51 protein-coding genes and 1 tRNA gene (1 of these 52 running past the window's edge) are annotated in these 57,671 nt (G+C 59.2%); 30 read left to right on the top strand and 22 right to left on the bottom strand.

What is annotated here, in order from left to right:
- From L3J03_00260 to L3J03_00235, 6 genes are all read left to right on the top strand, one after another.
- On the top strand, positions 1 to 761 hold the final stretch of the coding sequence (locus L3J03_00260; GenBank protein MCF6289427.1) for an SPOR domain-containing protein. The gene continues 976 nt to the left of window position 1, outside the view; the window shows 761 of its 1,737 coding nt (coding positions 977–1,737); its start codon lies off the left edge, out of view; it ends in the stop codon at positions 759 to 761.
- Positions 762 to 767: 6 nt separating this feature from the next.
- Positions 768 to 1,814, top strand: coding sequence for an AAA family ATPase (locus tag L3J03_00255; protein MCF6289426.1), 1,047 nt, complete (start codon positions 768 to 770; stop codon positions 1,812 to 1,814).
- Positions 1,815 to 1,974: 160 nt separating this feature from the next.
- The gene (gene tadA / locus L3J03_00250; protein MCF6289425.1) at positions 1,975 to 3,633 is read left to right on the top strand and encodes a Flp pilus assembly complex ATPase component TadA; all 1,659 of its coding nucleotides are present in this window, start codon (positions 1,975 to 1,977) and stop codon (positions 3,631 to 3,633) included.
- Positions 3,634 to 3,636: 3 nt separating this feature from the next.
- Positions 3,637 to 4,881, top strand: coding sequence for a type II secretion system F family protein (locus tag L3J03_00245; GenBank protein ID MCF6289424.1), 1,245 nt, complete (start codon positions 3,637 to 3,639; stop codon positions 4,879 to 4,881).
- A 557-nt stretch (positions 4,882 to 5,438) separates the two neighbouring features.
- Positions 5,439 to 5,909, top strand: coding sequence for a hypothetical protein (locus L3J03_00240; GenBank protein ID MCF6289423.1), 471 nt, complete (start codon positions 5,439 to 5,441; stop codon positions 5,907 to 5,909).
- A 271-nt stretch (positions 5,910 to 6,180) separates the two neighbouring features.
- Positions 6,181 to 8,142 carry a tetratricopeptide repeat protein gene (locus L3J03_00235; GenBank protein ID MCF6289422.1) on the top strand — a complete coding sequence of 654 codons (1,962 nt, stop codon included), beginning with the start codon at positions 6,181 to 6,183 and terminating at the stop codon, positions 8,140 to 8,142.
- A gap of 29 nt (positions 8,143 to 8,171) precedes the next feature.
- Here L3J03_00235 and L3J03_00230 read toward each other — a convergent pair whose 3' ends face one another.
- Complete coding sequence (locus L3J03_00230) at positions 8,172 to 8,567, bottom strand: prepilin-type N-terminal cleavage/methylation domain-containing protein (protein ID MCF6289421.1); 396 nt, start codon at positions 8,565 to 8,567, stop codon at positions 8,172 to 8,174.
- Between the two features lie 440 nt (positions 8,568 to 9,007).
- Here L3J03_00230 and L3J03_00225 point away from each other — a divergent pair, with 440 nt between their 5' ends.
- On the top strand, positions 9,008 to 10,450 hold the full coding sequence (locus L3J03_00225; protein MCF6289420.1) for an acetyl-CoA carboxylase biotin carboxylase subunit: 1,443 nt from the start codon (positions 9,008 to 9,010) through the stop codon (positions 10,448 to 10,450).
- Between the two features lie 135 nt (positions 10,451 to 10,585).
- The gene (locus tag L3J03_00220) at positions 10,586 to 12,499 is read left to right on the top strand and encodes a pyruvate carboxylase (GenBank protein MCF6289419.1); all 1,914 of its coding nucleotides are present in this window, start codon (positions 10,586 to 10,588) and stop codon (positions 12,497 to 12,499) included.
- Positions 12,500 to 12,530: 31 nt separating this feature from the next.
- Here L3J03_00220 and L3J03_00215 read toward each other — a convergent pair whose 3' ends face one another.
- The 3 genes from L3J03_00215 to L3J03_00205 are packed head-to-tail and all read right to left on the bottom strand — an operon-like array spanning position 12,531 to position 13,886.
- Entirely contained in the window at positions 12,531 to 12,842 is a 312-nt protein-coding gene (locus L3J03_00215; protein ID MCF6289418.1) for an isoamylase early set domain-containing protein, read from the bottom strand.
- Between the two features lie 39 nt (positions 12,843 to 12,881).
- Positions 12,882 to 13,319 carry a DUF296 domain-containing protein gene (locus L3J03_00210; protein MCF6289417.1) on the bottom strand — a complete coding sequence of 146 codons (438 nt, stop codon included), beginning with the start codon at positions 13,317 to 13,319 and terminating at the stop codon, positions 12,882 to 12,884.
- 3 nt (positions 13,320 to 13,322) lie between these two features.
- Positions 13,323 to 13,886, bottom strand: a complete 564-nt coding sequence (locus L3J03_00205; protein MCF6289416.1) for a DUF615 domain-containing protein — start codon at positions 13,884 to 13,886, stop codon at positions 13,323 to 13,325.
- A gap of 324 nt (positions 13,887 to 14,210) precedes the next feature.
- On the opposite strand from L3J03_00205, the gene L3J03_00200 reads away from it, so the two are divergent.
- Positions 14,211 to 15,386, top strand: a complete 1,176-nt coding sequence (locus L3J03_00200) for an iron-containing alcohol dehydrogenase (GenBank protein MCF6289415.1) — start codon at positions 14,211 to 14,213, stop codon at positions 15,384 to 15,386.
- A gap of 99 nt (positions 15,387 to 15,485) precedes the next feature.
- Here L3J03_00200 and coaBC read toward each other — a convergent pair whose 3' ends face one another.
- The 3 genes from coaBC to L3J03_00185 all read right to left on the bottom strand — a co-directional run bounded on the left by coaBC (position 15,486) and on the right by L3J03_00185 (position 17,901).
- Complete coding sequence (coaBC, locus tag L3J03_00195; GenBank protein ID MCF6289414.1) at positions 15,486 to 16,694, bottom strand: bifunctional phosphopantothenoylcysteine decarboxylase/phosphopantothenate--cysteine ligase CoaBC; 1,209 nt, start codon at positions 16,692 to 16,694, stop codon at positions 15,486 to 15,488.
- Positions 16,695 to 16,708: 14 nt separating this feature from the next.
- Positions 16,709 to 17,218, bottom strand: coding sequence for a hypothetical protein (locus L3J03_00190; protein ID MCF6289413.1), 510 nt, complete (start codon positions 17,216 to 17,218; stop codon positions 16,709 to 16,711).
- Positions 17,219 to 17,394: 176 nt separating this feature from the next.
- Entirely contained in the window at positions 17,395 to 17,901 is a 507-nt protein-coding gene (locus L3J03_00185; GenBank protein ID MCF6289412.1) for a nitroreductase, read from the bottom strand.
- 123 nt (positions 17,902 to 18,024) lie between these two features.
- Between L3J03_00185 and L3J03_00180 the strand changes: the two genes are divergently transcribed.
- On the top strand, positions 18,025 to 18,855 hold the full coding sequence (locus L3J03_00180) for a TatD family hydrolase (GenBank protein ID MCF6289411.1): 831 nt from the start codon (positions 18,025 to 18,027) through the stop codon (positions 18,853 to 18,855).
- A gap of 134 nt (positions 18,856 to 18,989) precedes the next feature.
- Positions 18,990 to 19,700, top strand: a complete 711-nt coding sequence (locus tag L3J03_00175; protein MCF6289410.1) for a YggS family pyridoxal phosphate-dependent enzyme — start codon at positions 18,990 to 18,992, stop codon at positions 19,698 to 19,700.
- Positions 19,701 to 19,817: 117 nt separating this feature from the next.
- Here L3J03_00175 and L3J03_00170 read toward each other — a convergent pair whose 3' ends face one another.
- Positions 19,818 to 20,084: a PxxKW family cysteine-rich protein gene (locus L3J03_00170; protein MCF6289409.1), complete on the bottom strand. Its 267-nt coding sequence runs from the start codon at positions 20,082 to 20,084 to the stop codon at positions 19,818 to 19,820.
- A 309-nt stretch (positions 20,085 to 20,393) separates the two neighbouring features.
- Here L3J03_00170 and L3J03_00165 point away from each other — a divergent pair, with 309 nt between their 5' ends.
- From L3J03_00165 to L3J03_00150, 4 genes are all read left to right on the top strand, one after another.
- Positions 20,394 to 21,599 (top strand): type II secretion system F family protein, encoded by a 1,206-nt coding sequence (locus tag L3J03_00165; protein MCF6289408.1) that lies wholly within the window; start codon positions 20,394 to 20,396, stop codon positions 21,597 to 21,599.
- A gap of 62 nt (positions 21,600 to 21,661) precedes the next feature.
- Positions 21,662 to 22,954, top strand: a complete 1,293-nt coding sequence (eno, locus tag L3J03_00160) for a phosphopyruvate hydratase (GenBank protein ID MCF6289407.1) — start codon at positions 21,662 to 21,664, stop codon at positions 22,952 to 22,954.
- 94 nt (positions 22,955 to 23,048) lie between these two features.
- Positions 23,049 to 23,336, top strand: coding sequence for an integration host factor subunit alpha (locus tag L3J03_00155; GenBank protein MCF6289406.1), 288 nt, complete (start codon positions 23,049 to 23,051; stop codon positions 23,334 to 23,336).
- Between the two features lie 107 nt (positions 23,337 to 23,443).
- Positions 23,444 to 24,394 carry a hypothetical protein gene (locus L3J03_00150; GenBank protein MCF6289405.1) on the top strand — a complete coding sequence of 317 codons (951 nt, stop codon included), beginning with the start codon at positions 23,444 to 23,446 and terminating at the stop codon, positions 24,392 to 24,394.
- A gap of 169 nt (positions 24,395 to 24,563) precedes the next feature.
- Here the strand turns inward: L3J03_00150 and L3J03_00145 are convergent, their stop codons facing one another.
- Positions 24,564 to 24,980, bottom strand: coding sequence for a secondary thiamine-phosphate synthase enzyme YjbQ (locus L3J03_00145; GenBank protein ID MCF6289404.1), 417 nt, complete (start codon positions 24,978 to 24,980; stop codon positions 24,564 to 24,566).
- 47 nt (positions 24,981 to 25,027) lie between these two features.
- The gene (locus L3J03_00140) at positions 25,028 to 25,885 is read right to left on the bottom strand and encodes a thioredoxin domain-containing protein (GenBank protein MCF6289403.1); all 858 of its coding nucleotides are present in this window, start codon (positions 25,883 to 25,885) and stop codon (positions 25,028 to 25,030) included.
- Between the two features lie 866 nt (positions 25,886 to 26,751).
- Between L3J03_00140 and L3J03_00135 the strand changes: the two genes are divergently transcribed.
- From L3J03_00135 to recC, 8 genes are all read left to right on the top strand, one after another.
- Positions 26,752 to 28,425, top strand: coding sequence for a methyl-accepting chemotaxis protein (locus L3J03_00135; GenBank protein ID MCF6289402.1), 1,674 nt, complete (start codon positions 26,752 to 26,754; stop codon positions 28,423 to 28,425).
- Positions 28,406 to 28,855, top strand: coding sequence for a chemotaxis protein CheW (locus tag L3J03_00130; GenBank protein ID MCF6289401.1), 450 nt, complete (start codon positions 28,406 to 28,408; stop codon positions 28,853 to 28,855). Before L3J03_00135 ends, L3J03_00130 begins: the two co-directional genes overlap by 20 nt.
- A 146-nt stretch (positions 28,856 to 29,001) precedes the next feature.
- Positions 29,002 to 30,303, top strand: a complete 1,302-nt coding sequence (locus L3J03_00125) for a hypothetical protein (GenBank protein ID MCF6289400.1) — start codon at positions 29,002 to 29,004, stop codon at positions 30,301 to 30,303.
- Positions 30,304 to 30,506: 203 nt separating this feature from the next.
- Entirely contained in the window at positions 30,507 to 31,202 is a 696-nt protein-coding gene (locus tag L3J03_00120; protein MCF6289399.1) for a chemotaxis protein CheW, read from the top strand.
- Complete coding sequence (locus L3J03_00115; protein ID MCF6289398.1) at positions 31,199 to 33,565, top strand: hybrid sensor histidine kinase/response regulator; 2,367 nt, start codon at positions 31,199 to 31,201, stop codon at positions 33,563 to 33,565. Before L3J03_00120 ends, L3J03_00115 begins: the two co-directional genes overlap by 4 nt.
- Positions 33,566 to 33,577: 12 nt before the next feature.
- Positions 33,578 to 34,618 carry a chemotaxis response regulator protein-glutamate methylesterase gene (locus L3J03_00110; protein ID MCF6289397.1) on the top strand — a complete coding sequence of 347 codons (1,041 nt, stop codon included), beginning with the start codon at positions 33,578 to 33,580 and terminating at the stop codon, positions 34,616 to 34,618.
- Between the two features lie 37 nt (positions 34,619 to 34,655).
- Positions 34,656 to 35,645 (top strand): diguanylate cyclase, encoded by a 990-nt coding sequence (locus L3J03_00105; GenBank protein MCF6289396.1) that lies wholly within the window; start codon positions 34,656 to 34,658, stop codon positions 35,643 to 35,645.
- 61 nt (positions 35,646 to 35,706) lie between these two features.
- On the top strand, positions 35,707 to 38,994 hold the full coding sequence (recC, locus tag L3J03_00100) for an exodeoxyribonuclease V subunit gamma (GenBank protein MCF6289395.1): 3,288 nt from the start codon (positions 35,707 to 35,709) through the stop codon (positions 38,992 to 38,994).
- Positions 38,995 to 39,058: 64 nt separating this feature from the next.
- On the opposite strand, the gene L3J03_00095 is transcribed toward recC, so the two are convergent.
- Positions 39,059 to 39,943, bottom strand: coding sequence for a phosphoribosylaminoimidazolesuccinocarboxamide synthase (locus L3J03_00095; protein MCF6289394.1), 885 nt, complete (start codon positions 39,941 to 39,943; stop codon positions 39,059 to 39,061).
- A 248-nt stretch (positions 39,944 to 40,191) separates the two neighbouring features.
- Positions 40,192 to 40,842 (bottom strand): adenylate kinase, encoded by a 651-nt coding sequence (locus tag L3J03_00090; GenBank protein ID MCF6289393.1) that lies wholly within the window; start codon positions 40,840 to 40,842, stop codon positions 40,192 to 40,194.
- 413 nt (positions 40,843 to 41,255) lie between these two features.
- On the opposite strand from L3J03_00090, the gene L3J03_00085 reads away from it, so the two are divergent.
- Together L3J03_00085 and L3J03_00080 are read left to right on the top strand one after the other, a co-directional pair.
- Positions 41,256 to 41,708: an Hsp20/alpha crystallin family protein gene (locus L3J03_00085; GenBank protein ID MCF6289392.1), complete on the top strand. Its 453-nt coding sequence runs from the start codon at positions 41,256 to 41,258 to the stop codon at positions 41,706 to 41,708.
- A gap of 35 nt (positions 41,709 to 41,743) precedes the next feature.
- Positions 41,744 to 42,145 (top strand): Hsp20/alpha crystallin family protein, encoded by a 402-nt coding sequence (locus L3J03_00080; GenBank protein ID MCF6289391.1) that lies wholly within the window; start codon positions 41,744 to 41,746, stop codon positions 42,143 to 42,145.
- A gap of 95 nt (positions 42,146 to 42,240) precedes the next feature.
- Here L3J03_00080 and L3J03_00075 read toward each other — a convergent pair whose 3' ends face one another.
- The 9 genes from L3J03_00075 to L3J03_00035 all read right to left on the bottom strand — a co-directional run bounded on the left by L3J03_00075 (position 42,241) and on the right by L3J03_00035 (position 51,772).
- Entirely contained in the window at positions 42,241 to 43,278 is a 1,038-nt protein-coding gene (locus L3J03_00075; GenBank protein ID MCF6289390.1) for a flippase-like domain-containing protein, read from the bottom strand.
- A 20-nt stretch (positions 43,279 to 43,298) separates the two neighbouring features.
- Positions 43,299 to 44,150 carry a putative 4-hydroxybenzoate polyprenyltransferase gene (ubiA, locus tag L3J03_00070; protein MCF6289389.1) on the bottom strand — a complete coding sequence of 284 codons (852 nt, stop codon included), beginning with the start codon at positions 44,148 to 44,150 and terminating at the stop codon, positions 43,299 to 43,301.
- Positions 44,151 to 44,262: 112 nt separating this feature from the next.
- A complete protein-coding gene (locus L3J03_00065; protein MCF6289388.1) occupies positions 44,263 to 44,838 on the bottom strand; it encodes a UbiX family flavin prenyltransferase in 576 nt (191 codons plus the stop codon).
- Positions 44,835 to 45,524, bottom strand: coding sequence for a ubiquinone/menaquinone biosynthesis methyltransferase (locus L3J03_00060; protein MCF6289387.1), 690 nt, complete (start codon positions 45,522 to 45,524; stop codon positions 44,835 to 44,837). Before L3J03_00060 ends, L3J03_00065 begins: the two co-directional genes overlap by 4 nt.
- A gap of 140 nt (positions 45,525 to 45,664) precedes the next feature.
- Positions 45,665 to 46,504 carry a menaquinone biosynthesis protein gene (locus L3J03_00055; protein ID MCF6289386.1) on the bottom strand — a complete coding sequence of 280 codons (840 nt, stop codon included), beginning with the start codon at positions 46,502 to 46,504 and terminating at the stop codon, positions 45,665 to 45,667.
- 8 nt (positions 46,505 to 46,512) lie between these two features.
- Complete coding sequence (locus L3J03_00050) at positions 46,513 to 47,829, bottom strand: amidohydrolase family protein (protein ID MCF6289385.1); 1,317 nt, start codon at positions 47,827 to 47,829, stop codon at positions 46,513 to 46,515.
- Between the two features lie 23 nt (positions 47,830 to 47,852).
- Positions 47,853 to 48,911, bottom strand: coding sequence for a dehypoxanthine futalosine cyclase (mqnC, locus tag L3J03_00045; GenBank protein MCF6289384.1), 1,059 nt, complete (start codon positions 48,909 to 48,911; stop codon positions 47,853 to 47,855).
- 252 nt (positions 48,912 to 49,163) lie between these two features.
- The gene (gene mqnE / locus L3J03_00040) at positions 49,164 to 50,258 is read right to left on the bottom strand and encodes an aminofutalosine synthase MqnE (GenBank protein MCF6289383.1); all 1,095 of its coding nucleotides are present in this window, start codon (positions 50,256 to 50,258) and stop codon (positions 49,164 to 49,166) included.
- 170 nt (positions 50,259 to 50,428) lie between these two features.
- Positions 50,429 to 51,772, bottom strand: coding sequence for a sigma-70 family RNA polymerase sigma factor (locus L3J03_00035; protein MCF6289382.1), 1,344 nt, complete (start codon positions 51,770 to 51,772; stop codon positions 50,429 to 50,431).
- Positions 51,773 to 52,230: 458 nt separating this feature from the next.
- Here L3J03_00035 and malQ point away from each other — a divergent pair, with 458 nt between their 5' ends.
- The 3 genes from malQ (at position 52,231) to L3J03_00020 (ending at position 54,522) form a co-directional block, all read left to right on the top strand.
- Positions 52,231 to 53,784 carry a 4-alpha-glucanotransferase gene (gene malQ, locus L3J03_00030; protein ID MCF6289381.1) on the top strand — a complete coding sequence of 518 codons (1,554 nt, stop codon included), beginning with the start codon at positions 52,231 to 52,233 and terminating at the stop codon, positions 53,782 to 53,784.
- An 11-nt stretch (positions 53,785 to 53,795) separates the two neighbouring features.
- The gene (locus L3J03_00025; GenBank protein ID MCF6289380.1) at positions 53,796 to 54,389 is read left to right on the top strand and encodes a flavodoxin family protein; all 594 of its coding nucleotides are present in this window, start codon (positions 53,796 to 53,798) and stop codon (positions 54,387 to 54,389) included.
- A gap of 57 nt (positions 54,390 to 54,446) precedes the next feature.
- A tRNA-Glu gene (locus L3J03_00020) sits at positions 54,447 to 54,522 on the top strand.
- Positions 54,523 to 54,625: 103 nt separating this feature from the next.
- Here L3J03_00020 and L3J03_00015 read toward each other — a convergent pair.
- Positions 54,626 to 55,219: a DUF502 domain-containing protein gene (locus tag L3J03_00015; GenBank protein ID MCF6289379.1), complete on the bottom strand. Its 594-nt coding sequence runs from the start codon at positions 55,217 to 55,219 to the stop codon at positions 54,626 to 54,628.
- A gap of 40 nt (positions 55,220 to 55,259) precedes the next feature.
- Between L3J03_00015 and L3J03_00010 the strand changes: the two genes are divergently transcribed.
- The gene (locus tag L3J03_00010; GenBank protein ID MCF6289378.1) at positions 55,260 to 55,472 is read left to right on the top strand and encodes a hypothetical protein; all 213 of its coding nucleotides are present in this window, start codon (positions 55,260 to 55,262) and stop codon (positions 55,470 to 55,472) included.
- A gap of 269 nt (positions 55,473 to 55,741) precedes the next feature.
- Complete coding sequence (locus L3J03_00005; GenBank protein ID MCF6289377.1) at positions 55,742 to 57,535, top strand: KamA family radical SAM protein; 1,794 nt, start codon at positions 55,742 to 55,744, stop codon at positions 57,533 to 57,535.
- Positions 57,536 to 57,671 lie beyond the last annotated feature (136 nt).

Below are 57,671 nucleotides of genomic sequence, written 5' to 3'. Positions count from 1 at the left end.
CCAACGACAGTGTCTCCACCGCCTCCTCCGGGGGACAACCCACCATCGACACCCAGGAGATCTCCTCCACCCTCTTTCTGGAAAACAACCAGACCGTGGTCATCGGCGGGATCCTCCTGGAAAACAAAGACAATATCAAACAACGGGTCCCGCTGCTGGGCACCATCCCGATACTGGGTAATCTCTTCAAAAGCAAGGATGACAGCAAAAAACGCTACGAACTCCAGGTGTTCATCACTCCGACCATTCTCTCCATGGAAGACGGCAACCGCCCGGATCCGGCCGGATCGCCGGCCAGTGCCCCACCGGACGCCCGGCAGTTGAAAAAACCGGCCGTGACCCCAAAAGCCGGGACCGCGATCACGACCGGGCCGGAGGCATCCGCCCGGGAACCCGTTTCCACCGCCGGGCCGCCCGGCGCGGCCGAGGCCGGGGCCGACAATCTTGCCGCTCCTCGACCAGCGGCTGACAGCGCCCTTCCGGACCAGGTGGAAATGGTATCATCTGATCCGGAAGGACCTCCCCTGTACACCGTGCAGGTCGGCTCCTTCCGGAAAAAGGCCAATGCCGAAAAGATGCTGAACAGGATCCGGGACAAGGGATATACCCCCTATCTTGCCGAACTCACCTCTGGAAACGGACAGATCTGGTACGCGGTCCGGTTGGGCGATTACCAGGGCTGGAGCCTGGCGGTCAAACATGCCGGGGAATTCAACGGCCCCCAGAGCCGGGCCGCCGTGGTACTGCCGGTAAACAGATAACCGGACATGAAAACAGACCTGACAACAGCAATCTCGCCATCCCCTTCCCGGGCGGATCAGCCCCCCTGGAACCACGCGCCCCACCTGGCCTTTTTCGGTCTCAGCGAGGAGCCGTTCCTGCTCACCCCCAACCGCCGTTTCTTTTTTCGGTCCGCCGGCCACAACGCGATCCTGCGGGTGGTCCGTTACGGAATCCGCCAGGGCGAGGGGTTTATCATCATCACCGGTGAGGTGGGAACCGGCAAGACCCTGCTCCTGCGAATGCTGCTCGCCGAATTCCGGGCCGAATTCAAGGATGAGTATGAAACCGCGCTCATCCTCTCGCCCCTGCTTTCCCCGGCCGAACTGCTCCAGGCCATCCTGGTGGACGTGGGCCGGGAAACCGCGGCCGCCTCCGACAACATGGAATCCCTGCTCCGGGAATTGAACGGTTATCTCTTTGCCCTGGCCAGTGACAACCGGCGGCTGGCTGTGATCATCGACGAGGCCCAGAATCTCCCCGATGAAACCATCGAACAGCTGCGGCTGCTCTCCAACTTTGAATCAGACCGGCAGAAGTGGCTGCAGATCATCCTGGTCGGCCAGCCGGAGTTGCGCCACAAACTGCGGCAACCGAACCTGCGCCAGCTCCTCCAGCGGATAACGATCATCGAGACCCTGCCAGCGCTCACCCCCGAGGAGACGGTATCCTATGTGAACTTCCGGCTGGCCCGGGCCGGGCGGGACAACCTGGTCATGGGCCGGCGAGCCCGGCAGCGCCTCTGGCGACTGACCAACGGGGTGCCGCGCCGGATCAACCGCTTGGCGGCCCGGGCTCTGCTGGTGGCCTTTTCCAGGCATTCTCCGCGTCTGACCGCCTCCATCTTCAGCCAGGCGGACGCATCCCTGGCCCTGGATCAAAAAGGTACTCCCCGGTTCAACCGGTCCCGGCGGGGCCTGCTCCTGGCCGGGGCCGTTTCGCTGGCGCTGATAGCATGCATCCTGTCCCTGCGACCCGACTTTGCCGAACGTGTCATCCGGGATCTGGCCAACCTGGTTGCCATCCGGCCTTAGACGGATGACAGTGGGCCAGGGGTGAAAAAACATGGAGCAATGATCGCGGCCAGGAATATAATGTTTTCTGTCCCCATGAAATGAATCGTCGGGTCACGGTATTGACCGACCATATCGAATTACGAACAATACTCAAGCGGATCCCCAGGGCAAACCGGTCATGCAAATACAACCAGCCAAAAAAAAACGTTTTGGCGACATCCTGGTGGAAGGCGGGCTGATCACCGTTGATCAGCTCCAGCAGGCCCTGGCCTTTGGCAGGGAACGGCAGATCAAGCTGGGTGAGGCGCTGCGGGAACTGGGCTTTGCCACTGAAGAGACCGTGGCCAAAACCGTGGCCAAACAGCTCCACATCCCTTTCATCGATTTCAACCGGATCATCCTTGACCCCGAGGTGATCAGGCTCGTGCCGGAGATGATCGCCCGGAAGCATAAAATGCTCGCCGTGGGCAAACGGCCCGGGGAGACCCTGGTGGCCTTTGCCGACCCGCTGAATATCTTTGCCCTGGACGATGCTTCCCGCTACATCAAGGACCACATCGTCACCTGTGTTGCCGAAGAATCAAAAATAATCGCCGCCATTGACCGCTACCACGGAAACACGGCCCAGCCCATGCCCCCCCAGGCGAGCAAGGCAACCCGGGCCGCGGCCAAGGAGTTCGACGCGGTCCAGGCAGTGGACCGGATCATCCTCCAGGCGGTGCGCAGCCGGGCCAGCGACATCCATATCGAGCCCACCCCCAAAAAGGTGCGGACCCGGATCCGGGTGGACGGCATTCTGCGGGAATCGTTGAGTTTCCCGCTGGAGTCCCACCCCAGCATTGTCTCCCGGATCAAGATCCTCGCCCGGATGGATATCGGTGAAAAACGGAAACCCCTGGACGGCCGTTTCGAGATCCCGGTCTCCGGCCGCTCCTTTGACATCCGGGTCTCGACCCTGCCCCTGCAGGCCGGGGAAAAGGTGGTCATGCGGTTGCTGGACAAGGCCAAGGTCAGGATCAGCCTCCAGGATCTCGGCTTTGAGCCGGAGCAGCAGGATATTTTTGAAAAACATCTGCTCCATCCCCACGAGATACTCCTGGTAACCGGCCCCACCGGCAGCGGCAAGACCACCACCCTCTACGGGGCCCTGAACTACATCAACTCGCCGGAGAAGAATATCGTCACTGTTGAGGACCCCCTGGAATACGAGCTGCCGGGCATCAACCAGATCCAGGTCAATCCCAAGGCCGACCTCACCTTTGCCTCGGCCCTGCGGTCCATCCTGCGCCAGGACCCCGACGTGATCATGATCGGCGAGGTCCGCGACCTGGAAACAGCGGAGATCGCCATCCAGGCGGCCCTCACCGGTCACCTGGTCCTGTCTACCCTGCATACCAACGACGCGGTTGGCGCCGTGGCCCGGCTCATCGACATGGAGATCCCGCCCTTTCTCATCTCCTCCTCCCTGGGCCTGGTGGTGGCCCAACGGCTGGTACGGCTCCTCTGCCCGCTCTGCAGGCACTCCTTCAGCCCCCCTGCCGCCCTGCAGGAGGAACTGAACATCCCGGTCCAGGAGGATCGGGTTTTCTACCAGCCCGGCAGCTGCAAGGAGTGTGACGAGTCCGGCTACCGCGGCCGGATGGCTATCTACGAGATCATGCCGATCGGCAACGCCATCAAGGATCTGATCGTGACCAAATCGGCCAGCCACGAGATCGCCATGATGGCCGCGGCCGAGGGCGTTGTTCCCCTCCGCCGGGCCGGACTCAAGAAGGTTTTTGCCGGACTCACCTCTTTGGACGAGGTACTCCGGGTCACCCTTGAGGCCCAGGAGTAGGTCATGCCGACTTTCCGTTACCAGGCGATCAACGCCTCGGGAAAACAGATCAGCGGAAAACGGTCCGCTGAAATCGTCCATCAGGTGGAGACCTGGCTGGTTGAAAACAACATGACCCCGATCCGGATCGACATTGTCGCGGAACAGGAGGCTGGCGGCGATGCAGACATTTTCACCAGACTCAAACTCTCCCTTGCCGACCGGTTCGGCGGGGTGACCATCGATGACCTGATCCTCTTCTGCCGCCAGCTCGGCACCATGCTCTCGGCCGGGGTTGCGGTCCTGCAGGCCCTGGAGATCATGACCAGGCAGACCCTCAACCCCAAACTGGGCAAGCTGCTGACAACCATTGGCGCGGAACTGGAAGCCGGCTCCAGCATGAGTGAGGCCTTCAGCCTCTTTCCCCGGACCTTTAACCGGCTGTTCATCAATATTGTCCGGATCGGCGAAGAGACCGGCAACCTGAACAACTCCTTCGAGTACCTGGCTGATCTCTATGAAAACGAAAAAGACATCCGCGAGCGGATCAGGACCGCGACCCGCTATCCCAAGCTGGTGGTGATGGCCATTGTCGGCGCGGTGGCCTTTCTGATGACCTTTGTGGTGCCGAAATTCGTCACCCTCTTTGCCAGCTCCAGGACCGCGCTGCCCCTGCCCACCCAGGTCATGATCGCAGCCAGCAACTTCATGTCCCATAACTTCCTGGGGATCTGCGTGGCCGCGGCCCTGGCGGCAATGGCCTGGCATTATGCCCTGCAGTACGAAACCGTTGTCCTGGCCCGCGACCGGTTACTCCTGCGGCTGCCGATCATCGGCGAACTCTCGAAAAAGATCTACCTCTCCCGCTTCTGCCGGGTCCTGGCGGTACTGGGAAAAAGCGGCATTGATATCGTCAACGGACTCCGGCTGGCTGCCAGCGCCCTGGACAACCTGCTTCTTTTCCGCATGGCCGGCCGGATGCTGGACGACGTTGAAGATGGGGTGCCGCTTAACATCGCCATGGCCAAGCATCCCCATTTCCCGGCCATGGTGGTGCAGATGGTGGCGGTGGGCGAGGAAACAGGGGAACTGGATGCACTGCTCGACAAGGTGGCTGATTATTACGATACCGAGACCAACTACACCATCAAGAACCTGGCTACCCTGATCGAGCCGCTCCTGCTGCTGGTCATGGGCTGTGTGGTCGGGCTGATTGCCCTGGCCATCTTCATGCCGATGTGGGACATGATGAACGTGATGCGGGGCTGAAGACCGAATGACGCTAAGGTTTCGATAAACCCCGTACGTTTGAGGTTGGACCGGGAAAGGGGTTTTCTTATACCGAACGGTGTAGCGGACCCTGAGCCGCGGCCGTGACGGCAAAAGCGGAAATTGAAACAACTTCGGCAGGATATGCTTATGGCTTCCGAATCGCCGCCGCGGCGAAGCGAGTTCCTGCTTGATAGCCTGTTTATGAACAGGTCAGCCCTTCTCAATGGAGCGGCCGTCGGTAGAAGAAGACCCCTTTCCCGATAGGAGGGGTTTACTGAATGTTTACGAATGACGGATATAAAGAGAAAGTAAGCGTTCACCAGCACCCCATCTTCGCACGATCAGGCCGGCTCACATAGGCATACTATAGATTCGCCGGCCTGCTTGCACGAATCCGTGGCCCTGGTAAACGCTTACAGGCCGGTGGTTTCCGTAAATTTGTAACCCCTGGTGAACGGTTACAAGAGAAAGATAAACTCGCAGGTAAGCGAATTAAATGAGACTCCGAAAAGCCTGGATTCACCGCGGTAAAAAATTTAGTTTTAGAGGTTGTCATGATTGACCCAAGCCATATCAAGTCCCAGAAGCTGGTGAAATGTCTGCTGCAGACCAGGGACAACCGGACCTCCATCCGCTTCATTGAGCTGGAGAACTACAAGCTCTGGTCTTATATGATCACCCACAAACACGGTTTCAAGATCACGGAGACCTACCTGGGCCTGTGGATGAACGAGGAGGAGTTCGACTCCCGCCGTGAACTGATGGCCCATTACGGCAAGGTGACCAGGCTTAACCGGATCGTGATAACCGTGTATGACGATATCAACGGGTTTTCCCTGGCCATGAACCGGTATGTGCTCGATCACGAGACCGCGATGATGAAAAAGGTGCTCTCCTCCCATGTCCGCGAGGAGTTGAAGGCCAGCAACAGCTTTGAGATGCGGATTGTGCGCGGCTACGGGATCATCAGCCGGAAAAAGCTGGACAAGGCCGTGCTCGGCCTGTCCAGCGACCAGATATATTAAACGTAACTATTCAGCAGCACCCCACCCGGAGTCTACGCTTACCTGCGCGCGATCAGGCCGGCTCACATAGCAAACTATAGTTCTCCACCCTGCTTGCGCACATCTGAGGCACTGCTGAATAGTTACAGTATAGATGATACGAATAGAGACTTTCCGTCCTCTGCCTGCCCACCGAAGCTTTATGCGAAGGCAGGTCCTCTGTCCTCCATCCTCTGTATTCCGGCTTCTGATTTCTGAACCTATGACTCACTCCGAAAAAAATGCCGCCAGCATGCCCGCCCTTGCCAGGGCGCCTCTGTTCCCGGCAACCCCGGGCCGGGTTGAGATCCTCCATGGCCTGGTTCTGGCCGCCTTTATCTGCCTGGCCTACTATCCCTCCCTGGGGGCGCCCTTTGTTTTTGACGATTTCCCCAATATCATTGAAAACCAGGCGGTCCATCCGCAGAACTTCACCGAGATCATCAAGGCCCTGCACTCGCCGGTCTCGTCGAGCCGGGTGGTGGCCATGCTCTCCTTTGCGGTCAACTACTGGCTGGACGGCCTCAACGTGCTTGGCTATCACCTGTTCAATATCGGCCTGCACCTGATCAACTGCCTGCTCCTCTACCGGATTATCCTGATCTTTCCCCTGGCAACCACCTCGCCGTTGTCAGACAAAACCATTGACCACGCCTTCCGCTCCGCCCTTGCTTTCTGGTCAGCGGCGCTCTGGGCCCTGAACCCGGTGCAGACCCAGGCCGTGACCTATATTGTCCAGCGGATGACCGGCCTGGCCACCCTGTTCTACCTGGCGGCTATCCTGATCTTTCTCTGCTGGCGCCGGAAATCATTGTCCCTGGTCACTGCCTGGTTCCTGATCGGGGCCTGTTTCCTGCTCGGCCTGGCCAGCAAGGAGATCGTGCTCACCCTGCCCCTGGCCCTGCTCCTGCTCGATGCGATCATCGGGCCGTCTCCCAGGGCCAAACAATATCGGTTTATCGTAATCATCGGACTGCTGGCCGCACTGATCCCGGGACTCATCTTCCTGGAAAGGCTGCCGGACTGGTTCGCCACCTATCCCGGCCGGAACTTCAGCCCCTGGGAGCGGGTCATGACCCAGTGGCGAATCGTCTGGCATTACCTGGGCCTCTATCTTCTGCCGCTGCCCTCCCGGCTGCACCTTGCCTATGATCCGCTGGTCTCCCGCAGCCTGTTCAGCCCCTGGACCACCCTGCCCGGACTGCTTGCCATGCTCGGGGCCTGTGGCCTGGCCTGGCGTGTTCGCCTTTGCCGGCCGCTCCCGGGATTTGGAATCCTCTTCTTCTTTCTTGCCCTGGCCGTGGAATCGACCTTTGCCAACCTGGAACTGGCCTTTATCCACCGGCTCTACCTGCCCTCCGCCTTCCTGGTCCCGGCCGGGCTCTCAATGGTCTCCCCCAGATCCCTGCGCAGGTCAGGGGTGGCGCTCCTGCTCCTCCTGGCGCTCTGGTCATTCTGGACCATTACCAGGAATGACGAATGGAACCGGGCGGAACAGTTCTGGGCCGTTGACCTGGAACGCGGCGCCGCGCCGGCCCGGGCCTTGAACAACAAGGGCGCCGCGCTCACCGACGGCGGTGACCCGGCCGCGGCAATCGAGATATTCAACCAGGCCCTTGTTGCGGCTGAAACGGATACGGACCGGAAAATCGTACTCTACAACCTGGGCACGGCCCTGTTTCTGGAAAAGCGGTTCAATGAGGCGCTGGACGTGTTCAGGAAATTGCTCGCCGACCATGGCGCCTTCCGCCACAGCTATCTCTTCATCGGCCAGATTCTGTTGCGCCAGGGGCGGGAAGAAGAACTGCGCGACCTGATCAACCAGCTCAAGACCCTGGACGGACACGCCTTTGAGGCGGAGATCCTGGAGGCCGATATCCTGACCGTTGAAAAAAAATTCCCCGAGGCGGCGGCTGTATTGCAGGAGGCAATCCAACAAGAGTCGGCCGGACTGCTCGACCGGCAGTTGAAACTGCGGCTGGAACTGGCCCGGGTATTTATCCTGGCCAATGAAATCGAACAGGCCTACCAGACCTACCTGGAGATCACCAGGCTGTTTCCGCAGAACTACTTTGCCTGGACCCAGCTCCAGCGGATGCTGAAAGCGGGCGGTGACAATGAAGGGGCCGAGGCCATCCGGAGATTCCTGAAACAAAGGGGAGTCCGGCTCAGGCAAGAGCCGTCTCCCCTGTCTTCCTTGATCCCGGCCAACTAGCCGGCAAGAATAAAAAAATCAGCTGGCGGTTACCAGTCCTTGTGAAGAACCGCCTTGCGGGTCGGTGGGGTGCTGCCGCCGGGATCCTCGGTGGTGGCAATATTGATGGTATAGGTGGTGCCGGCCAGGCTGGCGGTGATCCGGGTGCTGGAGCCGTAGGTCCATCCTTCCGGGGTCCCATCCATGGCGGAAAACAGGGTGGTGGCATTGGTGATCGCAGTGGCCTGGCTGGCGCTCACCAGCCGGGTGGCGAAGTTGATCGCCGCCGCGGCCTGGGCCGCGCCATAGACCCCGTCGGCCGAGGCCCGGGCTGCTTCGGTGCGCAGGTTCTGATACTTGGGGATGGCCACCACGGCCAGAAGACCCAGGATTACAATAACCATGATCAGCTCAATCAGGGTAAAACCTCTCGCGTTCTTGACCATTTTGCGCCTCCACTGCTTCTTTTTTTAGGATAGTTTCCTGATATGGCTACATTAAGATCGGTCTTAAGGTGAAAACTAGTGTGTCTTTCTTACCATACTTTCCAGGGCTGTACAGTTTTTTTTTGCATTAATATTATCAACGATAACCGCTTCAAACGAATCGCTGCCACCTTTTTCTTGCCCGGCGGCCGACTCTATGCTAGAGTTAAAGAGTTGTCCCGACATGAATACCGTCATACAGGGCGACTCCATGAGCATATCCCGTGTCTCCTTCTTTTAGATTCCGCAGTTCCACGGATCGTTTTTAAAAGGGGTTTATCCAGGCGCTCGGGTGGTGGCGATATCCTTTCCACACCATCTCGAACGTCAAGGCACAACTGTAACAATCAAAAAGAAACCGCAACTCTGCAATATCAATATCCATGGCTTGAGGGATTGTTTTGAAGAAAAAAATTTTGGTTGCCAATCGAGGCGAGATCGCCCTGCGGATCATCAGGGCCATCCAGGAGCTTGGTTATAACGCCGTAGCAATCTATGAAACACCGGACAGCGAGGCCCTGCATATCCGGGTGGCTGACGAGGCGATCTGGCTGGGCGACGGCCCCCGCAGCGACTACCTGAACATTGACAAGGTAATCAAGGCGGCCAAGAAAGCCGGGGCCGACGCCATCCATCCCGGCTACGGTTTTCTGGCCGAAAACCCGGACTTTGCCAGGGCCTGCGAGGAGAACGGCATCACCTTTATCGGCCCCAGCCCCGAGGTAATCAGCAGCCTGGGCGACAAGGTCATGGCCCGGCGGATCATGGCCGAAGCCGATATCCCGATGGTGCCCGGTACCCGGGAACTGGCCGGTGGCGACCAGGGCGTTGCCGAGGCCAAGGCCTTTGCCGATACGCACGGCTACCCGGTGATGCTCAAGGCCAAGGCCGGCGGCGGCGGCCGCGGCATCCGCCGGGTGGATGACGAAAAGCAGCTGATCGAGGAAATACCCATGGCCCGGGCCGAGGCCAGGGCCGCCTTTAACAATGACGCCCTTTTCCTTGAAAAGGTAGTGCTTAATCCCAAGCATGTGGAGGTGCAGATCATTGCCGATAACTACGGCACCACGGTCCACCTCGGCACCCGCGACTGTTCGATCCAGCGTCGCAACCAGAAGCTGGTGGAAATCGCCCCATCGCTGATCCAGGACCAGGAACTCATTAACCGGATCTGCGAAACCGCGGTCAAGGCGGCCCGGGCCGCCAACTACACCAATGCCGGCACCGTGGAATTCCTGGTGGACCGGGAGATGAACTTCTACTTCATGGAGATCAACACCCGGGTTCAGGTGGAACATACGGTCACCGAGATGGTCACTGGCATTGATATCGTCCGCACCCAGATCAAACTGGCCCTGGGCAAAAAACTGGCCTTTTCCCAGGACGATGTCCAGATCCGCGGCTTTGCCATTGAGATGCGGATCAATGCCGAGGACCCCCAGAACAACTTCATGCCCGAAGGCGGCAAGACGGTGACCGTCTACCGCTCGCCGGGCGGCTACGGCGTCCGGCTGGACGGCTTCGTCTACCAGGGTTTTACCATCCCCGAGGTTTACGACTCCCTGCTGGTCAAACTGACGGTACACGGCTTCAGCTGGAACGAGACCGTGGACCGGCTGCGCCGCTGCCTGCGCAACTACGTTGTCGCCGGGCCCAAGACCACCATCCCCTACTACCTGAATCTGATCGACGACCCGGATTTCAGAAAAGGGGACTTTGACACCTCCTTTATCGACACCCATCCGGACCTGGTCAACTATCAGGACGATGACAACGAGGCCAACAAACTGGCCCGGCTGATCGCGGAGATCCATTTTAAGCAGGAAAACCCCTATGCCATCTAAGGGCACGGGAAATATAACCGGCAGGGCGGGACCGTACCGGCCGGGCACAACGAAATAATGAAAGGCGTCACTCCGGCATGACGAGTCCGGCACTTTGTGGCGACTTGCAGATAACTATAGAAGGAAGGAATCAACATGGAACAGATAGTTCAAGGCATGAGTATTACCGAGGTCCTGGATATATTCCGCCGGGCCGACGGATATTATGTCACCAATACCACCCGTGACATGTCCCAGTCCGATTTCAAGAACCGGATCCTGCTGCATACCGACCTGCTGGCCGCCCCGGCCCGGGAACGTTCCAGATATTTTTCCCTGGAGATCAGCGGCGGGGCCTCCATCCACGTGGACATCCTCCGCAAGCAGGTCGACCCCTTCCTCAAGCTGGAACTGCTGCGGGAAAAGATGCCTGACACCATGTTCCAGACCCTGTGCCGGGGGGTGAACCTGTTCGGCTACCGTCCCTATCCCCAGAACGTTATCCGGCTGGTGGTCAGGGAGTTTGCCAAGTACGTGGATGTGTGGCGGGTCTTTGACTTCATGAACCACGTCCCCAACATGCAGGCGGTATTCGAGGAGGTGCAGAAGGCAGGCAAGATCCTGGAGCCCTCGATCTGCTTCTCCACCGGCCCGGAACACACCGATGCCTATTATGTCGGCAAGGTGGGCGAGATCCTTGAGGTCACCGGCAACGAGATCCTGCTCTGTATCAAGAACCACGGCGGCCTGGGCACCCCGAAACGGATCGGCGACCTGGTCGCGGCGATCAAGCAGAAATACCCGGACCTGGTTGTCCACTACCACGGCCACAACACCGACGGCAACGACATCGGCCGGATCACCGCCGCGGTCCTGAACGGCGCCACCATTGTCGATGCCACCGACCATGCCTTTACCGGTTACTACGGTCCGCCGCCGATCCTGTCAGTGGTCCATACCCTGAAAGACCATGGCAAGACCGCAATAGGTCTGGACGAAAAGGCGGTGATCGAAACCTCGGAGGTGCTGCGCAACGAACGGGAGCATTACGAGTACTTTGAGTCCCAGTTCAAGGGCTTTTCACCCACCGTGCAGATTCACAAGCTGCCGGGCGGCGCCATGGGCTCCAGTTTCGAGCAGGCGGTCAAGGGCAAGTTCCTGGACAAGATGCCGGAGATCCTCCACAAGGAACTGCCCAGGGTGCAGATCGAGCTGGGCAACTGGTGGAGCGTGACCCCGGGTTCGCAGATCCTCTGGACCACTGCGGTGAGCAACGTGCTGGGCGGGGAACGCTACGGCAACCCGTCCGGCGACCTGAAGAACCTGCTGCTGGGCAAGTACGGCCCCTTTCCCTTCTATCAACCGGCGGACTGGATCTATGAAAAGGTGTTCGGCTCTGACTGGCGCAAGCTCCTTGACGAGCAAGACAATGTTGCCGATATCGAGGATATTGATATTGAAAAAGAAAGGGAGAACCTTGCCGTCAGGCTGGGCCGCGCGCCCACTGACCAGCAGTTGGTCACCTATCTCCAGCATCCCAACGATGCAGTGAACTTCTTCAAGTTCGAGGAGAAGTTCGGCCGCAGTTACGTGCTGCCGCCGAGCATCTTCCTGCGCCGGGGCGGCTTCAAGCTGGGCGAGACCCTGAAGTTCACCGACCATTACGGCAAGGAGCATATCATTGAGATCGGACCCAAGCAGAAGAGCGAGGACGGCACCGAGTCCAACATCTATCTCAACCTGGACCACCACCAGCGCTCCTTTGTCTTCCAGGAAGAGGCCCGGGAGGGCGCTGCCGCCGCTGAACCGGCGCTGAACAAGGCAGAAATCGAAAAGCTGGCCAGGTCCGGCGATATCCGCGCCCCGTTCGGGGCCAATGTGTGCGAGATCCAGGTCAAGGAAGACCAGGTGGTGGCCGTGGGCGACCGGCTGCTGGTCCTGGAAGCAATGAAGATGCAGACCCCGATCACCAGCACTGTCGAAGGCACGGTGATGGAGATCTTTGCCAAGCTGGGCGACGCGGTTCAGCCCGGCGACAAGCTGATAAAAATAGTTGCCGACGAGGAATAGAACCCGGCAATCCCGCTGGAAACGGCCTTTGTTACAATACCGTGATCAGCGAGTTCTCGGTGCCGTAGGGGTTGACAATCCGTTGGGGATTGGCAGGATCGGTCCACCAGCAGCCGTCCACCACAAAGCGGTACTGGTGGCGACCGGGCTCCAGGGCCACCTTTTTCTTCCAGATATCACCCCGGTACCTCCGCAGCCGGAACCTGACCGCGTCAGGTTCCCAGCCATTGAAATCACCGGCCAGAAAAACCGCAGCAGCTCCCGGGGCATGGAGCTGAAACAGGACAACAGAGGCGCCCTGGCGCAACCTGCTCCCGGCCCTGTCTGTTCTGTCTGCCGCCATCAATCAATCCTCCCTCTCCACCCGCCCCGGACCCAGGTATCAATAAAAGGCCAGCCGGTTGAATCCGCCGGCCTCGAACCAGGGCCGGCCCGCCTCAACTCCCTGCACCTCGACGATAAAGACCTCAAGGATGAGATATACCCTGGTCTTTTTCCGGACACAGGCGATGAGCCCCTCGCCCTGCTCGCCCAGGGCCGCGTGAAGATGGATTCTGGGCCCCTCGTCATCCCAGAAGATGGTGCCAAAGCCGAGTACCTCCCGGGCGGTGTCAATATCCCGCCAGATCGGCTCCGGCGGCATCACCGGCTCCTTTGGCCCGACCACCACCCCTGCCTGCCGCAGGCCGCCCAGCACCTGAAACCAGCCGCACTTGATCTCCTCCTTGCGGGCCAGCTCCCGCAGCCCGCCCAGGAAATCGTCGCCATCATCAAACCGGACCGTAAAAACCCGGCCGATACTTCCGCTTCTGTATTCCATGAATTATTCCCTTTTCCCGGCAAATTTTTGCCGTTCCATGGCCGCCTTGAGCTGACGGAAGACCTCGCGCCGGTATCGGGGATTCCGGGTCCGGGCAAAATCCCGGGCCGATCCGGTTACCGCCTGGACATCAAGTTCCGGAAAACCGCGCACCGCCGTGGCCAGGGCATCCCACTCGGCCTGCCTTTTTTCAGGAACCGGCCCGCCCTGCTCCTCAGCCTCCCCGGCCTCGATAATGGCAGCGGAAAGAATCGCATCCCGGAACCGCTCCAGCTCATGAAATTCCCTTGTTTCCTGCAGATGGGAGCCCTTGCGCTGCTTCAAAAAACCGAGCAGTTCCAGCACCGGTCCTTGCTGGCGGAGGAACCTGGCAAGATACTTTATCTGCCGCTTTCGGGCTCCCCCTTTCAAAGGGTGCGTCCGGAGAATCTCATCCCGCAGTTCGTCATCGCAAGGTAATGCCCTGATATTCTTGCCGGACAAGGCGGCCAGTTCCTGGGCCAACTGTTCGATCTGTTTGTACTGCCGCTTGATTTCGGATTTACTGGGCCGCTGTTCCATGATCATTCCCAGGCCTCTTCGCCTGTCGTTCGGGGTGTTTTTCAATGTCTTTTATCCAGGCCCGGCATTAGTGCCTTGGAAATTATTTTCTTGTTTTTTTCGCAAGAAAATAATTTTGTGAAGGCACTTATCCCCGAATAGGGGTTAGACTGTGTCGTCTGGAATCATAAACCGGACGACCGGTCCAAAGCTCAAGGGATGTATTATGGATTGCTTCCCGCGCCATGCGCCCCACCCGGGAATCCACACATTCCGGATGGCCAATCAACTTAGCACGCATCAGCTAAAAAATACAGCGGTGTGACTTGATCACACGGCGAAGGATCTGCCATGCACACCCAATCATTCACCATCACCCAACCCACCCGCATCCGTTTCGGCGCCGGCGTGATCAACGATCTTGCCGACCTGGTGGCTGAGACCGGCGGCAGCAAGGTTTTTCTGGTTATTGACCCCGGGCTCAAGGCCGCCGGCCTGCTTGACCGGGTCACCGCACCCCTGACCAGGGCCGGAGTACCGGTTACCATCTTCGACCAGGTGGAGCCGGAACCCGGACTCAGGCTGGCCGATGCTGGCACGGATCTGGCAAAAAAGGCCGGGGCCGATTGCGTGGTCGGGGTTGGCGGCGGCTCGGCCCTGGATATTGCCAAGGCAATCAGCATTCTGCTCACCAACCACGGCAAGGCCGAAGACTACCTGGGGCTGGGCAAGATCAAAAAACCCGGGGTTGCCAAGATCATGGTCCCCACCACGGCCGGCACCGGCGCCGAGGTCACCTTTACCGCGGTATTTATCAATGAAAAAACCCGCTCCAAGGGCGGGATGAACGGTGACCCCCTCTATCCCGAGGCGGCCCTGCTCGACCCGGAACTGACCAGAAGCCTGCCGCCGGCCGTAACCGCGACCACCGGCATTGACGCCTTTGTCCATGCCCTGGAGGCCTACACCTCCACCCAGGCCCATCGGATCTCGGAGATGTACTCCCTGGAGGCCATGGAGTTGATCAGCCGGAACCTGCCCATCGCCTATGCCAACGGCGATAACATCGAGGCCCGTTCAGCCATGCTGATGGGCAGTCTGCTGGGCGGCAAGGCCCTGGCCACCGCCGGGGTCGGGCTGGTGCATGCCATGGCCTATCCCCTGGGCGGGATGTTCAACATTCCCCACGGCCTGGCCAATGCCGTACTCCTCCCCTATGTGGTGGCCTACAATATCATCGGCTGCCCGGAAAAGTATGCGGTGGCGGCCGAGATAATGGGCTATGACACCGAGGGGTTGAGCGAGCGGGAGGCCGGCGAACTGGCCGTTGAGGCGATAATCCGGTTGAACGGAGATGTAAATATTCCCGAGACCCTGGCAGGGCTTAACATCCCGAGGGAAAAAATCCCGGAGATGGCTGAAATCGCCCTCACCGTGACCCGGCCGGTGCAGAACAACCCGCGCAAGCCCACCCTGGCGGAGGTGATTGCCGTCTACGAGGCCGCTTTCCAGGGGTTTTCAGAATAAAGAGACCGGCCTGACTGGTTACTGCTGAAAAACCCCGATCCGCCGTTACCATTAACAGGTAGCTTTCCACCTTCCCTGGAGTCTTGTCTTGGTTGAAATTCAGGAGAGGAGATCGACAACCCGGTCCCAGATCCGGGAGGCGATCTCTCCCTTGGAAAGCAGCGGCGACTCTTCTTCTCCCCCGGTCCGGTCGATGAGCAGCACCCGGTTGGTCTCAGTGCCGAACCCGGCGTCAGGGTCGGTGATGTCGTTCACAACAATCAGATCGAGCTTCTTGGCCTTGAGTTTACGGCGCCCCTCAGCGAGCAGATCACGGCTCTCAGCGGCAAACCCCACCAGCAGCGGCATTTTTTTATCCCCGCGCCTCTCCCCCAGTTCCGCCAGGATATCAGGGTTCCGCACCAGTTCCAGGGTGTTGCCGGCGTCATCTTTTTTAATCTTATGCGCAGCCATGTGCGCGGGCCGGAAATCCGAAACCGCGGCGCTCTTCACCACCACCGCGGCCCGGTCAACAGCGGCCAGCACCGCATCCCGCATCTCCAGCGCGGTATCCACCCGGATCATCTCTATCCCCGGAGGAGGGGGCAATCCGGTGGGCCCGCTGACCAGGATGACCCCGGCGCCGCGGTAACGGGCGGTCCGGGCCAGGGCATATCCCATCTTGCCGGTGGAACGGTTGGAGAGGAAACGGACCGGATCAAGGTGTTCCCGGGTCGGGCCGGCAGTGACCAGGACGGTATGCCCGGCCAGATCCTGGGGAGAAAAAGCGGCCCGGATCGCCTCCTGCACAAGATCCCACTCCGGCAGCCGGCCGGGCCCCTCGTCGCCGCAGGCCATGGCACCGGCACCAGGATCGAGCACCGTGTAACCGTATCCCCGCAGTCGCTCCAGGTTGGCCTGGGTGGCCGGGTGGGTATACATCCGGCAGTTCATGGCCGGACAGACCAGGAGCGGTACCCGGGCCGCCAGGGCCACGGTGGCAAGCAGATCTTCGGCCAGGCCGTGGGCCAGCCGGGCCACGGTCCGGGCCGTGGCCGGGGCGATCAGAATCAGGTCATGGTCCCGGGCCAGGGAAATATGGGGAATCGTCTCCGCGGCCCGGCGGGCAAACATATCGGTATGGACCGGATTCCCGGACAGGGCGGCAAAGGTGAGCGGGGCCACGAACCGGGTAGCGGACCCGGTCATCACCACCGTCACCTCGGCCCCGGCCCGGCGCAGTTCGCGGAGCCAGTCCACGGTCTTGTATGCGGCAATGCTGCCGGTGACACCCAGCAGGATACGTTTTCCGGAAAGGATATCAGTCACAACGGACCTGCTGGTTAACGGAAGGTGCTGCCACCACCCGGGTTCATCCCGGTCCGGGCGGCAATATCATCGGTAACATAGATGTAGACACTGGTCTTACCGCTGTACTTGTTTTCAAAAATACTGATGGTACAGGTCTTGTACGGCTTGGTAAAGGCCAGCAGGATATTTTCGTACTTCACCGAACCCACCAGTTTCCACTGGTTATTGGCCATGGAGTTGACAAAGAAGTCGACCAGCGAGTTGACCTCCACCCGGCCGTCGAATTTCAAGGTGCCGCCGGCAAAGGATTCGGTCTTGATCGACATGCTGTTTTCCCGGTCCCAGGTCAGTTCGGCAGGCACCTGGATATCCTGGAAATCAACAGCCGCATAGGGGGCCGGCGCCGGGGCCGGCGGGGCAAGGGTCTCGTCACCCTGGCCGCTGAAGTTCATTTCGGCACAACCGGCCAGAAACAGGGCCATGCCGAGAATCAACAACCAGATCCGGCCGCCGGTCTTTCCGCTTTTCGGTAATACTCTCATTATTGCTCTCCTCTTCTCACAGTTGAAACCAACGGGCCCGTCAATATTGTCGGTCTCGCAACAACCCGCGTGTCAATCGTCTGATGTATTGTTAGAAGACAACGGACGTGTGTCACCTTGTAAGTTGTTGGCTTAGTTGGGTGTCATTTGAAGCGTTTGGGATTGTTACGAACCCGTCAATACTCCTTGAGTACCAGTTCACTCACCGGCTTACGTTTGGAACTCTGATTCCGGTGCAGGGGATGACCAATGGCCAGGACCGCCATCAGATCATACTCGGGACCCAGGTCCAGAATCCGGTTGACCTGCTGCTTGTTTTTCAGAATCTGGCCCAGCCAGACCGCGCCCAGACCCAATGCCTCAACGGCAAGCAGCATATTCTCGATACAGGCCCCGGCGGCCTGGTGGTCCTTGACCGGGTCATACATCATGTTCTCATCCAGATAGACGACGATCAAGGCGCGGGCGGCCCGGACGATATGACCGTAACGGGTCTGTTCCGCCAGCTGTTCACGGATCCTGTCATCGCGGACCAGGACAAAACGCCAGGGCTGGTTGTTCAATCCGGACGGGGCCCAGGATCCGGCCCGGATGACCTCCAGAAGCTGTTCCCGGTCCACCTGCTGCCCGCTGAACTCACGGATACTCCGACGCCCGTATATGGCCTCCAAGACCGGTGACATCACATAAGCCCTCTTTACCTTTTCAGAAATGATGGTAAGAATAGTCGGTCCGCTGAGAACTTGTCAAACAATTTACCCTGTCCGACACAAGAGAGGTTCACGGTTCACGGTTAAAAGAAACAAATGAAGAAGAAAAAACGTTCTCCCCTCCCCCTGCTTCCCGCCGGGGTCACGGTGGTGGACACCCACTGCCACCTGGAGATGGCCGCCTATCAGCCGGACCGGGAGGAAGTACTCCAGGCGTCAGCCAAGGCCGGGGTCACCCGGGTGATCACCATCGGCATTGACCTGGAAACATCCCGTCAGGCCCTTGAGCTGGCCGACCGGCATGGTGACGTCTTTGCCACGGTGGGGGTGCATCCCCACAACGTGGCCGATATCTCCGGCGCGGACTATGAAAGCCTTCGTTCCCTGGCCGCCTATCCCAAGGTGGTGGCCTACGGCGAAATCGGCCTCGACTATGTCAAGTGCTATGCCCCCAAGGAACAGCAGCGGGAACATTTCCAGCGCCAGATCGAACTGGGCAGGGAACTGAACCTGCCGCTGATCATCCACGATCGGGGGGCCCACGATGAAACCATGGCCGCGTTGACGGCCGCGGCTCCGTTTCCAGCCGGCGGAGTGATGCACTGTTTCTCCGGCAACATCCATCTGGCCGAACAGGTCATGGAGTTAGGCTTCCATATCTCCATCCCCGGGGTGGTGACCTTTAACAAGGCCGAAGAACTCCACGAGGTGGCCGCCCGGGTTCCTCTATCAACATTACTGCTGGAAACGGACGGCCCATTTCTCGCCCCGGAACCGTGGCGCGGCAAAAGGAATATGCCGGCCTACATTCTCTATACCGCGGACAAGATCGCCCGTCTTCGCAACCTCTCACTGGAGGAGGTGGCCCGGCAGACCACGGAAAACGCGGAAAAGCTCTTCCGGTTGCCAGCCCGGACGCCCCGATGATTGCCGGAATCGCAAATAGTCCGGTTTTACCGCAGAGGGCGCAGAGGGCACAGAGGTAATTATTTAAAATAATATCACTTTCTTGCGTGCTCCGCATCCTCTGCGGTTAACTTTTTCGTTGTTGCGAATGCATCATGGTTGACATAGGAAAAAATCTCGAATCGATCCGAAAACGGGTGGCGGCGGCAGCCGTCCGGGTGGGCCGCCACCCGGACGGGATCGGCCTGGTGGCAGTGTCAAAACGGGTACCGCTGGAACGAATCCAGGAGGCGGTGTGCTGCGGGCAATTTCTTTTTGGCGAAAATTACCCCCAGGAGGCCCGGGACAAGATTACCCGACTGCCGGAAGCGCTCCGCCGTAAGGTCAACTGGCATTTCATCGGCCACCTGCAGAGCAACAAGGCCGGTATCGCGGCAGAGCACTTCCAGGTAATCGAAACCGTGGACCGGATCAAGCTGGTCCGGGCCCTGGACCAGCGACTCCAGACCCGCAACCGGAAGCTCCGGGTCCTGGTCCAGGTGAATATCGGCCGGGAATCCCGGAAATCAGGGGTCTTGCCGGAGGGGTGCGGCGCCCTGCTCCGCGAGATATCCCGGGCCCGCAACCTTATTGTCACCGGTCTGATGGCCATTCCGCCCCATGCCGACGACCCGGAAACCAGCAGGCCTTATTTCCGGCAACTCCGGCAATTGGCCGAGGCGCTGCGGCAAGAGGGGCTGCTGGGCCGGGCCGGGCCGGTGCAGTTATCCATGGGCATGTCCAATGATTTCGAGGTGGCGATCGAAGAGGGGGCAACCCTTGTCCGGATCGGCACCGCCATCTTCGGCCCCCGGCGCCTTGCCTGACTGCAGGCAAATCCGCACCACCCGTGACCGCTCAGGTCTGCCCGGGAAACAGCCCCAAAAAAAAGACCCCCGGACAGGTCACCGGGGGTCTTGCCAACAACAAAATCGTTATATGGATCAACTCATTTTCTTGGAGGCCCGCTTTGCCGCCTTCAACGGGTTGACCCGGATCTTGGCGGTGACGATCTCCGGCTTCTCATGGGTGGCAAAGTTACAGATACCCAAACGCCATTTTGACGTGGGGCTGACATAGGTGCGGCAGTACTTGACCGCATCGACCTCGACCACCCTTTCACACCCCTCGCATTTCTCGACAACGGGCTGGAACATACCGCTTGCAAACTGATCGGTGCTGACCGACTGGGCTGCAGACTGTTTTGCCATGACAACAACCTCCTTGGCTGGACAATTCTTTCTATATTCATGCTCCGCAGACCCGGACCACATCTTAAGAACAGGGGTTGCGGAATATCTTGATACGGACCGTGATCCGGCTCCTCCGGATCGTTTACTTCAAAAGAGCGACGATACTAAAGGAAAAAAAGCAAGATGTCAATGAAACAAACCAGAAAATAATCCGGCCCCGGGTAACAGCACTCTTGTTTTATCAACCATCTTACTATAGAATAACACAGATTTTTTTACCATTACCAAGGCGGATTCCTACACTCAAGCAACAAGGGAGTATTATCTATGCCTGTCTATATCTGGAAGGGAGTGAATTCCTACGGCGAGAAACGAAAAGGCACCCGCGAGGCGACCAGCGAGGCCGCGGTCCGCTCCTACCTGAAAAAAATCCGCATTACGCCCAGTTCGATAAAGCAGAAGCCCAAGGACCTGTTGGAAGGCATTGCCATATTCCAGCCCAAGGTCACCGGCAAGGACGTGGTGATCTTCACCCGGCAGTTGTCCACCATGATCGACGCCGGCCTGCCCCTGGTCCAGTCCCTGGAAATACTCGGCGACCAGCAGGATAATCCGACCTTCAAAAATATCCTCCGCCAGGTCAGGGCGGACGTGGAAAGCGGCACCACCTTTGCCGACTCCCTGAAAAAACACCAGGATGTGTTTGACAATCTCTACTGCAACATGGTGGATGCGGGCGAGATCGGCGGAATCCTCGACACCATCCTCTCCCGCCTGGCAATGTTCATGGAAAAAAGCATGATCCTGAAAAAAAAGGTCAAGGGCGCCCTGACCTATCCGCTAATCTGTCTCTGCATCTCGGTCGTAATCCTCGGTGTCATCCTGATCTTTGTGGTGCCGGTATTCGAGAAAATGTTCAAGGACTTTGGCTCGGCCCTGCCCGGCCCCACCCAGGTGGTGGTCAATATAAGCAATTTCGTGACCAGCAATTTTCTCATCATGCTCGCCGGGGTGGTGGTAATCGTATTTGCCTTTAAAAAATATTATAAGACCGATAAAGGCGAACGGCAGATCGACGCCCTGATGCTCAAACTGCCGGTTTTCGGCGAGTTGCTGATGAAGGTGGCGGTGGCCAAGTTCACCCGGACCCTGAGCACCATGCTGCAGAGCGGGGTGCCGATCCTCGAGGGGCTGAACGTGGTGGCCAAAACCGCGGGCAACCGGGTCATTGAAACCGCTGTGTTCCGGGTGGCCGATGCGATCAGCGAAGGGCGGCCGATTGCCGAGCCCCTTGAAGAAACCGGGATTTTCCCGGGCATGGTCGTCCAGATGATCAACGTGGGCGAGGCAGTGGGCGCCCTGGATACGATGTTGGAAAAAATCGCCGCGTTTTATGATGAGGAAGTGGACCAGGCCGTTGAAAACCTGACCGCGATGATCGAACCGTTCATGATGGTCTTTCTCGGCGGCATGATCGGCGGCATGGTCGTGGCCATGTATCTGCCCATCTTCAAAATGGGCGAGGCCGTATAGTAAACTGTCTGTCTATTCAGAAATAATTTTTTTGTTCAAGGTCAAGGAGCGCAAAAAAAATAATGGGTGAAATAACAGGTGTTATCGGCAGAGAAGTTATCGACTCGCGCGGCAACCCCACCGTGGAGGTGGACGTGCACCTGGAGTCCGGGGCCACCGGCCGGGCCCTGGTTCCCTCCGGCGCCTCCACCGGCAAACTGGAGGCCCTGGAACTGCGGGACAAGGCCGGAAAACGGTTTGGCGGCAAGGGGGTCCTCAAGGCGGTCGCCAATGTCAATGAGATCATCGGCCCGAACATCATCGGCCTGGAGTCCACCCGGCAGGTCCTGATCGACCAGGCCATGCTCAGGATGGACAATACGGCCAATAAAAAAAAACTGGGCGCCAACGCCATCCTCGGGGTGTCCATGGCCGTGGCCAAGGCATCGGCCATGGAACTCGATCTGCCGCTTTTTTCCTATCTGGGCGGGGTCAACGCCAAGGTCTTGCCAGTACCGATGCTGAACGTCCTGAACGGCGGCGCCCATGCGGACAACAACGTCGATATCCAGGAGTTCATGATCGTGCCCGTTGGCGCCGACAGCTTTGCCACGGCCCTGCGGATGGGGGTGGAGACCTTCCACGCTCTCAAGGGGGTGCTGAAAAAAGCAGGTCATCAGACCGCAGTGGGCGACGAAGGGGGCTTTGCCCCCAATCTCCGTTCCAACGAAGAGGCCATGGAGTTCCTGCTGGAGGGCATTGTCCGGGCCGGATACAAACCTGGCCGGGATATATTTATCGCAGTGGACGTCGCGGCCAACGAACTATACGACCCCAAGGGAAAATGTTACCTGCTCGCGGCGGAGAAAAAACCAAAGAAAGAAACAGCTGAGTTGATCGCCTTTTACCAGGAATGGGTGGATAAGTATCCGTTGATATCCATTGAAGACGGGCTGGACGAGAGCGACTGGGCCGGCTGGCAAGAACTGACCCAGCGGCTGGGCGACAAAATCCAGTTGGTCGGCGATGACATCTTTGTCACCAATACCGCCATCCTGGCCAAGGGAATCGCCACCAGGGTGGCCAACTCGATCCTGATCAAGCTCAATCAGATCGGCTCGGTCAGCGAGACCATCGATGCGGTGGAGATGGCCCAGCGGGCCGGTTACAGCGCGATTATTTCCCACCGCTCCGGCGAGACCGAGGACACCACCATCGCCGACCTGGCCGTGGCCCTGAACACCGGCCAGATCAAAACCGGGGCTCCGTCCCGGACCGACCGGGTGGCCAAATACAACCAGCTCCTGCGCATTGAAGAAGAACTGGGCGCTGCGGCCCGCTATGCCGGGAAAAACGCCTTCAAATTTCTTTCCTGAGGAAGTATCTTGACAAAAAGTAATAATCCTGATTAGTTGGACTTTAGCTGTCAAAAACTGATTTTTTGTTTCTTGATAATGGAGGAGCGAGGCGATGACACTGACAAAGGCGGATCTGGTCCAGCAGATTTACAAGACCCACGATAATATGACCAAGGCGCAAGCCACGGAAGCTGTCGAGGCCCTCCTGCGAATCATGAAGGACTGCCTGGCCCATGACAATGATCTGCTGATCAGCGGCTTCGGTAAATTCAACGTCAAGGACAAAAAGGCGCGCCGGGGCAGGAACCCCCAGACCGGGGAGGAGTTGATTCTGCCGCCGAGAAGAGTGGTCACCTTCAAGCCTTCGGGAATCCTGCGGTCATTGATCAACAAGCAGTAACCAACCATTTTTAAAAACAACACAACCGCTGTCAAGAGGGAGAAGACCCGTGCCCGGGGTATCTCCCTCTTTTCTTTTGCAGCCACCGGGTTACGCCAGGCAAGCCCATGCACGAACACTTTGCTGTTGAGCGCATCCCCTTCAGCCGGATCGACTGGCAAGACACCACGTTCAGCCTTTCTCCGGTTGAGGATGAATTAGTTCCCGAGCCCCTGGCCGCCGCCATAAGCCGGGTAGGGAGAATCCTGCATCCGCCCATTGTCCGGAAAAAAGCAGCAGCAATCCAGATCGTATCAGGCCGTAAACGGCTTCTGGCGGCCCGCGAGATATTAAAACTCCAGGCCTGCAACTGCCTGATTTTGCCCGGAGACCTTCCGGCGGAGGAACTGTTCACCATCCGGCTTGAAGATGCAACCACCTTCAGAGACCTTTCCCCGGTAGAGCAGGCAGTCTTCCTGGCCAAGGCCGGAACCGTATTTGCCGAGGCCGATATCGTCCGGATCTTTCTGCCGTTGCTCGGTCTTGCCCGGCAACCATTCCGCATCCATCGACTTCTCGCCCTGCTCGACCTGGAAGAGCCGCTCCTTTCAAGCCTGGACCGGGGACTGCTTGACGAGGCCGCGGCCCGGGACCTGCTCGAACTTTCCTTTCGCGACCGGATGGTTCTGTTCGAGATCATCAGGGATCTCAAACTGAGCACGGGCAACCAGCGAAAACTGGTGGCCTCCTGCCGGGAACTGGCCGGCCGTCTACGGACAACAATTGCCGAGATCCTGACCGGCCCGGGGCCGAAGCAGATCCTCGAACACCCCGGGGCCAACGCCCCCCAGAAAGGGGGCAATCTGATGGCCTGGCTGCAGGCTCAACGGCTGCCCCGCTACAGCGAGGCGGAAAAAGAATTCCGCCGGCTGGTCGGCAGCCTCGGCCTGCCCAGGGGAACGGCCCTGGGCCACAGCCCCTATTTTGAAAAGGATACCCTGACCCTGACGGTGACTTTCAAAAACCAGGATGATTTTTTGAAATACTGGCCCGGGGTGCGCAACGCGCTGCCGGAATAAAGGACTCTTGGCCCACTAACGGGGGCCAGGGGTTCCAGGTTCACGGTTCAGAGGTTCAAGGTTAAAAGAAACAAATGTAAAACCCTTTTCATGCACTTGGTAGTAATCAAAACCGTTGAACCCTTGAACCGTGAACCTGGAACCTGGCTGGTGAACCTGGAACCTCTCTCTATTCGCCGATGATCTTTACCAGCACCCTCTTCCTTCTCCGACCGTCGAACTCACCGTAGAAGATCCGCTCCCAGGTACCGAAATCGAGCCGGCCATCGGTAACCGCCACCACCACCTCCCGTCCCATGACCTGTCTCTTCAGGTGGGCGTCGGCATTATCTTCATAGCTGTTATGCCGGTATTGGGACACCGGCTCATGGGGGGCGAGCTTCTCCAGCCAGACCTCGTAGTCATGGTGCAGGCCGGACTCGTCGTCATTGATGAACACCGAGGCGGTGATATGCATGGCATTGACCAGGACCAGTCCCTCCCGTATCCCGGACTGCCGCAGACACTCCTCGACCTCGGCGGTGATATTGATAAAGGCCCGCCTCAAGGGCACCTCAAACCACAACTCCCTGCGATAACTCTTCATCAGTATTATCTCCTGCAATAAAATCCGGAGCCGAGGTTCGGCAACAGCTAGTCCTGCTTATCGATTCGCGCGAGTTCCCGGGAAACCGCCTGTTCCAGCCCCTTGAGCGTAAGTCTCCGGACCCGCTGACCGTTGACGAACACGCTGGGAGTGGCGCCCACTCCGTCCCTTTCACCCTCTTCCTTGTCCTGTTGAACCTGCCGGCGGATGGAATCACTCGCCCGGTCCCGGAGGAACCGGTCCATGTCCAGATGAAGATCCCGGGCAATGGCCAGGATCTTCTCAGCATCCAGGCCATCCGGTTCAATAAAAAGGGCGTCATGAAATTCCCAGAACCTGCCCTGATTATGGGCCGCCATGGCCGACGCCGCGGCACTGAAAGCGTACTCGTGCTTTGTCAGGGGGAAATTCTTGAACACCACCTTCACCTGGTCGGGATAACGTTCCTGCACCTGCTTGAGGATCGGCGCCAGCCGGGCACAGAAAGGACATTGAAAATCGCTGAAAACCGTCACCGTCACCGGGGCTCCGGGCCTACCGAGAAAAGGGGCGTTGGCAGTATCGATCTCAGCCACATAGCCCACCGCCATCACCTGGATATTCTTTGCCCGGCGATCCCGCAGGAACAGGATAGTGCCGTCCGGCGAGGCCTCGATTCCATCCACACCGGCCGCCACGGTGATCTTCCCCAGCAGCCGGCCGTCGGGACCTAGAACATCCACCCGGCCGCCCTTGGCAAGAACAAAGATGTATTTGCCATTGGCCGGGATGACGATATCAAGCGGCACCGTCCCGGTGGCCAGGGTCTGGAGATGCTCGACCCTGAAGCCGGCCTTGACCAGGCCAGGCCCGGCCGCCGCAAACACAAAGATAATGCACAACAAACGAACAATCCGAAACAGCATCAGCCAACCCTCCATTATGAAACAAAAGAAAAATGCACCGCAAGAAAATTCAGGACCGGGACCCCACCTTGAAACGGCATACTTTTACGTCAGCGTTCACCAGCACCCCATCTTCGCACGATCAGGCCGGCTCACATAGGCATACTATGGATTCGCCAGCCTGCTTGCACGAATCCGTGGCACTGGTAAACGCTTACCGGCCGGTGGTTTCCGTAAATCTGTAACCCCTGGTGAACGGTTACACTTTTACCATGCCCCCCGGGGAAAAGCCAAGAAAAACGGCACCACCGATCCACTGCCTGCCGGCGGTAACCGAGCAGCGGGCATGAACGATCGTCGGGACCGGTAACCCCGCAAAAGTACCACACAAATCAATTGACTTCGCTTCGGCATGTAGTATATTTCATGGTTATGTTATGGCTTGAAAGAGTTACGTGGCGGACCAGTGGTGGCCGCGCGCCGATCCAGGGCGGGAACTCCACCCTTCCCCTGTCCGGGCTATCCTTGTTCCGCTTATTCACAAGGGCTGCCCCGTCAAATATGATGAACCCGTAACAACCCGAAATGCTTCAAATGCCACCCAGTGAAACCAACAACTTACAACGTGACACACGTCCGTCTCGCGGGTTGTTGCGAGACCGACAAATATGATGAACCCGTAACAACCCGAAATGCTTCAAATGCCACTGAACGAAATCAACAACCTACAATGTGACAGCCGCCCATTGTCCTTCAACAAAACGTCAGACGATGGGCAGACAGACACGCGGTTGCCGCGAGACCGACAACCGTGGCAGGTCAACAAAAAAACCGGCCGGCCACCGGAAAACATTCGTGTTGAACGAAAAAGGCATGCTTAAGGGGTTATGATGACAACAATCGCTAGGAATCTGGATGTTAAGTGGCGTCTTGTGGGCTTTGTCAGCTTTCTATTACTGCTGATGATCAGTGCCGGAATCGGCGGGCTGAACGGGATGAAAAATGCCAACAACTCACTATCGGCCGTCTACCTCAATGAAGTCCTGCCGCTCAAGGAACTGCGGGAAATAGACTATATTTTCCAGAACTCGTTTGCCAGCACCGTGGACAAGATCCTGTTCGAACAGATCACCTGGGAGGAGGGCCGGAAAATCATCGAACAAAGCAAGGCCCGGCTGGAACATAAATGGACCAAGCTCATGGAAACGCCCTCCCAGGGAGAAGTCGCCGCCGACATCGAGTGGCTGAGCCCGGCCATGCCGCTGATTCCGGCAACCGAGGAGGTAACCACCCGCGTTCTTGCCCTGATCAAGAACCAGGACGTCAACCGCCTGGACGCCTATACCGATGAAAAGCTTTATCCACTGGCCGACACCTACGACCAGGTCATCGGCGCCCTGATCAAAAACCGGCTCTCCGCGGTCAAACAGCAGTATGAGGAATCCCAGCAGCGCTACAGCACCTTCAAAACAATCTTCATCGTTATCATGATCATGGCCATTGCTGTTTCACTGCTGGCCAGCCTGCTTCTGATCAAGGGGATAGATACCCCGTTGAGCAGGATTACCGGGGCCATGCGCAACGTCATGCAGGGCGACCTGACCCAGCGCCTGTCCCATGCCCGGCACGACGAATTCGGCCTGCTGATCAAGGGCTTCAACCAGATGTCCGATTACCTTGCCGAACTGGTTGCCCAGATCCAGCGCTCCGGGATCCAGGTCACCAGTTCGATCACCGAGCTTGCCGCCACCAACAAGCAGCAGGAGGTCACGGCCAACGAACATGCGGCAACGGCCAGCGAGATCGCCGCCTCGACCACGGAAATCGCCTCCACCGGCGACAGCCTGCTCCTTACCATGAAACGGGTGAACAGCCTGACCAGAAACGCCGCCTTTGCCGCCAAGGAGGGCCATTCCGGCCTGGAGAACATCGACCAGGCCATGGTCAAGATGGAAGATGCCACCGGCCTGATCGTCAACAAGCTGCAGATCCTGGGAGAAAAGGCCGGCAACATCGCCGGGGTCATCCAGACCATCAACAAGATCGCCGACCAGACCAACCTGCTCTCCCTGAATGCGGCCATCGAGGCGGAAAAGGCCGGCGAGTACGGGGCCGGCTTTGCAGTGGTTGCCACTGAAATCCGCCGGCTGGCCGACCAGACCGCAGTGGCGACCTTTGACATTGAGCAGATGGTCCGGGAGGTGCAATCCGCTATCTCCGCCGCGGTAATGGGCATTGATAAATTCGCTGATGACGCCCACCGGAACGTTGACGAGGTCCGCGAAATCGGCGAACAACTGCGGGGCGTGATCGAACAGGTCGAGGTTCTGACCCCCCAGGTCGCAACCCTGACCGATGGAATCGAGGCCCAGAGCCTGGGCGCGAAACAGATCAGCGAGGCGGTCAACCAACTCAACGAGGCGGCCCAGCAGACCGCCGAGTCGCTGACCCAGACCAGTTTCTCCATCTCGCAACTCCACCAGGCCGCCATGGGGCTCCAGGAGGCAGCGGCCCGTTTCAAGGTTAGGCCGGAGGACGAGGATGCTGCTCCTCCTGTTTAACATCGGCGACGGCCGCTATGCCTTGACCGCTGAACAGATAGTGGAGGTCGTCCCCCTGGTCAAGGTCAAGGAGATCCCGCTGGCCCCGGACTACGTCGCCGGCCTGATGGACTACCACGGCAGACCGGTCCCGGTGATCGATCTCTGCCGGTTACTGATAAAAAAACCTTGCGAGATCATGTTGAGCAGCCGGATCATCCTGGTCCATTACCCGACCACCGGCAGCAGGACCAGCACCCTGGGGCTGATCGCCGGCCAGGTAACGGAAGCGGTGAAAAGCGACCGGGCCGAGATACCCCCGTCAGGGGTGTTGATGGACGAGGCCCTGTATCAACACCACGGGACCGAGTCGGCCAGGGACAAGATGGTTCAGTGGTTCGACTTGAAAAAAATGCTCCCGGGCCAGGAAATCTGCAAGCTTTTTCAATAATGATGAACTCGTAACAACCCGAAAGGCTTCAAATGCCACCCAATAAAATCAACAAGTTACAAGACGAATCACGTCCGTCGAGCGGGTTGTTGCGAGACCGACAATAATAGCCACCGTAAAAGCAGGACAAGAAGAGCGATCCAGCCATGGCTGATCCGGAAATAGAGGCCATTCTCCAGAAAACAATGGGGTTAAAGGTCAGCACCATCGGCAAGGCGACACTGGACAGGGCTATCGAGCGCCGGATCAATGCCCTGGCCCTGGCCGATGAAACCGCCTATCTCGTCCATCTCAAGTCGTCGGCCCTGGAATTAAACGAACTCATCGAGGAAGTCATCATCCCGGAAACCTGGTTTTTCCGGGACCGCCGGCCCTTTGATCTGCTGGACCGCCAGATAAAAACATGGAAAAGATCAAAGGAAAAACTTTTTTTACGGCTGTTGAGCGCGCCCTGTTCCTCGGGCGAGGAGCCCTTCTCACTGGTCATCGCCCTGCTCGATGCAGGCTGGCCGGTCAATAAGTTCCAGGTCATGGCCCTGGACATCAGCGCCCGCTCCCTGACCCGGGCCCAGCAGGCCGAGTACACGAGAAACTCTTTCCGCGGCGACAACCTCGCCTTCCGGGACTGCTATTTTGAACAGGTCGGCAACAAGTACATCCTCAAAAAAGAGGCCCGGAGCAAGGTCCAGTTTCTCCAGGGCAACCTGCTCAATCACGCCTTTATGGCCAGCCTCGGCCTGTTCGACGTCATCTTCTGCAAAAACGTCCTGATCTATCTTGACAATCAGGCCCGGAAAACGGCCTTGAAAACCCTGGCTGACCTGCTGGTCTTCGACGGTCTTATCTTTGTCGGCCATGCGGAAACAACCATTTTGAAAGACAGCGGATTCATCCCCCTGTCCCATGCCCACGCATTTGCCTTTCGGAAACCAACGGCCGGACCGCAACCCGCACCCGTACAGCCGAGACAGCCGGTCGCCGCGACCCTGCCCGAGTACGGCGGCCAGTCGCCCAGGCGGAAGAGGGCGGCGCCGCAACGGCCGCCACCCCCGAAAAAAGCAGCGCCGCCACCCCCGAAAAAAGCCGCTGCTGGTGGTGTCTCAAAAACCGCGGTTCCGGACCTTGATGCCGCCCGCAGACACGCGGACCAGGGCCATCTCAAGGAGGCGCGGATGATCTGTGAGGCGTTTCTCAAGACCAGGGGGCCGTCGTCCCGGGCGTTCTTTCTCCTGGGGGTCATCCATAACGCGGCCGGTGAATATCAGGCAGCAGCCAAAATGCTCCGCAAGGTATTGTATCTTGAGCCCGGCCATCTGGACGCCTTGGTCCTCCTTGCCCTGCAGGCGGAACGATCCGGCAATCTTGCCGATGCCAAGGCCTTTCGGAGACGGATCGAACGGCTTGAAAAAGAGTCCCCTGGTTCCGAAACCTTTATCGCCGGGTCATAAAACAGAAAAAAATTACAAGGATGTACACGGAGTTCGAAACAAGTCAAAATGTCACGCCAAGACGCAAAGAGTGCAAAAAAAGGACCACCTGTTGTTGAAGAAAAAACTTTGCGTACCTGACGACTTTCCGGAGTCCCGTTGGTTCGCTTGCCCGGACGGGCAAAATTATTTTTACGAGTTTATCAAGGGTTAGAGGTTAAAGGATGGTCTCTAAAAACAGCGCGCCCCAACAACCGGCTATTGACGGCTGCTGGAAGAAGATCGGCGTCTGGGGACAGACCCCGGAACGGTGTCCGTTGCTGGAGCAGTTTGTCCACTGCCGGAACTGCCCTACCTATGCGGCGGCCGGCCGCCGGTTTCTCGAGCGCCCACAGCCCCCCGGCTACCAGGAGGAGTGGACCATCAGGCTGGCCGATACCAAGGAACAGGAACGTAAAGACATCAAAACCGCCTTTGTCTTCCGGGCCGGGGACGAGTGGCTGGCCCTCTCCGCGCCCCTCATCCAGGAGGTGGTGGACATGGGGATCATCCACACCCTGCCCCATGTGAGCACCAGTACCCTGCGCGGCATCGTCAACATCCGCGGCAAACTTGAAATCTGCGTCTCCATCGGCGGCGTGCTCGGAATCGAACGGCTGGAAAGGGAAAAACGGCCCTCCAGCTATGTGGCCCCGGAACGGCTGGTGGTTGCCAGGCATAATGACCATATCATCTCCTTTCCGGTGAGCGAGGTGATGGGCAATGTCCGTTACCGGCCGGAGATGCTGCGGGACCTGCCGATTACCGTGTCCGGTTCCAAGGCGGTCTATACCAGGAAGATTCTCTGTCTGCCGGACAAGGATGTCGGTTTTCTCAAGGACGAACCTCTCTTTAAAATGCTTACCAAGGACCTGAAATGAGCAGCGGCAACGACACCGATCTCAGCGAAATGTCAATGCTGGACCTGTTCCGGATGGAGGCGGAGACCCAGTGTAACGCCTTGAACAACGACCTGGTGGCCCTGGAACAGCAGCCCGGCTCCGCAATGCGGCTGGAGTCCCTGATGCGGGCCGCCCACTCCCTCAAGGGCGCGGCCCGGATCGTGGGGCTGGACCAGGCGGTCAAGGTCGCCCACACCATGGAAGATGTCTTTGTCGCTGCCCAGACCGACGAGATCACCCTGGACCGCGCCGGGATCGATCTGCTCCTCAAGGGGGTGGACATCCTGTCCGACATTGCCAAACTCTCCGATCAGGAGGCGGCCGCCTGGTTCAGCGCCCATGCCGGGGAGATAGACGCCCTGGCCGCCTCATTCATTGCCCTGGCCAAGGGCGAGATGCAGCCTGCCCCGGATAAACCGCTGAAACAGGCCCTAAAAAAAAAGGAACCAGAGAAAAAGGCCAAGGCCGCGCCAGCGCCGGACAAACCAGAGGAGACCGCGCCAAAACCGGACAAACCGGAGGTGGGCTCGGCCAGACCCGCCAAAAAAACAGCGGCCGAGGCCACCACCCGGGCCGTACGGATTTCAGCGGAGAACATGAACCGGCTCATGGGCCTGGCCGGCGAGGTCCTGATCGAATCGCGCTGGCTGCCCTCCTTTACCTCGGAGCTGCTCCGGCTCAAGCAGAAACAGGACGAACTGCTTCGGCTGACCGACCGGATACTCGCCGACGGCTCAACCACCGACTCCGGCAAGCTCGCCTCCACCTATATCACCGAGCTTCACCGGAAGATCAACGCCTGCCGAAGCATGCTGGCCGATAACCTGACGATCATCGAAGACCATGCCCGCCACGCCGGCGAGATCTCGCACCGGCTCTATCACGAACTGATCGCCAGCCGGATGCAGCCCTTTTCCGAGGGCACCAAGGGCTTTGCGCGAATGATCCGGGACATTTCCCGTGAACTGGGCAAGGAGGTCAAGTTCCAACTGGTCGGTGAAGACACCCCGGTGGACCGTGATATCCTCGAAAAAATCGAGGCCCCGCTCAACCATCTGCTCCGCAACGCCATTGACCACGGCATCGAGTGCCCGGAGGAACGGGAACGGGCCGGTAAGCCGCGCGAGGGCACGCTCCGTCTTGAGGCCCGGCACCGGGCCGGAATGCTCAACATCGTCGTGGCTGATGACGGCCGCGGCATTGATATGGAAAAATTGCGCCGGACCGTGGTGAAGCGCAACCTGGTGTCCAGGGCAATGGCCGCCGATCTCTCCGAGTCCGAGTTGATGGAGTTTCTCTTTCTGCCCAACTTCAGCACCAGAAAAAAAGTCAGCAATATCTCCGGCCGGGGAGTGGGTCTTGATGTGGTCCACAGCGTGGTGAACGAGGTACGCGGCGTGGTGCGGGGCACATCCAGGCTGCACCGGGGCTCACGTTTCGAGCTGCAGCTGCCGCTCACCCTGTCGGTGATGCGGGCCCTGCTCACCGAGATCAACGACGAGCCCTACGCCCTGCCCCTGGTGTCCATCGACTATGTCCTCAGGCTGCCCAAAAATATGATCAAGACCGTGGAGGGACGGCAATACTTTACCTTTAACGACAAACGGGTAGGCCTGGTATCGGCGCAGCAGCTGCTCAACAAACCGAACATCCGGCCCCCGGACGACAAGGACTTCCGGGTGGCGATATTCAACGGCCGGCCGCACCAGTACGGCCTGATCATGGACCGCTTCCTGGGGGTGCGCGACCTGGTGGTCCAGCCCTTGAATCCCCGGCTGGGCAAAATCAAGGACATCAGCGCCGCGGCGATCCTGGAAGACGGTACCCCGGTATTAATCATGGATGTGGAGGATATGGTCCGCTCCATGGATCTGCTTATCTCCGGCAACCGGCTCCGCCAGATATCCAGTGACGAGACCAGCGGTGCCTCACCGGAAGAAAATATAAACAAACGAATCCTGGTTGCCGACGACTCCATCACCGTACGGGAGGTGGAACGAAAGGTGCTCCTGGCCAAGGGCTACGAGGTGGATGTGGCCATTGACGGGATGGACGCCTGGAACACCTTGCGCAACGGAAAGTACGACCTGGTGGTAACCGACGTGGACATGCCCCGGATGGACGGAATCAAGCTGGTGACCATGATCAAGGAAGATCCCCATTTCTGTTCCACTCCGGTGATCATCATTTCCTACAAGGACCGGGAGGAGGACCGCAACCGGGGCCTGGAGGCAGGGGCCGACTACTACCTGACCAAGGGAAGTTTCCATGACCAGACCCTGATCCGGGCGGTCGAAGACCTCATCGGTCCGCCAACGCCGACCAATTCAACTGTTATTTAGAGGGAATATCCGGTGCGTATTGGAATAGTCAATGATCTGGATCTCGCGGTGCGGGTCCTTAAACAGGCCCTGCGCCAGGTACCTGATTACCAGATTGCCTGGATTGCCGGAAACGGGGTCCAGGCCGTGGATCTTTGTAAAAAGGACACCCCGGATCTGGTCCTGATGGACCTGATCATGCCGATAATGGACGGGGTGGAGGCCACCCGGCTGATCATGAAGTCCTCGCCCTGCGCCATTCTGGTGGTTACCTCCACGGTGACCGGTCATTCGGCCAAGGTGTTCGAGGCCATGGGCGCCGGCGCCCTTGACGTGGTGGCCACCCCGGTTGACGACAGGAGCGGCGGTGAGCGGGGCGCCAGGGACCTGCTCGCCAAGATAAGACGGATCAGCAAACTGATCGGCACGGCCTGGTCCGGGCCGGAGCAGATGACCGAGGGCACGATCAGAACCAGGAGGGCGCGAAAAGATGAATGGCTGGTGGCCATCGGCTGTTCCACCGGCGGACCAAAGATCCTGGTGCAGATCCTTTCGGTCCTGCCCGAAAACTTCCCGGCCGCGGTGGTGGTCATCCAGCACATGGATGAAAAATTTACCCCCGGCCTGATCGAGTGGCTGGACCGCCAGACCCCGATGCCGGTCCGAACCGCCTTCCACGGGAGTTCCCCCCAACAGGGGATGATCCACTTCGCCTGCACCGACAACCACCTGGTACTCACCCCGGCCAACACCTTCAGATATACGCGTGAACCAGTGAAAAACTTCTATCATCCCTCGGTCGATGTCTTTTTCAACAGCATTGCCCAGCACTGGCCGGGAAATATCATCGGCGTCCTGCTGACCGGCATGGGCCGGGACGGAGCCAAGGGACTGCTGAACCTGTACAACCAGGGGTGGCACACCATTGTCCAGGACCGGAACTCATCCGTTGTCTACGGGATGCCCAAGGCGGCCGTTGAACTCGGGGCGGCCGGACAGGTCCTGCCGGCCGGAAAAATCGGTCCCGCCCTTGCCAGCCTTCTACCGCCGGAAAAAGGACGCCGCCATGGATAACCGGACAATCACTCCCGGCCCGGGCCGGAACGGGGTCATGACCTCCATGCATGAATACCGGATCACAGTACTGCTCATCGATGACCAGCGGATGGTGGCCGAAGCGGTCCGCCGGGCCTTGAGTGGAGAAAAGGATATCGATTTCCATTACTGCCAGAATCCGACCAAGGCGATGAACATGGCGGCCGAGATCAAACCCACGGTTATCCTGCAGGACCTGGTCATGCCTGAAATCGATGGGCTGATGATGGTTCGCTTCTTCCGGGTCAAACCGGAAACAGCCCAGGTCCCGATCATCGTCCTGTCCACCAAGGAGGAGCCGGAGATCAAGAGTGAGGCCTTTTCCCTGGGGGCCAATGACTACCTGGTCAAACTGCCCGACAAGGTGGAACTCATCGCCCGGATCCGCTATCATTCCCGGTCCTACATCAACCTCCAGGAGCGGGACGAGGCCTTCCGGGCCCTGCAGGAGAGTCAGCGGAAACTGGCCGAGGCCAACCGGACCCTGCAGAAACTATCCGCCCTGGACGGCCTGACCGGAATCGCCAACCGCCGCAGCTTTGACGAGATGCTCACCAAGGAATGGCAGCGGGCCATGCGCCAGGCCACGCCCCTGTCGCTGATCATGCTTGACATTGATTTCTTCAAGCTCTACAACGACCATTACGGACACCAGGGAGGTGACGACTGCCTGAAAACAGTGGCCAGCGCCCTGGAAAAATCGTTGCACCGGGAGACCGATCTTCTGGCCCGCTACGGCGGCGAGGAGTTTTCCGCCATTCTTCCGGAAACCAACCATGAGGGCGCGATGAAGATCGCTGAAATAATGCGGGCCGCGGTCCAGGCCCAACAGATTCCCCATGCCAAGTCAACGGTCAGCGACTACGTCAGCATCAGTGTCGGGGTTGCGACCTGCGTCCCTGACCGGGACGCCGCCCCGGACAGCCTGATCGCCCTGGCTGATCAGGCCCTGTATCTGGCCAAGGAAAACGGGCGTAACCGGGTGATGACCAAGTCTTCGCCTTGACCTGGCCCGGCCTTTTCAAAACATCCCGGGCAACGACAAGTTCCCGGCACGGCCGACACCCATGACCGGTATCACTCTCTTCTCGGGAAACCGCCTGGAATTGCTGGCGGAACTTCTGGCAACCAGCACCGGCAGCCCTGCCCTGCCCCCCCTGGTTACGGAAACCGTGGTGGTCCAGAACCCGGGCATCGCCCGCTGGCTGACCATGAAGCTGGCCGAACGGCAAGGTATCTGCGCCAACTATTATTTTCCCCTGCCCAATATCTTCATCCGGGAGATCATCGGCCGGATCGTCCCCGGACTGCCGGCAACATCATCCTATCGCCGGGAGATCATGCTCTGGCATCTCATGGCCCTGCTGCCGGACCTGGCCGGACACCCGCAGGGAGGGCCACTGCGCTCCTATCTCGCTACCGGCGATCAATCCCGGCGCTTACGGTTGGCCGGCCGGATCGTCGATCTCTTTGATCAATACATGATATTCCGTCCCGAAATGATCAACGCCTGGGAGCGGGGCAACTCCATTGGCAACGATCCCAGCGAACCCTGGCAGCGCCAACTCTGGCAACGGCTGGTCCGCCGGATCAACAGCTCTTCCGATAGACCTGATCCCCATCACTCCGATCTGCTCCGGACGGCAGTGGAACAACTTGAAAACAACAATTTCCCGGTCAGGAAGCTTCCGCCCCGGTTGGCCCTGTTCGGGATCTCCTCCATGCCGCCCGCCCATTTCCATCTCCTGGCGGCCCTGGCCCGTCATCTGCCGGTGTCGCTTTATCTGCTCAACCCCTGCCAAGAGTACTGGGAGGACATTCTCTCGGACCGTGACAGCGACCGGCTCCGTTGCCGGGCCGCCCATGGCGCGCCCCTCTATCTGGAGCGGGGCAACCCCCTGCTCGCCTCCCTGGGCCGGCTCAACCGGGATTTTCTGACCATGTGCCGCAACCATGATCCCGAGGAACAGGAGTTGTTTGTTGTTCCGGAGGGCCGGACCCTGCTGGCAACCATCCAGCAGGACATCCTCCAGCTCCGGGACCGGGGTGGAGGATCAGATCCCGATGACGCCATCCTGGAGATCGGGGCCAACGACAACTCGCTCCAGATCCATTCCTGCCACAGCCCGCTCCGGGAGGTTGAACTGCTCCATGATCACCTCCTGCGCCTGCTTGCCGACAACCCGGAACTGAACCCCGACAATATCCTGGTGATCTGCCCGGAACTTGCGACCTACGGACCGCTTATCCGGGCGGTCTTTGCCGCCCCTGATGCACCTGAAACCAGGATTCCCTTTAACATCGCCCCGCATGGCCTGTTCACCGAGAACCGGCTGGTTGAAACCTTTCTCGCTATTCTGGAACTGACCGACTCCCGGGTTACAGCCACCGAAGTGCTGGAGATCGTGGAAAGTCCCCCGGTCCAGCGCCGCTTCGACATCTCCGCGCAAGACCTGACAACCATCCGCCGCTGGATCAAAAGCAGCGGAATCCGCTGGGGCATGGACCGGAAGGACCGGCAACTCCACGGACTGCCGCCTTTCAGCGAGAACAGCTGGCAGGCGGGCCTTGACCGTCTCCTGCTCGGATATGCCATGGCCAACGACAGCCAGACCATGTTCAGCGGCATTCTTCCTGAAGACGAGATCAACGGCGAGGAGGCGGAGATACTGGGCCGTTTCCTTGATTGCACCGCCACCCTGTTCCGCTTTATCAGGGCCATGCGCCAACCGCGGCAGGCGGCCGAATGGTCCGTTCTCCTCCTCGCCCTGCTGGATGATTGTTTTGCGGTTAAAGGAGAGGCAGAGGAGGAACTCCAGCTTATTCGCAATGTTCTGCGGGAATTGCGAGACTTCACCCGCCTGGCCGACTACGACGAGGCCATTGAGCTGGACACGCTCCGCATCCAGCTGCAACAGGCCCTGACCCCGGAACGGTTGGGAATACGGGGGCTGATCAGCGGTGGCGTGACCTGCGGCGGGATGACGGCCCTGCGCGCCGTTCCCTTTAGGGTCATCTGTATCCTGGGCATGAACGACACGGTGTTTCCCCGGCCCCGGCAGACGATAAGCTTTGACCTCATGGCCGGCCAGCCCCGGCCCGGCGACCGCTCCCGCCGCCTGGACGACCGGGACCTGTTTCTCCAGACCCTGCTCGCGGCCCGGGAACAGCTCTACATCAGCTATGTGGGACAGTCCCCGCTTGACGATCGCTGCCTGCCTCCTTCGGTGCTGGTCAGCGAGTTGCTGGACGTTGTCCGCCAGGGTTTCCGGCCGGCCGGTGATTCCAACATTGACATCATCACCCGGCTGGTGACAAAACAGCATCTCCAGCCCTTTCATCCCGACTATTTCCAGGCCCGGCCGGGACGGCTCCGGACCAGTTTTTCCCGGGAAAACCAGGCCGCGGCCCAGGCCCTGATCTCGGAAAAATCAGAACCCGGCCCCCTGTTCAGCACTCCCCTCTCCCCTCCCCCGGAGTCCTGGCGCCGGGTGGCCCTGGAATCGCTCTGCCGCTTTTTCCTGCATCCGGTCCGGGCGCTGCTCGAAGAACGGCTGCTGATCCGCCTGGACCCGGGTCCGGAGACCCTGGCCGACCTGGAACCCTTTACAATCACCGGCCTGGAGCGCTATCAGCTGGAAACCGACCTGCTGCAAGATCTGCTGGCCGGCCGGGAGTTAGCTGATATATTTCAAATCAAAAAGGCCGCCGGCCAGCTCCCGGTGGGCAGGATCGGGGAATCGCTGTTCGAGGAAATCCGCATCAAGGTGGAAACCCTCGGGCAACGGCTGAAAGACCTCCGGCCGGGTCCGGCCCGGCCGGCCCAAGAGGTTGACCTTGCAGTCAGCGGCTTTACCCTGCACGGCGTTCTGCAAGGGCTCCAGGTCAATACCCTTGTCCGGCTGCGGTGCGCCAGGATCAAGGCCAAGGACCAGATCAGGGCCTGGCTGGACCACCTGGTCCATGGAGTTCTCCAGGCCCGGTCCGGGGAGGAACCCGGCAATACCCTGCTGCTCGGCACGGACGGTCTGTTCCGCCTGGGCCCGGTGGACAACCCGGAGGCCGAACTGGGCCGGCTTCTGGATCTCTACTGGCAGGGAATGGCTAGGCCCCTGCCTCTGTTCGCCGAGTCCTCCCTCGCCTTTGCCGTTGAACTCTTCCGGGGCAAAACCCGGGCTCTGGCCCTGGCCCGGGCCCGGCGGACCTGGCTTGGCAACGAGTACCAGGCCGGTGAAAGCGAATCGCCCTACTTCCGGCTCTGCTTTCAAGGCCGCGATCCCCTGGACGATGAGTTCATGGACACGGCCCAGGACTTTTTCCAACCGCTGCTGGAGCACCGGGAGAAGATTTCGTGAGGACAGAGGGCAGAAGACGGAGGACAAGTATATTCCATACCCGGTTAGAGGCGCTGCCGGACGTTTAGGTGGTGAGCCGGGTCACGGCCTCGGCATAGCGGGCCTCGGTTTTTTCAAGGATCTCGGCTGGCAGCGGCGGCGGTGGCGGCTGTTTGGGCCAGTCAAGGGTCAGGAGATAATCCCTCAGGAACTGCTTGTCAAAGCTGGGCTGACCACTGTTGACCCGGTACTGGTCAAGGGGCCAGAACCGGGAGGAATCCGGGGTCAGCACCTCGTCGATCAGGATCAGTTCACCATCGTACCAGCCCAGTTCAAACTTGGTATCGGCAATGATGATCCCCTTTCCCAGGGCATAGTCAGCCGCCTTCCGGTAGAGCCGGAGGCAGAGATCGGCAATCTTGCCGGTCTGCTCCTTGCCCAGCAGTTTCTCCATGGCCGCCATGGAGATATTCTCGTCATGGAGCCCCTGCTCGGCCTTGGTGGAAGGGGTAAATAACGGCTCCGGCAACTTGGCCGACTCCTGCAGGCCCAGGGGCAGCTCAAAGCCGCAGACCACGTTGCTCTTCTGATAATCCTTCCAGAAGGAACCGGAGAGATAACCGCGGACAATGCACTCCACTGGCAACGGCCTGGCCTTTTTCACCAGCATGCTGCGGCCCCGCAGCTCGTCAACATATGGCCGGCAGATTGCCGGATAGTCATCCACGTCCGCGGTGATCAGGTGGTTGGCCATGATGTCCCGCAGAAAATCAAACCAGAAAAGGGACAGTTTGGTCAATACCTCGCCCTTGTTGGGGATCGGGTCCGCCATCACCACGTCAAAGGCGGATATCCGGTCGGTGGCAACCATCAACAACTGCCCTTCCACCTCATAGAGATCCCGGACCTTGCCGCGATGGATAAGGGTCAACTCCTTGAAATCGGTGGTCAGTAACGGTGCTGCGCTCATTGTTTATTCCTTTTTTACTGAGTTGTCATGGTGCATACAGGGTGCTGAATGCTGAGTGCTGAATGCTGAGTGCTGAGTGCTGAGTGCTGAGAAAGATTATAACATGTTGTTACCATTAACAAATAACTATTAACTTTTTCCACCATCATCTGTCATCTGCTTGCCACGCCGTAGCCTCTTGTCCGCCGCAGCCTTCAGGCGAAGGAGGATGGCGAAGGCGGGTCTTCCGTTCCCTGTCTCCTGAGAGGCTACAATCCGAGCTGGCCCTTGATCTCGCTGACCACCACGTCGCTGGAAGAGCCGATCACGCTCTTGAGCAGCCCCTCCTTCTCGTAAAAACCGACCAGCGGGGCGGTCTTTTCATTATAGGTCTCAAGCCGGTGGCTGATCGCCTCCTCGGTCTCGTCGTCACGCTGAATCACCGGGCTGGAGCATTTGTCACAGATCCCCTCCTGTTGCGGCGGGTTGCTCTTGATGTTGTAGATCGCCTGGCAGTCGGAGTTGGCGCAGGTCCGCCGGGTACAGAGCCGATCAAGGATCACCTCCCGGGGCACGTCGATATTCACAACCATGTCCAAGCTGATGTCGAGTTTGGCAAGCAGTTCCCGCAGGGCCTCGGCCTGGGGCACGGTACGGGGGAATCCGTCCAGCAGAAAGCCGCTGGCGCAGTCCGGCTCCTGCAGCCGTTTCTCCATGATTCCCATGATCAACGAATCCGGCACCAGATCACCGCGTTTCATATAGCCCTCGGCCTCCCTGCCCAGTTCGGAGCCGGCCTGGACCGCGGAGCGGAGAATATCGCCGGTGGAAATCTGCACCGAACCGTCAATGGCGGTAAGCAGCTTGGCCACGGTTCCCTTGCCGGCGCCCGGGGCGCCCAAAAGTATCAACTTCATCATTAACCTCCTGTGGATACATATTTTATAGGGTATAAAAAGACACGTAACCGTTCAGCAGTACCGTGGATTTGTGTAAGCGGGACGTAAGCGCAAACTCTGTGCGGTGCTGCTGAACGGTTACAAAAATACGTTGTTTCCTGGGCCGGCAATATACACAATTTTAATGGACTTGTAAAAAGTTCTACTGTTTCAAATGCCATTGTGTGAAATCAATATGTTACAACGTGATACACGTCCGTCGAACGTTTTTCGAGACCGACAATTTCGTCCCGGGATGATAGCCCAAAAGAAAAAAATGACCGCCATTTTTCAACCCCTTCTTGACTTCAAAAAAATTATCCTTATTTTTTATTAAACACCCATTTAGAATGTGAAATCAAATAATTATCATTAGTATCAAGGGAGGCGACACCATGACCCTGATCAGATTCAACGAGCGGCAGGCACCGCGGAATCCATGGGCGGAGATGGAGAAAATGCGCCGGGAAATGGAAATGATCTGGCCCCGCTTTTTCGGCGACACCACAACGGGCGCCTCGGTATATCCGGCCCTGAACATCTCCGAGGACCCGACCACCATCTACGTTCGGGCCGAGATCCCCGGCACCCCGGCCGAGGCAATATCGATCTTTGTGGAGGGCGACACCCTGACCATCACCGGTGAACGTAACGAGCCGGTCACCCCGGAGACTATCTCCTATCATCGGCAGGAAATCGGCTACGGCCGGTTCAACCGGGCAGTGACCCTGCCGACCCGGATCAATGCCGAAAAGGTGACTGCCGCCGCCCGGAACGGCATCCTGACCATTACCCTGCCCAAGGCCGTGGAGGCCATGCCGCGCCGGATCGCGGTAACGAGCAGTTGATCGATTTCCAATGATCCCCTTCAGGAGGCGGAGAGATGAAAACCAAGGATATCAAGGGACAGCCCAAACAGGAACTGCAGCGGAACAGCGAGCCGACCAAGCCGGCAAAACAATTCATCCCGCCGGTGGATATCTACGAGGACAGCCGCGCGGTCACCGTGGTGGCGGAAATGCCCGGAGTGGACAAGGAAGGCCTGGAGATCCACCTGGAAGACGGGGTACTGGCGATCAGCGGCACGGCCTTGAAACCGGACACCAGCCGGGAGACGGTGCTGTTGAACGAGTTCGACTTCGGCCGGTACATCCGCCGGTTCACCCTTTCCGAGTCCATTGACCAGGAAAAGGTCGAGGCAACCATTGTTGACGGCATCCTGTTCATCACCCTGCCCAAGGTGGAACCGGCCCAACCGCGCAAGATCAAGGTAAAGACAGGGTGAGGGGAATAGTTAATAGTTATTGGTTAATGGTTAATGGTTATTGGTGAGAGATTTTAACACGCCGTTACCATTTAACTGATAACTATTAACTTTTTTCACCGCCCACCGTCCTCTGTCCTCTGTCCCCTGTCCTCTGTCATCCGTCTTCTGTCATCCGTCCCCCTCAGCCCGCCCTTAAAGGCATATACCACCCCGCCGCCCAGGCCGACAAAGATCAGAAAAAAGGTGGTGAGCAGCGACAGGGCCAGGGCCTTGTCCGGGGTGGTATAGTTGGCAAGCAGAAAGAGAAAGGTCGCCTCCCGGACCCCGATCCCGTTCACCGACGGGGCCACGGTGATCATCAGGAGAATGGGGACCAGGAAAAAAAACAAGGAAAACGGAATGTCAAGTCCCAGGCCACGGGCCAGGAGATAGGTTGTCGCCACGTATGAGACCTGGCCGATGATGGTAAGCAGGAAACAGCTGGCCACGATCTCCCGTCGGCCCCGGTAATGGTGCATGGCCAGATAGATCTGGCGAAGTTTCTCCAGGATAAAGAGCGGGACCAGGGGGACCCGGGCAGTGCTTAACACCCGGGCCATCCGCTGGTTGAAAAGGATGAACGCGGCCACACAGGTAACAACGATGATCACCCCCAGGCTGCCCAGAATCCGGGGCGGCACCAGGCTTCTGTCAAAGAACAGCACCGCGGCCGCGCCGATCAACGCCAGGGTGGCCAGGCCGAACAGCCGGTCGACCAGGACCGCGCTGAAGGCGACCAGGCTGCGATTGGTGTTGCGATAGAGATAATAGGCCTTGACCATCTCGCCGCCCAGGGAGGAGGGAAGCACATTATTGAAAAACAGGGCAATGATGTTCACATAATAGGCATTGCCCAGGGATATCCGGGTGTCCTGGGCCTTGAACACCAGTTGGAGGCGAAACGCGGTGGAGACAAGGCCGCCCAGATAGGTCGCCACGGCCATGCAGAAAAACCGCGGCTCCACGGTAGCGAGATGGTTGAACACTGCCGGCAGCTGTGCCCGGAACAGATAAAAAACCAGGCCGATGGCGCCGAAGCTGACCACAAAGCGCAGCACCTGGGGCAACCAGTTCTTTTTCTTTTTGCCGACTTTCTCCTGGTTCAGGTCCATGGTCATAATACCGGCGGAACTCAGATGACCAGGGCCAGCCAGGTGGCCACGAACAGGGTAAGGCTGATCAGTCCGTTCAAGGTGAAAAAGGAGAGTTGGATCCGGGACAGGTCCCTGGGGTTGACCACCATATGCTGGTAGAAAAGCGCCGTGCCGGTAAAGAGAATACCGATGTAGTAGTAAAAATTCAGGCCGGTCAGGACCCCGGTGGCAATGAACAGGGCAAAGGCCAGGACATGGGCCAGCACCGCCAGCCGAAAGGCGGCCCGGCGCCCGAAACGGGCCGGTAGTGAAAAAAGCCCGGCGGTCCGGTCGAAGTCAGCGTCAAGACAGGCATAGACCGCGTCAAACCCGGCAACCCAGAAGACCACCCCGGCTGAAAGCACAAAGGGATAACCAACCAGGCTGCCCTTGACCGCCACCCAGCCGCCCAGGGGGGCAAAGGCCAGGGCCAGGCCCAGGACCAGATGACAGAGCCAGGTAAACCGCTTGGTCAGGGAATAGAAAAAGGTCAGCCCCAGGGCAAAGGGCGCGATGATCAGGGTCAGCCGGTTGAGGTTGTAACAGGCAAGGAAAAACAAGGCCCCGGCCAGGATGACCATGGCCCAGGATTCCCCTGGCGAGACCGTTGCCGCGGGCAGGGCCCGGTCCGCGGTGCGGGGATTCTTTTTATCGATGTCCCGGTCAACGATCCGGTTGAAGCCCATGGCCGCGGTCCGGGCCCCGATCATTGCCAGCACCACCCAGCCGAAGACCGCACCAGAGGGCACCCCGCCGGCCGCGAGAAAGGCGCCCATCAGGGCAAAGGGCATGGCGAACACCGTGTGTTCGAACTTGATCATTTCCAACAGGATGGCAATCTTACGCAACATCGGTAACCGGGTTCCGGTGAAAGGGATATTTTTTGAATTCAGCACTCATTCTTTTGTCCTCTGCCCTCTGTCTTCCGTCTTCTGTCTTCCGTCCTCTGTCCTCTGTCTTCTGTCATGCCCCTTTCCAGCGGTTATTGAGCGGGACCTCCAGACCGAGGAGGTCCCCGAGCCGGCCGGCAAAGAAACGGGCCATCTCGGTCAGGTCCCGCGGGTGATGGTAAAAGGCGGGCATGGGCGGGCAGATCACAGCGCCGGCCTCGTGGGCTGCCAGCATGTTCCTGATATGGGTACGGTTGAACGGGGTCTCCCGAACCGCCAGCAGCAGGGGCCGCCGCTCCTTGAGCATCACGTCCGCGGCCCGGTGGATCAGATTGGCGGAGATGCCGCTGGCAATGGCCGCCAGGGTGCCCATGGAACAGGGCAGCACCACCATGGCGTCGAACCGGCTGGAGCCGCTGGCCATGGCCGCGGCAAAATTATCAACCGGATACCAGGCCGTGACCGCATCGCCCAGATCCTCGGGGGAGCAGCCAAGCTCCAGGTCCATTACCTTGCGGCCGGCATCGGAGACGATCCCGTGCACCTCCACCCCGAGCCCCTCCTGCATCAGCCGGGCAAACTCCCGCGCATACAGGGAGCCGCTGGCACCGGTTATGGCCAGGATTATTTTTTTTTCCAACCCGCTCATTTGACCCCCACGTAGAGAGTGACGATCCCCATGGTCAGGGGCCGGCAATAGGTGACGCTAAACCCGGCCCGGTCCATCATGGCCAGCAATTCCTCGGGCTCGTAGAACTCGGCAATGGAACTGGCCAGGTACTCATAGGCCTCCTTGTCGCCGGATACCAGCCCGGCCACCCGGGGCAGGATATTGTTCAGATAAAAGTTATAGACCGGCTTGACCACTGGATTGCGGGGCCGGGAGAATTCGAGAATCAACAGCTTGCCGCCCGGCCGCAGCACCCGCCACATCTCCTTGAGCCCCTGGGGGACCCGGGCCAGGTTGCGAACGCCAAAGGCCACGGTCACTCCCCAGACGCTTTCGCCGGCAACGGGGATCTCCTCGCCGTCGCCGCAGACCGGCATGATCCGTTGTTCCCGGCCGTCCCGCCTGGCGGCCGCGGGCATGCTGTTAATGCCGCTCCGCAGCATCTCCTCGCAGAAATCAACCGCCAGCACCCGGCGACCGGGCGCCTGCCGGGTGAGTTCCAGGGAAAGCGGCAGGGTGCCGGCGCAGAGGTCGAGTACCGCCCCGTGAGGAAACTCCTTGAGCTGCCGGGTGGTCAGCCAGCGCCAGTAGCGATCGATCTGCATGCTCAGAACCGAATTAAGCAGATCATACTTCGGGCTGATCGCGGCAAATTTCTGTTTCACGAATTTTTTCTTGGCTTGTTCCGCTGTCTGCATATTTTTTATATTTTTCCACTTGCCCGCCTTAAACCTCATGCACAGGCGGGACGGCTTTCATAACCATGGTTCCGGGTCATGGGTTCTCAAATGAAAAAACCCTTGCCTCAGCCAAAAATCTTCAGTGGTAATGCCCCGGGGCCAGCCTCGTTGCGCTTGATAAGATACCCGAAATAATGGCTGAGCGCCTCCTGCTTGCGCAGACCCAGATCGTATTCAATCCCTTTCAGGTAGTTGTGGCAATCCTCCGGATCCATGGGAATCCGCGGCGCCACCAAACGGCTGATCTCGGCCAGTTGTTCCCGGCCCTGGGCCACACAGCGGCGCAGTTCCCCATGGATCGCGCGTACCTCGTCCGGATAGCGGTCACAGAAATCCTCCCGCACCACCCAGAGGGCAAAGACAAATGGCAGCCCGGTCTGTTGCCGCCACACCTCGCCCAGGTCGAGCTGGACCGGATACCGGCCTGAATCGCGTAACAGCAGGGCATCGTCGCCAATGGCCAGCACCGCGGCCGGGATCGTTGGGCCGGAGGAACGGGCCACCACGTCGCCGGTATCATAGACCGGTGTCACCCGGTAAAACTCCTCCAGCACGATCTTGACCAGGCTGGCCGAGGTCTGGGACTGGCTGCTCAACAGGACCAACCGGCCGTCCAACTCGGCCGGCTCGCACTCGGCAAACAAAAAAACACTGCCCACCCGGCCCGAGGAACTGATTGAGAGATCGGCCAGCACCCGGTAGCGGGCGGCATGGATTCCATATTCATGGGAAGAGACCAGGCCGATATCAAGTTCGTTGTCATACAGCATCCGGCACAGGACACTGGGCGGGGCCTCGATCACCCGCCAGGCCGGCTGCCGGACCGTCCGCTGCCACACCTCGTACAAGGGCGCGGTATTGATAAAGTTGACCATCCCGATCCGGGCCCGGGTTTGTTGCTCCATATTTCCTGCTATTCCTCGATCCATGTGCATTGAAGCGACGCCCCGGTTGCGGTCAGATAATCACAGACCTGATCAACGGCGGTCACCCGGTCATTGGCCACGGCAAGAAACCGGGCCGTGCGCCCCGGGGCCAATCTACCCCATTGGCCGGCCAGACCCAGGGCCGCGGCCCCGTTATTGGTGGCCATGGCAAATATTGCCGCCGGCTCCACCCCGGGATGGTCCTGCCGGAGCAGGCGCATTTCCTGCCAGAGGTTCAGCCGCGGATTGCTGGCCAGGCTGTCCGTGCCCAGGACCGGCCGGATCCCGGCGTCAAGCAGGGCCGGCACCGGGGCCTTGCCCACTGCCAACTGCCGGTTGCTCCCCGGACAGAGGCAGACCCCGGCCCCCCGGGCCGCCAGGATGTCGATATCCGCATCGCTTACCTGTACCGCATGTACGCAGAGGGTATCCCGGTCCAGGAGCCCCAGTCGATCCAGGTAGGCCACCGCGCCGACCCCGGGTACGGTGAATGAGCCATACCCGCCGGACCGCTCAATGAGAAAATCATGCATCGGACCGGTGCCGGAACGCAGAAATTCCTCCTCAGCAATGGATTCAGCCACATGCAGGGAAAAAAGCCCGTTCCGGACCGCGGCCCGGGCCTTAAGCTCTTGAAGCAGCTTCGGCCCGGTTGCATAGGGGGAATGTCCGGTGACCGCCAGATCAGGTCCCAGTGCGTCCGGCACACCGGTGGCCGGCCGGGCATCCCGGCCGGCCAATCGTTGCAGGGCCGCCTGTTCCCCTTCCCGGCTGATCCCCAGCAATTCGAGCAGAAACATGACCTCCACCGGCAGGCCCTGCCCTGGTTCATTGCCAGCCTGCATGTTGCCGATATCGACCACCAGCCCGACCCCGCTCTTCCGCAATCCGGCAAGCGCCCGGGTGGCGGCAGCGGCAACGGTGGCGGCCAGGGAGTCGCCCAACCGCGCCGCCGTCTGCCGGCGCAGATCGATCAGTTCACGGATCCAGTCGGGAAAGCTGCTCCCCGGTTGCACCGGCCAACGGCCCAGGCCGGCGAGACAGGATAGCTCAAGATGGGCATGACAGTTGATCAGGGCCGGGACCAGGATGGCCTGTTCATGGTCGACCACTACAGTTAAGGGATACTCCCTGGCCAGGTCGGCAAACCGGCCCACCCCCCTGATAATCCGGCCCGCGACCAGGACCGCGCCGTCATTGACCACCGCCGGCTCACTGCTCTCCGCCAAGGCGGTGACCAGCCACGGGGCCCGATGAAGACGGGTCGTAACGGAACTCGAAAAATCATGGCCGGGGGAGATCATCGATAACTCATGGGGCAGGCCCTTCAGTGTTCCACCAGGGTATAATCCATGGTCCGCTGTCTGGGCTCGAATCCCGCCTCTTTGACCAGGTCCCGGATCTCGGCCTCGGACAAACGGAAGCTGACCCCGGCCGCGGCCACCACGTTCTCCTCAATCATGGTGCTGCCGAAATCATTGGCCCCGAAAAAAAGAGAGAGCTGGGCGATCTTCGGTCCCTGGGTTACCCAGGAGGCCTGGATATTGGGAAAGTTGTCAAGAAAGATCCGCGACCAGGCCAGGGTCCGCAGGTAACTGAAGGCAGTGGCCTTGTCAATATCGGCATAGGCGGTATTGTCGGGCTGGAACGGCCAGGGGATAAAGGCGGTAAAGCCGTTGGTCCGGTCCTGCAGGTCGCGCAGCCGGACCAGGTGCTCCAGCCGTTCCTCAATGGTCTCGATATGGCCGAACATCATGGTGGCCGTGGTCCGCATCCCCAGCAGGTGCGCCTCCTCCATCACCCCGATCCACTGATCGGCAGTGCACTTGCGGGGCGCTGCCGCGCTGCGCACCCGGTCGGAAAGGATCTCGGCGCCGCCGCCGGGCATGGAATCGAGCCCGGCGGCCTGCAGCCGCACCAGCACCTCGCCGACCGAAAGCCCGGACAGGTTGGCGAAATGACAGATCTCCGGCGGCGAAAAGCCGTGTATGTGGATCCGGTGCTCACCCTTGATATGGCGAAGCATCTCCTCGTAGAACTCCAGGGGCTTGTCCGGGTGGAGCCCGCCCTGGAGCAGGATCTGGGTGCCGCCCAGCTCCCTGGTCTCCTTGATCTTCTCGCCCAGTTCGGCAAAGGAAAGAACCGTGCCGGTCCCATCCTCCGGGGCCTTGTAAAAGGCGCAGAACTTACAGGCTGAAATGCAGATATCAGTGTAATTGATGTTGCGGTCAATTACATAGGTGACCATCGGCTCGGGGTGGAGCCGCTTACGGACCGCATCGGCCAGAAAGCCGAGATCATAAAGATCGCCCTTGTCCGCCAGGACCAGGGCCTCTTGCGGGGAGATCCGCTCACCCTGTAATACTTTTTCCCGAATCGTTTCCATTGAATCCATTCCAGCCTATATCCAACATCCGGACACTATTCATAAAATAAAGGGGTGCTGAGTGCTGAGTGCTGAGTGCTGAGTGCTGAGTGCTGAGTGCTGAGAAAGATTATAACATGTTGTTACCATTAACAAATAACTATCAACTTTTTCCACCATCATCTGTTATCTGGCTCCAACTCATTGCTCGTTACTCAGCACTGTTTTTTTCACTGTCCTCTGTCCTCTGTCCTCTGTCATCTGTCCCCTGACTCAATACCTTGCCAGCACCTTGTACAGGGTGTCCCGCTCCACCGGGACCCGGCCCGCCTCCTTGATCAGCCGGATCAGCTGCTCGCTGCCGATCGCCTGGTCGGTCTCGGCGCCGGCCATATGGGTGATGACCTCCTCCTTGACCGTGCCATCCATGTCGTCGGCGCCAAAAGAGAGGGCCACCTGGGCCAGCTTCGGCCCGATCATCACCCAGTAGGCCTTGATATGGGGGAAGTTGTCGAGCATGCAACGGGCCACGGCCAGATTCTTGAGATCAAGGATCCCCGAGGTCTTGGCACAGTCGGACATCCCGGTATTCTTGGGATGAAAGGCCAGCGGGATGAAGGCCAGGAAGCCGCTGGTCTCGTCCTGGGCCCGGCGAAGCATATCCAGATGCTCCAGCCGCTCCTCAATGGTCTCGATATGGCCGTAGAGCATGGTGGCGTTGGTATGCAGCCCGACCCGGTGCGCGGTCTTGGCCACCTCGAGCCAGCCCTTGCCAGAGAGCTTCCGTTCGCAGGTCTTCTCCCGGATCCGCTTGCTGAACACCTCGGCACCGCCGCCGGGGATCGAACCCAGGCCCGCCGCCTGCAACTCGATCAGGGTCTCGGTGACCGGCTTGCCGGCAAGCTCGGCCAGATGGGCGATCTCCACACAGGTAAAGGCCTGGATATGAACATCGGGCCGCGCCTCCTTGATCGCCTTTAACAGGTCAAGGTAATAGCTGTAGGGCAGATCGGGATGGATGCCGCCGACCATGTGGATCTCATTGATCGGCTCGGCCAGCCGTTCCCGCACCTTGGCCGCCACCTGGTCAACGCTCATCTCATAGGCCAGCGGCGAGTCCTTGTCCTTGCCGAATGCGCAGAACTTGCAGAGGTTGGTGCAGATATTTGAGTAATTGATGTGCTGGTTATAGATAAAAAAGGTCTGGTCGCCGTTGAAACGTTCGCGGACGATATTGGCCAGGTAGCCAACTGCCAGGATGTCAGGGGATCGGTAGAGCCGGCCGCCGTCATCAAGGCTGAGCCGCTCGCCGGACCGCACCTTTTCAAGGATATCCCCCAGGCCGGCCTTGACAATCTGTGAATCCATTTTTTTTCTTTCCCGGGTTGGATAAACATGTCCCGCGGCAGGCCGCGCGGCGAGTTCATTATTATTCGGACAGGGTTTTTTATTATGGATATGGCGGTCGCCGCGAACGTGCTGTCCTTGCCATGCCGGAGTGACCTGTTTCGTTGTTCCTGTGCGGCCGGCCCTGCCGGTCAGTCCAGGAAATGCTTCAACTTATCCCGCCGGCTGGAGTGCCGGAGCCGGTTGAGCGCCTTTTTCTCGATCTGGCGGATCCGCTCCCTGGAGACGTTGAACCGCTTGCCGATCTCCTCCAGGGTATACTCGGCCTTTTCGCCGATCCCGAAACGGAGACGGATGATCTTCTCCTCCCGCTTGCTCAGGGTGTGCAGGATGTTCTTGACCCGGCCGGAAAGCTCCCGGTTCTGCACCGCGTCGTAGGGTGATATCGACTCCTGGTTCTCGAGAAAATCACCCAGGGTGCTGTCGTCGTCGCCAATCGGGGTCTCCAGGGAAATCGGCTCCCGGGATGCCTCGAGGATCGCCAGGATCTTGCTCATCGGCAGATCGGTGTTTTTGGAGATCTCCACCGGGGTGGGCTCCCGGCCCAGTTCCTTGAGCAGGGAATAAAAGGCCTTGAAGAACTGGCTGCGCAGTTCGAGAAAATGGACCGGCAGCCGGATGGTCCTGGTCTTGTCCAGGATCGCCCGGGTGATCGCCTGGCGGATCCACCAGCTGGCATAGGTGGAAAACTTGTTGCCCTTGGTGTAGTCGAAACGGAACACGGCCCGCATCAGGCCCAGGTTGCCTTCCTGGATCAGGTCGGCCAGGGTCAGCCCCTGGTGCATGTACCGCTTGGCAATACTGACCACCAGCCGCAGGTTGGCCCGGATCATCTCGTCCTTGGCCGCCTCGATGGAGCGGACATAGGCCTCGACCCGGGCCTGAATCTCCAGGAGGCCGATCCCGGGGTGGGCCTGCACCGCCTTGGCCACATGCCCTTTCATGTAGTTGAGCTGCTGCTTCTTGGGCTTTAACGAGGGATCCCGTTTCTTCCAGAGTTCGATCCGTTCCTTGAGCGCCTCCATCTCAGGGACCCCGGTTTTGTCTTCCTGGATCGCCGCGATGATCGCATCAAACCCCTCACGGATGGTGCGGCTGTACTTGGCCTCCTCCTCCGGGGTCAGCAGATCGAACCGCCCCATCTCCCGGAGATAGGTGGTGGTGGTCTCTTCCTGCTCGTGTTCCTCGCCAGCGGCCATGGAAACGATCCCAGCGGCGGAATCCTTGCCCGCGGCCAGGTCCTCGGCCGCATGCCGCTGAAAATCCTCCCATTTCTCGCCGCTCAGGGTTCGCCGCTGGCCGGATTTTTCCTCGCAAACGATCTCGATATTGTTCTTGCCAAGAAAATCAAAGATCTCCTCAATGGCGTTGGGTGCCTTAATGTCGTCGGGCAGCAGTTCATTGAGCAGGGCAAAGGAAATACATCCCTCATCCTTTCCAGCATCTAATAATTTCGCCTTAATATTAGCTAGCACGAAAGGTCGCTCCTTTAATCATATTGCGGGCGGCAGTGGTCCGGACCGGCCCAGTGGAGTCCAAGGCGTTGCCTGCCGAAGAACCATTGGCAGAGAATAAGACCATGGAAATTGAGGGCCTGGTGTTCAGGCGCGTATGGAGGGTTTGAATATCTATGGCGAATCTGGCTCGCATTTCCGCTTTATAGGCGCCCAGGAGATTACCCGAAAAAAAAGATTGTGCGCAACTGGCGGCAGGAAGGGTAAGCCCTGCCCGGTCCGCAACAACAGCGGCAGACGTAAAATGTTTGATTATATCCAATCCCGGCAGAAAAACAAACAAAAAATTGCCGTTAGCAACCAGCCCGGCCGGACCCGGGCCGGCAAGCGGAAGACAGGTGACAGGGGACGGCACGCAAGTTATACTGGTGTAGTATCTGACCTCTGACCTCTGACCTCTGACTTCTGATCCCTGAAATATGCAACGCGGCAGCGGCATCCTTTTCCATTTCACCTCCCTGCCCGATCCCTACGGCATCGGCTCTTTGGGGAAACAGGCCCATTGGTTCCTGGATTTCCTCCAGGCGGGCGGTCAGCAATACTGGCAGTTTCTGCCCATCACCCCCACCAGTCCGATATTCGACAACTCGCCCTACATGAGCCTGTCGGCCTTTGCCGGCAACCCGCTGCTGATCGACCCGCAGGGGCTCGTTGTCTCCGGTCTGCTCGACAAGACCGACCTCGCCGTCCCGGAGTTTTCCGAATACCTGGTGGATTTTCCCAGGGTGATCGCCCTTAAGACCAAACTCCTTGGCCGGGCCTTTGCCGCCTTCCGCATTGATCCGGACCCGGCCTTTGTTGACTTCCGCCAATCCCGGACCTGGCTGGCCGATTATGCCCTGTTCATGAGCCTGCGGGAAGAAAACAACTTCGCCCCCTGGTACCGGTGGCCCGGGCCGGAGGCCCGCCGGAGACCGGAGGCCCTTGACCGGGCCCGGGACCGGCTGGCCGAGCGGATCCTCTACTATCAATTCGAACAATTTGTTTTTAACCGCCAGTGGCAGTCGCTGCGCCGGGCGGCCCAGGAGAAAAAAATAACCCTGATCGGCGATATTCCCATCTACACGGCCCTGGACAGCGTTGACGTCTGGACCCACCAGGAGTTCTATAAACTTGACCGCCAGACCCTGACCCCCACCCACGTTGCCGGGGTGCCGCCCGATTATTTCAGCTCCACCGGCCAGCGCTGGGGCAACCCGGTCTACTGCTGGCATGACGACCAGGGCCGGATCAACCATGCACTGGTCAACTGGTGGCAGGAACGGTTCAACCATATCTTCTCCGGGATGGATATGGTCCGGATCGACCATTTCCGGGGCCTTGAGTCCTATTGGGAGATCCCGGCCGCTGAAAAGACCGCGATCAAGGGACGCTGGGTGCCAGGCCCGGGACTTGCTTTTTTTGAGGCCCTGGATTTAAAAAAAATGTCGATCATTGCCGAGGACCTGGGGGTCATCACCCCGGAGGTGGAAGAACTGCGCGACGCACTCGGCCTGCCTGGGATGAAAATCCTCCAGTTCGCCTTTGACTCGGACATGAGCAATCCCTATCTGCCCCATAACTATAAGACCGGTAACTGCGTGGTCTATACCGGCACCCATGACAACGACACCTCGCTGGGCTGGTATCTGGGCGATAAATGCTCGGCCAGGGCCGGGGCCGCGCTCAGGCGCTACGCCAACAGCAACGGCAATGACATTGCCCGGGACATGGTCCGCATCGCCCTGGCCTCGGTGGCCGACCTGGCGATCATCCCGCTCCAGGACCTGCTCGGATTCGGCAGCGACTGCCGGATGAACACCCCGAGCACCATGAAGAACAACTGGCGCTGGCGCTGTGCTCCCCGCTTCTTGAACAACCAACTCTCCGCGCGCCTGCAGGACGATACCGGGTTCTACAACCGGTTGCCGGATAAGACAGGTAACACCGACCAGCCAACCGGTTCCAACACACCCGACCAGGAGCCCTGGTAAGGAGACACCTTATGGATGTGCTCGCATTTCTCGGCAGTCCCCGGAAGGGCGGCAACTCGGAAGTTCTGCTCAAGGCGATGCTCAAGGGCGTGGAAGCGGCCGGCGGCCGGCCGGAGATCATCCGGCTCTGCGATCTTGACATCTCAGCCTGCACCAGTTGCGGCGACTGCGACAAGACCGGCGAATGCGTGATCAAGGACGACATGACCCCGCTCTATAAAAAAATAATCAACACCCGGCTGATTATCCTGGCCTCGCCCATCTTCTTCTACGGAATCACCGCCCAGGCCAAGGCCTTTGTCGACCGGACCCAGGCCCTGTGGAACCGGAAACGGCTGGCCAAGGAAAAAGGGGCGTGGCGGCAGGACCCGGAACGGCGGGGTTTTTTTCTCTCGGTTGCCGCCACCAGGGGGGAGCGGGTCTTCGAAGGCGCGGTGCGGTGCATGAAATACGCCTTTGACGCCATGGACATGCGCTATGACAACCAACTGCTGGTCCGGGGCCTTGACCGGCGCGGGGAGGCCAAAAAGGCGGGGCGGTTTCTGGCCGCGGCCGAAGAGGCGGGCCGGAACTTTATCCGCAGGCAGAACGTGCACGTGGCATAAGCCTTTTTTAAGTTTGACAAAAAACAGCGCATCATATATAAAGTGTTCCTTCATTACGGCCCCTTCGTCTAGCGGTCTAGGACGCCGGCCTCTCACGCCGGTAGCACGGGTTCGAGTCCCGTAGGGGTCACCAGAAACGACAAAAGGAGTCAACTCATCCGGGCTGACTCCTTTTTTTGTTTGCCGGTTGCCGGGCAAACCCGGTAATCCTGTGAGTGGTTACCATTGTCCGGCACTCAGCACTGTTTTTTTCTCCCACTGTCCACTGTTTTTATCGTCCTCTTATTTCCGGCTTCTGAAATGCCGCCGGAGACCACGAACGACATCACATCACCCGGGTCGGCGTCCAGGGGAAAGACCCGTTCGTTGGGAACCACCACCAGGTTGCCGGCAAAATTGTAGGACTGGGGGAAATAGACCGCCATCCTGCCGCTGATGCCGATATGCTCCAGATTATCCCGGGTGATGAAGCCGACGGCCTGAATTCCATTGTCCGCGGAGAGAGAAACCAGGACCGGCCGGTTGAAGCTTTTTTTATCACCGACAAAGGCGTTGACCAGATCCTTGATCGAGGAATAGATCATCTTGATCAGGGGCAGCCGGGTAAAGAGAGTTTCAATCAACCGCACCAGCTTGCGGGTCAGAAAATTGGAGGCCACGAAACCCACCAGGGTGATGAGCAGCAGGGTGGCCGCCACCCCCAGTCCCGGGGTGGTAAAATTAAACAGATGATCGATTTTCAGAAAAATCACGGTGATTACATAGATGGTAACCACCAGGGGCACGAGCACCAATAACCCTTCCAGAAAATACCGACTCAGCCTTTTCATATCCCTCCCCTCTTCATTGGTAACTGATCACGGGGCATGAATGATGATCGTCAAGACCAGTAACCCCCGCACCGGCTTGATCGCCATTGTATCCATCCCAAAAGGAATGTCAAAGCCTTACCAGAAGAGATCCGTTTTGAGACCGCCTGGTACTCGTAAAATCCACGCCAATGAGATGCGGCCCAACCCGCTGTTTCCGCTCTCCTCGATTCAAGGCAACCCTTTACAAAAACGTCATGCCCTGGCGCGTTGAAGGAGCAACCGGCAAGCAACCGAGCCGCCGGAGTCCCCTTTGGATCTCAGCCTCAATCCAACCCGGGTTGTCAGTTGCATCAAAATACGGTATATTTTTTTGTTGCAGACCAAAAAAGCGTTTTTTTTGGGAAAAACCTTCCCAAACCTCCCGGACCAACGGTCCTGAACGATCAATTACGACCGCTGTCGTTTATAATCAGCGGCTGGGCTTGGTTGCCGTCCTCAGCGGCGCCCCTACCCAGGCATGTGCAACAGAAGGTTATACGTATGCTTAATCCGGCAATGTACACTCCTGAACACCTTATATCAAAGGCCCGGGAAATTTTCGCCCTGGCCCGCAACTCGGAAAATGTCGACGATCTCCGCCAGGCCCTTTCCCGGCATGCCCACCGGGTCGCCTTTGCTACCTTTAACGACTACGACTCATTTTCCGAGGGCTCCATTATCCGGGTGCGGGACTGCGCCGACGTGCTGAACCGGATCCTGGCCCGCCGTTCGGAAGACCGGGCCGGATTCTCGGTGGCCGAGGCGATCCGCGACATTGCCCGGGACAAACCGCGCCCGGATCTTACCCCGGCATTCTATGCCGAACTGCTCTACCTCTTTCTGGGCCTCCAAGGCAGAGGTCCGGGCCGCAAACTGGTGGATCTCCACCTGGTGCCGACCCGGCTCAAGGGCAGAAAGGCGGCCATTGAACGGTCGCGCCAGTTGGACGAACTCTCGATCGAGGTCGAGGCGCAGAAGGCCAGATTTCAGTCGGGCCTGGCGGACAAGGCTGTCCTGCGCCGTGAAAAACGGCGAGCCCGGATCCTGAAAACGCTCAAGGCCGACAAAACAGACTGGCACAACTGGCAGTGGCAGGCCGACAACGTGCTCCGCGACCCGGAGTTGATCAACCAACTGCTCAAGCTGTCCGATTCCGAACGACAGGCGATCGAGTCTGCCCGGGCGCAAAAGCTGCCGTTCGGGATTACCCCGCATTACCTGTCGCTGATGGACGACGCCCTTAAGGCCGGACGGGACCGGGCCATCCGGGCCCAGGTGATTCCGCCGCCCAGTTATGTGGAGCAGATGGGGCTTCCGGGCCGCAAGGGCAAATGTCTGGATTTCATGCGTGAGGCCGACACCTCGCCCGCTGATCTCATCACCCGCCGCTACCCGGCCATCTGTATCTTCAAGCCATTCAATACCTGTCCCCAGATCTGCGTCTACTGCCAGCGTAACTGGGAGATCAACGACGCCATGGAGCCCGGGGCCATGGCCTCGGACGAGGCCATCAAAAAAGCCCTGCGCTGGATTAAAAAACATCCGGCCATCCACGAGGTGCTCCTTACCGGCGGCGACCCCCTGGCCATGCCCGATAAGGATATCAGACGGATCATGGACGGGCTTGCCGCGATTCCGTCGGTGGAACGGATCCGGATCGGCTCCCGCACCCTGGTCACCATGCCGATGCGGATCACCGACTCCCTGGCCGACCTGCTTGCCGCTTATCTGGTCCCGGGCAAAAGACAGGTGGCGGTTGTCACCCACATCCAACATCCCTACGAGATCACTCCGGATACCGTGACCGCGGTACAGCGGCTCAAGCGCCGGGGCATCTCGGTCTACAACCAGCTGGTCTACACCTTTTTTGTCTCCCGCCGGTTCGAGGCGGCCTTCCTGCGCCGGAAGCTGGCCTTGATCGGGGTCGAGCCCTATTATACATTCAACACCAAGGGCAAGGAGGAGACCGTTGAATACCGGGTGCCCATTGCCAGGCTGCTCCAGGAACAAAAGGAAGAGGCCCGGCTCCTGCCCGGCATGGCCCGCACCGATGAGGCGGTCTACAACGTGCCCGGACTGGGCAAGAGTTATCTCCGCGCCAGCCAGCACCGCGACCTGATCTCGATCCTGCCGGACGGCGCCCGGCTCTACGAATTCCATCCCTGGGAGAAAAACATCTCCAAGATAACCTCAACCCACACCAGCGAGGACGTGCCCATTCTCGACTACCTGAAACGGCTGCATGCCATCGGCGAAAACCCCAGGGATTACAAGACTATCTGGTACTATTACTAACCCCCTTCCCGTAAGGTTTCGGTAAACCCCGTACGTTTGAGGTTGGACCGGGAAAGGGGTTTTCTTATAGCGAACGGTGTAGCGGACCCTGAGCCGCAGCCGTGACGGCAAAAGCGGAATTTGAAACAACTTCGGC

It is taken from the genome of Desulfobacterales bacterium, from assembly GCA_021647905.1.
GTDB lineage: Bacteria > Desulfobacterota > Desulfobulbia > Desulfobulbales > BM004 > JAKITW01.
This window is presented reverse-complemented; position numbering and strand designations above follow the sequence as displayed.

Excerpts from the sequence above, each read along its gene's own strand:
- L3J03_00255 (MCF6289426.1), top strand. The coding sequence starts at position 768 with ATGAAAACAGACCTGACAACAGCAATCTCGCCATCCCCTTCCCGGGCG.
- tadA (MCF6289425.1), top strand. The coding sequence starts at position 1,975 with ATGCAAATACAACCAGCCAAAAAAAAACGTTTTGGCGACATCCTGGTG.
- L3J03_00245 (MCF6289424.1), top strand. The coding sequence starts at position 3,637 with ATGCCGACTTTCCGTTACCAGGCGATCAACGCCTCGGGAAAACAGATC.
- L3J03_00240 (MCF6289423.1), top strand. The coding sequence starts at position 5,439 with ATGATTGACCCAAGCCATATCAAGTCCCAGAAGCTGGTGAAATGTCTG.
- L3J03_00235 (MCF6289422.1), top strand. The coding sequence starts at position 6,181 with ATGCCCGCCCTTGCCAGGGCGCCTCTGTTCCCGGCAACCCCGGGCCGG.
- L3J03_00230 (MCF6289421.1), bottom strand. The coding sequence starts at position 8,567 with ATGGTCAAGAACGCGAGAGGTTTTACCCTGATTGAGCTGATCATGGTT.
- L3J03_00220 (MCF6289419.1), top strand. The coding sequence starts at position 10,586 with ATGGAACAGATAGTTCAAGGCATGAGTATTACCGAGGTCCTGGATATA.
- L3J03_00215 (MCF6289418.1), bottom strand. The coding sequence starts at position 12,842 with ATGGCGGCAGACAGAACAGACAGGGCCGGGAGCAGGTTGCGCCAGGGC.
- L3J03_00210 (MCF6289417.1), bottom strand. The coding sequence starts at position 13,319 with ATGGAATACAGAAGCGGAAGTATCGGCCGGGTTTTTACGGTCCGGTTT.
- L3J03_00205 (MCF6289416.1), bottom strand. The coding sequence starts at position 13,886 with ATGATCATGGAACAGCGGCCCAGTAAATCCGAAATCAAGCGGCAGTAC.
- L3J03_00200 (MCF6289415.1), top strand. The coding sequence starts at position 14,211 with ATGCACACCCAATCATTCACCATCACCCAACCCACCCGCATCCGTTTC.
- L3J03_00190 (MCF6289413.1), bottom strand. The coding sequence starts at position 17,218 with ATGAGAGTATTACCGAAAAGCGGAAAGACCGGCGGCCGGATCTGGTTG.
- L3J03_00185 (MCF6289412.1), bottom strand. The coding sequence starts at position 17,901 with ATGTCACCGGTCTTGGAGGCCATATACGGGCGTCGGAGTATCCGTGAG.
- L3J03_00180 (MCF6289411.1), top strand. The coding sequence starts at position 18,025 with ATGAAGAAGAAAAAACGTTCTCCCCTCCCCCTGCTTCCCGCCGGGGTC.
- L3J03_00175 (MCF6289410.1), top strand. The coding sequence starts at position 18,990 with ATGGTTGACATAGGAAAAAATCTCGAATCGATCCGAAAACGGGTGGCG.
- L3J03_00170 (MCF6289409.1), bottom strand. The coding sequence starts at position 20,084 with ATGGCAAAACAGTCTGCAGCCCAGTCGGTCAGCACCGATCAGTTTGCA.
- L3J03_00165 (MCF6289408.1), top strand. The coding sequence starts at position 20,394 with ATGCCTGTCTATATCTGGAAGGGAGTGAATTCCTACGGCGAGAAACGA.
- eno (MCF6289407.1), top strand. The coding sequence starts at position 21,662 with ATGGGTGAAATAACAGGTGTTATCGGCAGAGAAGTTATCGACTCGCGC.
- L3J03_00155 (MCF6289406.1), top strand. The coding sequence starts at position 23,049 with ATGACACTGACAAAGGCGGATCTGGTCCAGCAGATTTACAAGACCCAC.
- L3J03_00150 (MCF6289405.1), top strand. The coding sequence starts at position 23,444 with ATGCACGAACACTTTGCTGTTGAGCGCATCCCCTTCAGCCGGATCGAC.
- L3J03_00145 (MCF6289404.1), bottom strand. The coding sequence starts at position 24,980 with ATGAAGAGTTATCGCAGGGAGTTGTGGTTTGAGGTGCCCTTGAGGCGG.
- L3J03_00140 (MCF6289403.1), bottom strand. The coding sequence starts at position 25,885 with ATGCTGTTTCGGATTGTTCGTTTGTTGTGCATTATCTTTGTGTTTGCG.
- L3J03_00135 (MCF6289402.1), top strand. The coding sequence starts at position 26,752 with ATGATGACAACAATCGCTAGGAATCTGGATGTTAAGTGGCGTCTTGTG.
- L3J03_00130 (MCF6289401.1), top strand. The coding sequence starts at position 28,406 with ATGCTGCTCCTCCTGTTTAACATCGGCGACGGCCGCTATGCCTTGACC.
- L3J03_00125 (MCF6289400.1), top strand. The coding sequence starts at position 29,002 with ATGGCTGATCCGGAAATAGAGGCCATTCTCCAGAAAACAATGGGGTTA.
- L3J03_00120 (MCF6289399.1), top strand. The coding sequence starts at position 30,507 with ATGGTCTCTAAAAACAGCGCGCCCCAACAACCGGCTATTGACGGCTGC.
- L3J03_00115 (MCF6289398.1), top strand. The coding sequence starts at position 31,199 with ATGAGCAGCGGCAACGACACCGATCTCAGCGAAATGTCAATGCTGGAC.
- L3J03_00105 (MCF6289396.1), top strand. The coding sequence starts at position 34,656 with ATGACCTCCATGCATGAATACCGGATCACAGTACTGCTCATCGATGAC.
- recC (MCF6289395.1), top strand. The coding sequence starts at position 35,707 with ATGACCGGTATCACTCTCTTCTCGGGAAACCGCCTGGAATTGCTGGCG.
- L3J03_00095 (MCF6289394.1), bottom strand. The coding sequence starts at position 39,943 with ATGAGCGCAGCACCGTTACTGACCACCGATTTCAAGGAGTTGACCCTT.
- L3J03_00090 (MCF6289393.1), bottom strand. The coding sequence starts at position 40,842 with ATGATGAAGTTGATACTTTTGGGCGCCCCGGGCGCCGGCAAGGGAACC.
- L3J03_00085 (MCF6289392.1), top strand. The coding sequence starts at position 41,256 with ATGACCCTGATCAGATTCAACGAGCGGCAGGCACCGCGGAATCCATGG.
- L3J03_00080 (MCF6289391.1), top strand. The coding sequence starts at position 41,744 with ATGAAAACCAAGGATATCAAGGGACAGCCCAAACAGGAACTGCAGCGG.
- L3J03_00075 (MCF6289390.1), bottom strand. The coding sequence starts at position 43,278 with ATGGACCTGAACCAGGAGAAAGTCGGCAAAAAGAAAAAGAACTGGTTG.
- ubiA (MCF6289389.1), bottom strand. The coding sequence starts at position 44,150 with ATGTTGCGTAAGATTGCCATCCTGTTGGAAATGATCAAGTTCGAACAC.
- L3J03_00065 (MCF6289388.1), bottom strand. The coding sequence starts at position 44,838 with ATGAGCGGGTTGGAAAAAAAAATAATCCTGGCCATAACCGGTGCCAGC.
- L3J03_00055 (MCF6289386.1), bottom strand. The coding sequence starts at position 46,504 with ATGGAGCAACAAACCCGGGCCCGGATCGGGATGGTCAACTTTATCAAT.
- L3J03_00050 (MCF6289385.1), bottom strand. The coding sequence starts at position 47,829 with ATGATCTCCCCCGGCCATGATTTTTCGAGTTCCGTTACGACCCGTCTT.
- mqnC (MCF6289384.1), bottom strand. The coding sequence starts at position 48,911 with ATGGAAACGATTCGGGAAAAAGTATTACAGGGTGAGCGGATCTCCCCG.
- mqnE (MCF6289383.1), bottom strand. The coding sequence starts at position 50,258 with ATGGATTCACAGATTGTCAAGGCCGGCCTGGGGGATATCCTTGAAAAG.
- malQ (MCF6289381.1), top strand. The coding sequence starts at position 52,231 with ATGCAACGCGGCAGCGGCATCCTTTTCCATTTCACCTCCCTGCCCGAT.
- L3J03_00025 (MCF6289380.1), top strand. The coding sequence starts at position 53,796 with ATGGATGTGCTCGCATTTCTCGGCAGTCCCCGGAAGGGCGGCAACTCG.
- L3J03_00015 (MCF6289379.1), bottom strand. The coding sequence starts at position 55,219 with ATGAAAAGGCTGAGTCGGTATTTTCTGGAAGGGTTATTGGTGCTCGTG.
- L3J03_00010 (MCF6289378.1), top strand. The coding sequence starts at position 55,260 with ATGATGATCGTCAAGACCAGTAACCCCCGCACCGGCTTGATCGCCATT.
- L3J03_00005 (MCF6289377.1), top strand. The coding sequence starts at position 55,742 with ATGCTTAATCCGGCAATGTACACTCCTGAACACCTTATATCAAAGGCC.